Source organism: Asticcacaulis sp., from assembly GCF_051956075.1.
Classification (GTDB): Bacteria; Pseudomonadota; Alphaproteobacteria; order Caulobacterales; family Caulobacteraceae; genus Asticcacaulis.
On the sequence record NZ_JBQCGA010000036.1, the window covers coordinates 1 to 57671 of the forward strand.

Consider the following 57671-nt stretch of genomic DNA (forward strand, 5'->3'; position numbering starts at 1 on the left):
ATGACGCCAGCACCAGTTCGACCGGTTCGGTTGGCGTAACGGGCCTCCAGGGCTCGGATACGGTGACGGGCCTGACGCAATCGTTCGATTCGAAGAACGCCGGTTCGCGCACCCTGTCGGTGGGTGGCGGCTACAGCGTCAATGACGGCAATAGCGGCGGCAACTACACGGTGACGACGCAAGTTGCTTCGGGGACGATCAACAAGGCGGCCCTGACTCTGGCGGCTGCGGCCGATACGAAGACCTATGACGCGACGACGACCTCTACGGGCGCTGTCGGCGTGACGGGCCTGCAGGGTTCCGACACTGTGACGGGCCTTAGCCAGGCGTTCGATTCGAAGAACGCCGGATCGCGCACCCTGTCGGTGGGTGGCGGCTACAGCGTCAATGACGGCAATAGCGGCGGCAACTATACGGTGACGACGCAGACCGCTTCGGGGACGATCAACAAGGCGGCCCTGACCCTGGCGGCGGCGACGGATACGAAGACCTACGACGCGACGACCAGTTCAACCGGTACTGTCGGCGTGACCGGCCTGCAGGGCTCGGACACGGTGACCGGGCTGACGCAATCGTACGACTCCAAGAACGCTGGCGGTCGGACGCTTGGCGTCGATGCCGGCTACACGGTCAATGACGGCAATAGCGGCGGCAACTATACAGTGACGACGCAGACGGCCTCGGGCGTCATCAACAAAGCGGCCCTGACGGCAGGTCTGACGGGCTCGGTCGAAAAAATCTACGATGCGACCACGGACGCTGACCTGACCAATGCCAACTATGCGCTGTCCGGCGTTCTCGGCTCCGACAAGGTCGCGCTGAACGATCCTGCGCACGGCGTTTACGCCAGTCAAAATGTCGGTTCCGGCCAGAAGGTCAGCGTCTCCGGCATCGCCCTCACGGGGCAGGACGCCGGAAACTATACCGTCAACGCCTCGGCTTCGGCCAATATCGGCGTGATTGATCAGCGCCCGATCACCGTCGCGGCGGACGACCTCGGCAAGATTGTCGACGCCGCCGATCCGGCCCTGACGTGGAAGCTGACCTTCGGCGATCTGGTCGGTGGCGATGCGGTCACCGGCAGCCTGACGCGCGACGCCGGCGAAAATCCGGGCCACTACGCCATTACCCAAGGTTCGCTGGCCGCGTCGTCGAACTATAAGGTCACCTTTGTCGGCGCGACCTTCACCATCACGCCCACTGGGCTGCAAAACCAGCCCGTCGTCAATGTGGTGCAGAATACGCCGCCGCCACCGTCACCGACGTCAACAGATAACGGCTCCGGCGCCAGTTCCGGAGATTCAGGCGCGGGCGCTTCGGGTTCGGGCGCATCCGGCGATAATGGCTCTGGCCAGAATTCAAGTGACCAGAATTCAAGTGGCCAGAATACTGCTGATGGCCAGAGCGCGGGCGGGCAAGGCGTCGGCGGCGACAATGAGAATGCGACCGATCCGAACGTCCATCACGGCTCGTCGTCGTCCGACACCTGCGTCACCGGAGAAGCCTGCTCGAACCAGCCCTATCCGGGCAATCAGCAATTCTCCTCCTATGTCAGCTTTCTGAGTCACTGATCATGCCTTCCATCAAGACCTTCCGCCGGGCCGCCATCAGCCTGTCTCCGTTGCTGCTGGCCGCCGCCCAGGCGCCGGTTCAGGCGCATGCTCAGACGATAGAGCGACATCTGCCGGAAACCCCGCAGGTCACAACAAAGGCGCTGGTCACCCCAAACGCCGTGCCGAACGATCAGGACGCCACGCCCATCGGTCCGACGCTGACCTCTATCGTGCTGCTGGGACCGGTCGAAGCTGCGCACGACGGGGCCGCGCCGGGCGTCACGGTCGGCGACGTGGACCGGTTGCGGGCCGACGCGGCGCGGGCCGACATCGCGGCGCGCCTGAGGCCATATCTAGGTCAGACTTTGTCGCGAAAGCTGATTGCCGAAGTCGAGGCCGCCGTCGCGCAGGGCTATCGCGACCTGAACTATCCGTTCGTCTCCCTGTCCACCCCAGAGCAGGAAATCGACAAGGGCGTGCTGCAGGTGCGCGTCATCGAGTTCCGCGCGGGCGACGTTTCGGTCAAGGGGTTGAATGACGCAGACGCCGCCTATGTGCGCTCTAGAATCGCGCTCCAAACGGGCGACGCCATCAATGCCCGCGAACTGACTTACGATCTGAACGGGCTTAACCGTTATCCGTTTCGTCAGGTGCAGGCCGCCTTTATGCCGGGCGCGGCGCTCGGCGAAAGCAACCTGGCATTGAGCGCGCGCCGGACCCGCTCCTGGCAAGCCTATGGCGGTTATGGCAATGACGGTTCGCCTTCCTCCAGTTTTGACCGTTATTTCCTCGGCGGCGCGGTGGGCGGCCTGTTGGGCCGCGATAGCGTGCTGTCGATGCAGGCGACAGCGTCGCGCGACGTCTTGGCGGGCGACAAGCATCCGCATTATCAAAGCGTGGCGTTGAACTACGCGCTTCCCGTTGGGCGGCGCGGTCTGATCGAAGCGTCGGCGGATACGGTCGAGACGTATCAGACCGCGGATCCCTTTATGGTGCGCTTGCAGGCGACCGAAGGCAGCCTCGGCTATCGCTTCGCCTTGTCGAAACTTTATGGCGATCGCGGCCTGACTGACGCGCGTTTCGGCGTTGAGGCCAGCCGCCAGACCGGCACGACCTATTTCGCTAAGGTCAATATCTACGAAGTCTCGGTGGAGTCCTACAAGCTCTATATCGGCCTGCATCACGCCGCCAGCGACGCCGTCGGTGCGGCGAACTGGGATGTCAGCCTGCATATGAGCCCTGGCGGTGTGACCGACGCCAACAGCGCCGCCCAGGCCTATCTCTATTCGCAGGGGCGTCTGCCGGGCGCCACCTACAGCTATCTGAGCGGAAGCTATAACCGCGTCACCGCTCTGGGTGACGGCATGAACCTGAAGACGCAGGTTTTCGGGCAATACACGCCGGTCGCCCTTCCGCGCACCGATCAGGCGGGCCTCGGCGGCGCCTATCTCGTACGCGGCTACAGCCTCGACAATGGCGCGGTCGATACCGCACTGATTGTGCGCAACGAACTGCACCTGCGCGGCGCGGACTGGAAGGGCGGCGGAATCGATCCTTACGGTTTTGTCGATCTGGGCCACGGGCGCGACAATTATACGCGCTACAACACCGATCTGGCCGCTTTGGGCGCAGGCGCGAATGTGCGTCTGCTTGGCCATGTCGCTCTCAAAATCGACGCCGCTATCGCGATGGCGCCCGACAAACGGGTGCGCGCGGGCGATGTCACAGCGCATACCAGATTGCAATTTGTGTTCTAAATCAAGAAACTCTCTCGTTCGCTTCGGCCTCCTATAGCCTTGTCGAGGCGTTTCAATCAGGGAAGAGTGAGCGATAAACGCCAGCGTGCGGTGATCCTGTAAGCGCGGCGCCTCGTTGTCCCTTAGCTGAGAACGAACACGCCGAAACCTGGCGCCGGGCTGATCCAGCTTTGCGCGATGCGCCAGCCGGCGCCTTCAGCCAGACGGGCGAGGCTGTCCTGAGTGAATTTATGCGAATTTTCCGTGTGCAGCCGCTCGCCCGCCTTGAAGGCGAAGGTGTGGCCCGCCGCCTTGACGATCTGATCGAAACGGCTGACCAGGTGCATTTCGATACGCTGGCGCTCCGCGTTCCACAGCGCCAGATGGTCGAAGGCCGACGGATCGAAGGTTCCGCCCAGCTCGCGATTGATGCGGCTCAACAGATTCTTGTTGAAGGCCGCCGTCACGCCGTCGGCGTCGTCATAGGCCGCCAGCAAGGTCGCCTCGTCCTTGACCATGTCGGCGCCCAGGATCAGTTGCGCTTGCGCTCCCAGCGCATCGCGAAGAGTGCGCAACAAAGCCTGCGCCGCGTCAGGCTCAAAATTGCCAAGGGTCGAGCCGGGGAAGAAACCGATCAACGGGCGATCGCGCGTTTCGGAAGGCAGGTCGAGCCGCGCCGTAAAGTCGCCCATGACCGGCGACACCGACAGATGCGGATAGTCCTGCGCCAGTCGCGCCTTGGCCATACGCAACGCATCGGCGCTGACGTCGATCGGCACGTAGGCTTTGATCTGCGGCGCCGCGTCGAGCAAGAGCCGCGTCTTCTCACTGGCGCCGCTGCCGAATTCTACCAGAACGGCGTCTGAAGGCAGGTCGCCGACCAGGTCTTTGGCGATGCGGCCCAGCAGCTTCGTTTCGGTGCGCGTCGGATAATATTCCGGCGTGCGGCAGATGGCTTCGAACAGGTCCGACCCGGCGGCGTCGTAAAAATATTTGGGCGACAGGCTCTTTTGCCGCGCCGACAGCCCACGGACGACGTCGGCGGCAAAGTCCGCATCCGCCTGTTCGCGCGCCGGATCCAGGTCGCGCGCAAGCCGCACCGAACTGCGCATCCAACGCTTGTCAGGCGCGAAGAAATTGCGATAGGTCGGGCGCGCATGGCCGTCTGGGGTAAAGGCCGCGCCGCCGCGCAGCACCATCTGGCCGCTCATGAACTTGCCATTATATTCGCCGACGGCGCCTGCGCCCGGCGCAAAGCCCGGATAGGGCAGGTAGGCGCTGGCCGTCCATTGCCAGCCGACATCAAACGCCTGTTGCAGAACGCCATCGCGCGCCGCCATCTCCCATTCGGCCTCCAGCGGCAGTCGGGCGCCCGACCAGCGCGCAAAGGCGTCGGCCTCATAAAAGCTGACATGAGTGACCGGGGCGTCCATATCGAGCGGACGCAGCCCCGCCAGAGTCATCTCCGCCCAGCCATCGGGCGCATCGCGCCAATAGAAGGGCGCCCGGACCGCGTGCGCCTGCGCCCAGGCCCAGCCGTCGGACAGCCATAGCTCGGCGCGATCATAGCCGCCATCGTCGATGAAATCGCGCCATTCGGCGTTGCGGACCAGTCTGTCGGCGATCTCAAACGGTTGCAACCAGACCTTATAACGCGGGCTTTCATTGTCGAAGGCGAAACCCTGCCCGTCGTGGCCGATCTCAACCAGGCCGCCGGGCCGGACCTGAAACTGGCCCTTGCGTCCGCCCTGATCGCGCGGCCATTTGGGCGCGGCGGCAGGCGCCAGCGGCGATAAGGAGAACAGGTGCAGCATATCCATGAGCAAAAGCTCCTGGTGCTGCTCCTCATGCGCCAGACCCAGATCCAGCAGCTCGTCCAGCTCGGCGTCCGTCTCCAGCAAGGCCAGCATATGCGCATCGACATGGCGGCGATAGCTCAGCACCTGTTCCAGAGACGGGCGCGTCAAAAGCCCGCGTTGCGCGCGCGGCTGACGCGCTCCCAGAGCCTCGTAGTAGGAGTTGAACAGATAGGCGAAGCTGTCGTCAAAAGCCGCATAACCCGGCTGCGCGTTGAGCAGAAACGTCTCGAAGAACCAGGTCGTATGCGCCAGATGCCACTTGGCCGGACTGGCGTCCGGCATGGATTGCACGACCATATCCTCAGCCGATAAGGGCTTGATCAGGTCCAGGGTGTGGTCGCGCACCGCCAAGTAACGATCAGCGCGGGACAAGCCCGTGGGCGGTTGCGGCATGGGGGAACGTAGGGAGCAGGTCTGCATGACGTCGCCTCGGTGTCTGTTGTGATGAATACGCACTGCGCCCGACGGAAGTTACGCGCCGCTTTACGGGAACGGGTCGGCGCATTATGGACGCGAGCGTTATAAAAATTCGATCTGCGCCCATGCCTTACAACAGTCTCCCGTCAGTTTTCGACAGCAGGCTGATCAAGGCGATTGACAGAGCATGCGCAATGTAGTTTAAAAAATGTAGCTAAACTACTAAATCGAGAGCCTTCATGAGCATCAAACGCATCGGCGGTCCCAAGTCAGGCAGCGGCGGCCAGATCCTGCCCTTTTCGCGCGCCACCGTGGCGAACGGCTTTGTCTTCGTGTCTGGTCAGGTCGGCATGGATGAGACCGGCGAGATCGTCCAGGGCGGGATTGTCGCCCAGACGCGCCGGACCATGGACAATATCGTCGCCATCCTGGCCGAGGCGGGCTGTACGCTGAACGATGTGGTCAAGGCCAATGTCTGGCTTGACGATACGCGCGATTTCGCCGCTTTCAACCGCATCTACGCCAGCTATTTCAACGAAGACCTGCCCGCGCGTTCGTGCGTGCGCTCGCAGATCATGATCGACGCCAAGGTCGAGATCGACGTCATCGCCTACAAGGCGGACGCCTGAAACCATGTCGGTCGCGCTCTACGCCTATCCGTGGAATTTTCACGACCTGGACGCCGATGTTTCGCGCGTCCGGGCGCTGGGCGCGGAGGAGATCAGCCTGGCGGTCAGCTATCATGCCGGCAAGTTTCTACAGCCGGGCGATCCTAAGGCGCGCGTCTATTTTCCTGAAGACGGCTGCGTCTATTTTCATCCGCGCAAATCCTATGGCGCGTTGACGCCGAAGGTCGCTCAGCTCACCCAGGGCCGCGACGTGCTGGCCGAGCTATGCGCGCGGGGGGATATTGCGGTCAACGCCTGGACGGTGCTGAATCATAATACGCGGCTGGGGACGCAACGACCTGACCTTTGCGCCCGCAACGCCTTCGGCGATGTCTATCCCTACAGCCTGTGTCCGTCGCAGCCCGAGGTGCGTGCCTACGACGTGACGCTTTGCGCCGACATCGCCGAAACCTATAAGGTGCGCCGCCTGCTGCTGGAATCGCCGGGATGGCTGACCTATGCGCACGGCTTTCATCATGAGTTTGCGCAGGTTCCCGGCAATCCGTGGCTCGACGGTTTGTTGGGCCTGTGTTTTTGCGATGCCTGCAAATCGGGCGCGACGGCGGTGGGCATCGACGCTGAGGGTCTGGCCGCGCGGGTGTGCGCGCAGATCGACGCCTTTCTCGACGGCGAGGGCGAGGCGCCCGCGCTCGACAGCATCCATGCGGACCCCGACATGGCCGCCTATCATCGTTTCCGCTGCGAGGTGACGACCGCGCTGGTGCGCGACATCCGCGCCGCCGTCAATCCGGCGGTTAAGGTCAAGGTGATCTCCACCTGTCAGCGCCCGCACGCCACCGCCTGGCTTGAAGGCCACGACCTCGCCGCCCTTGATCAGGTCAGCGACGGGCTGGAGCTGCCGCTCTATCAGCCGGACGCCGGGGCGGTGATGGCCGACGCGCGCTGGACGCTGGCGCGCGCGCCGGCTGAACGGACCAGCGTGATCCTGCGCCCCGGCCATCCTGATCTCACGACGCAGGGCGATCTCGATCTGGCGCTTTCTGGCCTGCGCGCGCTCGGCGTGACGGATTTCGCCTTCTACAATCTCGGCCTATTGCGCGCCGCCGACCTCAGGCGGCTGCAAAAGGTTCTGTCCCAACAGGTGTCTCATGTTTGATTTTTCTGACAAGGTCGTGCTGATCACTGGCGCGGCGGGCGGCATAGGGCAGGGCCTGTGCGAGGCTTTCCTGAGCTGGGGCGCGACGGTGCTGGCCTTCGACCGCGCCGCCGAGGCGCTCAACGCCATGGACGCGCGCCTTCATAAAGCGACGCCCGACCTGACCGATCTTGCCGCTGTCAAGTCGGCCGTAGCCGAGCTGACCGCGAAGACCGGTCCGGTCGATATCCTGATCAACAATGCGGGCGCCGCGGCGGCGGTGTCGCTCTCAACCCTGACGCCCGAAGACTGGGCGCACGATCTGGCCATAAATTTAAGCGCCGCCTATAACTGCGTCGAGGCCGTCAAGGACGCCATGTTCACGCGCAAATCCGGCGTGATCCTCAATATCGGCACGGTCAACGCCATGCTGGCCATTGGCCATCCGGCCTATAGCGCCGCCAAGGCGGGTCTGGTCAGCTACACCAAATCCCTCGCCGTTGAATACGGGCCGCGCGGCGTGCGCGCCAATCTGATCGCGCCCGGCACGGTCAAAACCCAGGCCTGGAACGCGCGCGCGGCGCAAAAGCCGCAAGTCTTCGACGACCTGAAGAAGTGGTATCCGCTTCGCGACTTCGCCGAACCGCGCGACATCGCCAACGCCGCCGCTTTCCTGGCCTCCGACCTTGGTCGCATGATCACCGGCGTCGTGCTGCCGGTCGATGCAGGGCTGACGGCGGGCAATCCGGTGCTGGCCTCGGAACTGACCTTGGAAGCGTTCTGATGCTGGACCTTGAGACTATTCTCGATTCGCGCCTGCAAACCGGAACCAAGGGCGTTCCGCCGTCCGGCGACGGCCTCAGGCTCCGTGATGTCGGCGCGCAGGGTTGGAACCTGCTCGACGGCTCGATCCCCATGCCCGCCGCGGTGCTGCGCAGCCATGCCTTGCAGCAGAACCTAAGCGCTTTCCAGACCTATATTGACAGGGCGGGTGTGAAGCTGGCCCCGCATGGCAAGACCAGCATGTGTCCGCAATTGTTCGACCGGCAATTGCGCGCGGGCGCCTGGGGCATGACGGTGGCGACCTATGCTCAGGCCTGCACGGCGCTGCGCTACGGCGTCACAACCCTGCTGATCGCCAATGAACTGGTCGGCGAGGCCGAAATCCGCGCCCTGTCTGAGGTCACTAGCGCGCGCATACTGTCGCTGGTGGACAGCGTGGCGGGCGTCGAGCGCATGGAGCGTTTCCTTTACGGCGTAAAGCCGATCGAGGTGCTGGTCGAACTCGGCATCGACCAGGGCCGCACCGGCGCGCGCGGCGCGGAGGCCGCGCTGGCGGTCGCTCGACGCGTCGCCGCTTCGGACAAGCTGTCGCTCGCCGGGATCGAAGGTTATGAAGGCCTGATCGTCACCGGCGACGCCCGGGCCGACGCGGCCCGCGTCGATGGTTTCCTGAACGACCTCAAACGCCTGTTCGAGACATGCCGCGAGGAAAGCCTGTTTACCGGCGAACCCATCCTCAGCGCGGGCGGCTCGGCCTATTTCGACCTCGTGGCGCGCGGCCTGAAGACCGAAGGCGTCACGACGGTCCTGCGCAGCGGCTGCTACCTGACCCACGACACCGGTTTCTATCAGCGCCTGCTCGACCATGTCGGCGAACGCGCCGCGCTCGGTCCTGCGCCTGCGCTTAGCCCCGCGCTCGAAGTCTGGGCGCAGGTCGTCTCACGCCCTGAGCCGGGCCTCGCCCTGATCAACGCCGGACGTCGCGACCTGTCTGACGATGCAGGCCTGCCAAAAGTGCAGGCTTGGGCGCGACCGGGCAGGGGGGCGCAGGCCACGTCGGTCAGCGGCTGGACCTTCACCCGCATGAACGACCAGCACGGCTATGTGCGCATCCCCGACGACGCCGATCTGGCCGTCGGCGACTATGTGTCGCTTGGCATTTCGCATCCCTGCACCACGTTCGACCGCTGGCCGCTGCTGCTGGAGGTCGCGGACGACCACAGCGTCATCGGCGCGCTCAAGACCTTTTTCTGACGAGTTCCCATGTCCACTCAAACCGCCGATCTTATCCTGCGTCAGGGCCTTGTTTTCGATGGCGAGGGCAACGATCCCGTCATCGCCGACGTGGCGCTGAAGGACGGACGCATCTTCGCTGTCGGTGATCTCGATCTGCCTGCAAAGCGCGAGATCGACGTTCAGGGTAAGGCGGTCGCGCCCGGCTTTATCGACTCGCATTCGCACGACGATTACGCCGTGATCCGCACGCCCGACATGACGGCCAAGCTTAGTCAGGGCGTGACCACGGTGGTGACCGGCAATTGCGGCCTGTCGCTGGCGCCGCTGCGCTTCAAGCACGGTGTGGAGGAGCCGTTCAACCTGCTGGGCGGCGATGACGCCTTCGTCTATGACCGGTTCGCGGACTATGCTGCCGCCGTCAATGCCGCGCAACCTGCCGTCAATGTTACGGCGCTGATCGGCCACACCACCCTGCGCAAGATGTGCATATCGGACCTTGGCAGGGCCGCGACCCCGGCGGAGCGCAAAACCATGCAGGCCCTGCTGGCCGACTGTTTGCGCTCTGGCGCGGCGGGCCTGAGTTCCGGCGTCTATTATCCGCCCGCCCAGGCCGCCGACATGGCCGAGCTCACGGCGCTGGCGCAGACGGTCGCCGCGCATGGCGGCGTTTACGCCACCCATATCCGCAGCGAATATGACGGGGTGGCTGAGGCGCTGAAAGAAGCCTTCGCCACCACGAAAGCCACGCAGACCCCGCTGATCATCTCGCACCACAAATGCGCCGGGGTGCGCAACTGGGGCCGCTCGCTTGAGACTCTGGGCCTGATCGACGAAGCCGCCAAAAGCCAGCCCGTATGCATGGACTGCTACCCCTATACGGCGGGCTCCAGCGTGCTCAATCCGGACCTGTGCGACGGCGAGATCCGCGTGCTGATCTCCTCATCGCAGCCGCACCCGGACGCGGCGGGCCGCTATCTGAGCGAGATCGCCGCCGAATGGGGCCTGAGCGAGCGCGAAGCCTCACTGCGGCTCATGCCCGGCTACGCCTGTTATTTCCAGATTCACGAGGACGATATGCGTCGCATCCTGTCGCACCGGTTATGTCTGGTCGGCTCGGACGGTCTGCCGACGGACAAGAACCCGCACCCGCGCCTGTGGGGCGCCTTCCCGCGCGTTCTCGGCCACTATGCGCGCGACCTCAAGCTGTTTTCGCTGGCCGAAGCGGTGGCGAAGATGACCGGGCGCACGGCGGAGCGCTTCAACCTGACCGATCGCGGTCGCATCGCGCCGGGCCTCGCCGCCGACATAACCGTCTTCGATCCTGAGACCGTCGCCGACCGCGCCACGTTTGAAAAGCCGGTGCAGATCGCCGTCGGCATTGAAGCGGTGTTTGTCGCGGGCGTTGAGAGCTGGTCGAACGGCGCCGCGACCGGCCAGCGCGCCGGACGCTTCCTGCCCGGCGCCGCAGTCGCCGCACCCGTGGCGACGCCTGCGGAATAACAACTCAATCAAGGGGAAAGACATGACCGGGCCAGACATGACGGATACGACGAAATCATCACTCATGCCGATGGCGATCATCGGCGGCATGTTCTTCATCTTCGGCTTCGTGACCTGGCTGAATGGTCCCCTGATCACCTTCGTCAAGCTGGCCTTCACGGTCGATGACGTGTCCGCCTTTCTCGTGCCGATGGCGTTTTACATGTCCTATTTCTTCCTGTCCCTCCCCGCCGCCGCGATCCTGCGCCGCACGGGCATGAAGAAGGGCATGGCGCTGGCCCTTCTGGTCATGGCGGTCGGCGCAGGCCTGTTCGGCCAGTTCGTCAGCCTGCGCGTCTTTCCGGGCGCACTGACGGCGCTGTTCGTGATCGGCGCGGGCCTGTCGATCCTGCAAACCGCCTCCAATCCCTACATCTCGATCCTCGGACCGATCGACAGCGCGGCGCAGCGCATCGCCTTCATGGGCATCTGCAACAAGCTGGCGGGCGCGCTGGCCCCGGTCGCGTTCGCGGCGGTGGTAATGCGCGGCGTCGATGGGCTGGCCGCGCAGGTCGCCGCTGCTGAACCCGCCGCGCGCGACGCCTTGCTGAGCGCCTTCGCGCACAAGGTCTATCTGCCCTATATGGCGATGGCTGCGCTTCTGGCCGTGCTGGCGCTCGGCGTCCTCGTCTCGCCTTTGCCTGAGGTGACGGACAAGGCCAATGCTGACGTGACGCCGTCGAAAAGCCTGTTTTCGCATCCGAATCTTTGGCTCGGCTTTATCTGCATCTTTGTCTATGTCGGGGTCGAGGTCATGGCGGGTGACGCGATTGGCGCCTATGGCGCCGCCTTTGGCCTGCCGCTCGACCAGACCAAGTATTTCACCACAGGCACGCTGATCGCCATGCTGGCGGGCTATGTCACCGGCCTGGTTCTCATCCCGCGCATCATCAGCCAGGCGCGTTACCTGTCCGTCTCCGCCGTGCTGGGCGTGATCTTCACCCTGGCCGCCTTTTTCACCAAGGGCTATGTCAGCGTGGCCTGCGTCGCGGCCCTCGGCTTCGCCAACGCCATGATGTGGCCGGCCATCTTCCCGCTTGGCATCAAGGGCCTGGGCCGCCACACCGAAACCGCCTCGGCCATACTTGTCATGGGGATAGCCGGCGGCGCGGTCATCCCGCAATTGTTTGCGCTCCTAAAAGCGCAGTACAATTTTCAGGTTGTTTTCGCCTGTCTGATGATCCCGTGTTATCTTTACATTCTCTTCTTTGGCGCCTTTGCAGCTCGACGCGACGCTAACGCATGACAGTGCTTTGTTTCGTCATGTAATTTTGCTACAAAGGCTTTGACGCCTCATATTTTCCCAAAAGGTGAGGTCGCTTTTTGGCAAGAGGCTTCTATGACGACGCTCAATGACATCCTGACCACGATCCGCGACCGCGCGCCGCACGAGGACGGCGTCAATCTCAAGATCGGCGAGGAGATCCTGCGCGACCCCGCCTCCGTGGTGGATGTCAGCATCAAGAGCTTCGCCAATCGCATCGGCGTTTCCGAGCCGTCGGTGATCCGCTATTGCCGCTCGATCGGCTGCGACGGCTTCAAGGAATTCAAGAAATACCTCGCACAATCGCTGGTGCTGGAGCAGAAGTTCAACCGCACGCCGGACGGCGCGGCGGCTGACGACTCCCTTGGCGATGAGCGCTTTGACCGTGTAGCCAACTCCGTCGCCGTCGCCCTGCGTTCGGTCAGCGGAACGGTGCACTTCGAGCGCATTGACGCGGCGGCCAAGGTTCTGATGTCGTCGCAGATGATCGCCGTGTTCGGGCTGGGCGGCAGCTCGGCCGTGCTGGCCATGGAAGGTCAGAACCGGCTGTTCCGGCTGGGCCTGCGCGCTGTCGCGCACGTTGACAGCTACATGCAGCGCATGACCGCCGCCACGCTGAAAAAGGGCGATACGGTTCTGTTCGTCTCCTCGACCGGCCAGCCCGAAACACTGGCCGACAGCGCGCGCATCGCCCGCAATTACGGCGCCGCCTGCATCGCCATGGCCCCGGAAAAAAGCCAGTTGGCCGGACTGGTCGATATTCTTATCCCGATCGAGCTGGCCATGGACATTCCCTATCACCAGCCCAATCCGGTGCGGTTCGCGCAGATGTTCGTGCTCGACTGCATCGCCGACCGCGTGGCGCTGATGATCGGTAAGCCCGCCGTCGAAACCCTGCGCCGCGTCTCCTCGGCCGTCTCGCCGCAGCAGCACTATCTGCCGACGGGAGACTAGAGGGCTACGGCAAGGTTACGATAGGGCAGGGATTACGATTGGGATTGTGCGACCAGTTTCCGCAGCCTTGCCTCGAAAAAGGGCGCGCTCCATAACTCCAGCGCTTTGAGTTCAGAGGGTTTGAGGAAGCGTCGCACATCTTCGGCGGCATCATTCCAGTCGACGGAGCGAATGTGCGCCCCCAAGGTCTGGTTAAGCCAGTCCATGCTGACGGTGAGGTTTTCATCGCCCCGCCATGGCCCTTTCTGCAACAGGGCTGCCTTCAGGTGGGGCAGATTAGGCGATACGCCCTTTGCGACATACCAGGAGAAATCATACCAGTCCCTGCCTTTAAGAAAGCCCCGGCACAGCCGGGCATGGATTTTCAGCGCAAAATTAGAGGCCAGATCCTGATGGCGGACTTCATAGTCACCGGGGAAGTCAAGAAAGGTTACCGCTTCGCCGGAGAAGGGGGGGGGATTTGTGTCGATCTCCAGCTTGATTTTGATCGTCCTTGGCCGCCCGAACGTAGCGAATGTCAGATCGAGCTGATTGGCGATGGAGTTATTTTTCAGCAGGGCCTGACGAACGGCGCCATCCATACGCTCTTTGGGAATCGCCTCAAGTTTCAGGCCGAACTGGGCGAAAACGCCGGTCAAAATTTTCAGGAACGGCGCCCATTCGAACGATGGGTCCGGCGTCCGAAGCAGAAAATCGAGGTCTTCGGAAAACCGCGGCAGTCCGTACAGAATGCGCAGGCTCGTGCCGCCCTGGAATAAGGCGACATCGAAAAAATCCGCGCGCCAAAGGCCGTAAAGGGCGATCTCCTGGAGGATTTCCTTGGTCGCGTTTTCCTCATCTATGGCGTTGGTCGCCTTATATTCCCGCAGCTTGTCTTTGATGATTTCAATCATGTAAGGCGCGCACCTTGGCCGCTCACTTCAGATCCGAGACTTCAGATTGCAGTCTGTCGAGAAACGCTTTGACCGCTTCGTGTTTGTAAACCGGCCGCAGTTCGGCGAACGCATCGGGTTTCAGGGTCAGCAAATTGTCCTCATCAATGCGCATGCCTTGCGTGATCCAGCCCAATCCACGCCACACTATCTTACGCAGGGCCACCAGATCAAGCAGGGCGCGCAGCGGCGTGGCGACAAAGGCTGTTAGTTCGCCAAGCTTCTGGCGCTCGACCCCGACCAGAAACTGGTAGGCATGAATGGCCAGCGGCGAGAATGTGAACCGGCCCATGCTGTCGGTTTCATAGCTCAGCGTCTTGCGGGCGGGCGTCACGCTGGCCGTTGTATAGACGGCTTCGGGAATCCAGCCGTGGAAGGCCAGCGCCGTCTCGAAAGAAATGTAGCTTCCGGGCTGAAGGGCCTGTGCGACGGCGAAGGCATGAAGGGAGGCGGAGCGGTAGGGCTGCGGCAGGGCATAGAGGCCGCGCCTGATCCACAGGAGGCTGCCGTCTTTGAGCGCGCGGCTGACCAGCCCATAGCGACGCGCATCGCTGCCGCCCAGCAGGTCACTGAGCTGGCGCTCATTGAAGACGCGGCCGGCGAGGTTTGTTTGCATCAGACGTTCGACGAGCGGGTTCATGAAATTCCAGATATTTCCAAAAAATGAAAGTTTCAAGAATTTTTAGCATCCCGGCCAATAGGTGAGGAAGCCTTATGGGCGTGGCGTCAGCTCCAGAGTCACAACCTCAAACGGCGCGAGGTGCAAGGTCACCGGCTGTCCGGCGGTCATGGCCGCATCGGGCTGATCGGCGCCCCACAGGGTGTGGGCGGTAAAGTGTTGCGCCGCATCCGCCGGAAGTTCCAGCGCGATGCCGACATCGAGCGCATAGTCCTGCGCCTTGTCCGACGGATTGCGCAGGGTGATGATGCCCTTGCGCGGCGCCCAGGCGGCCCAGCCATAGACATCGAGACGACCCGGATCGCCGCCTATCCAGTGGGTGTCTTTCAAAACATCGGCATTGGCGCGCGACCATTTGGCGGCCTGCGCCAGCGTGTCCCAGTCGGCAGGCGTCAGCAGGGACGGGGTGATGTACATTTCCTGAAGCGCGGTGCCGGAGCCAAAGTAAGAATGGACTTCGGCAGGGAAGTCATGGCCCGGATCGCTGTTCAGGCCCGGCGCGTGCTGCGCATAGATCAGCCCGTGCAGCATGACGGCATTGAGCGGAAACAAGGGCCCGCCGACGACGATATTCTCGTATTCCTCGCGGTCACGATAGGTGATCCAGCGCTGGCGCGCCGTGCCGACCCCGGTAAAGGCGTGGTCCTGACCGCCGCGCCAGATCGAGTCGGCGTAAAGCAGCCAGGCGGGCGACGGATAGGTGCCGGTGGTCACATTGATGAACAGGTCGGGGCTGGCCTTGCGCAGATCGCCGATCAGGTGGATGGCGGCGTCGAAATCGCTGTTGAAGCGGCTGCCGGGAAAGACCTTGTCAGCATTGCCGGTGCCGTCGAACTTGAACTGGTTGACGCCGTCCTTTGTCACCAGATCGAGCGTCACTTTACGGAAATTGTCGTAATATTTCGGGCCGGACAGGGCAAATCCGCCGTCGATCGTCTCATAGCCGAGTTTTTCGCCGCTCTCGATGCGCTTATCCTTGGCGACATTATAACCGCCCCACGGCGACAGCCAGACGCCAGGCGCCGCGCCATATTTCGCCGCCGCCGCCTTCAGCGGCAGAAAGCCGTTGGGAAAAGCCGTGCTGAAGCCCCAGTTGCCGGTCAGATCGTCCCAGCCGTCATCGAACAGAAAGGAATCGATCTTGACGCCGCGCTTGACGCTCAGTTCCTCACCAAAGGCGTTGATGCGGTTGAGCGCATCGGCCTCGGTGTAGGGGGTGTCGTAACCGATATCGTACCACGAATTATAGTGCAGGAAGGTGCGATAGGGGTGGGCGCGCTCAGCCTCGATATAGGTCAGGAAATCGCGGCGCATCTGGCCGGGCGCGCTGACGCCGATCACCGCCGAATAGGTCAGGCTCTGGCCCTTGCGCAAGGGCAGGGCGTTGTCGATCCACGTCCAGGCCTCGTCCGATTCCATGATGGCGTAACCATTGGCCAGCGGGTTTTCGAACATCATGTAATCGGGGCCTGCGATGACGGGCGATCCGGCCACCTTGCCCGACACTTCCGCCCCCGGCGCCATCAGATTGAACAGGCGCACCTGCGGGATCGCCTCGTCCTGTTTGAGCGCGGTGATGGTGATAATTTCGCGTAAGTATTTCGCGCCGTCGGGCTGCACCAGTCGCCAGGCGATGCTGACGCGGCCATCCTTGTCGGTAAAGGTGCCCTGCACCTCTTGACGGGTTTCGGTATCCGACAGGCGCGACGCTTTCGGATCCCCCGCCACGGTGACCACGCGCAAGGGCGCAGTCAGGCTGAGATCGGAAGCCGTCAGGGTGAGGCCCTTATCAAGCGTCAGGGTGAAGGGGGACACCACTTTCAGATCACGTCCATTGAGCTTATCGCTGAAATGAAAATCCGTGAGGTGGCTTTCCGTCTCCGTCCAACTGAGCGCGCTGTCCGCATTGCCAAATGTCTGCACCGGCGTATTTGCACCGGCTGCACCGGCTGCACCCAGAAGTGCCAGGATCGCCAGAGGTGCTGCACATATTTTCAGGACGGATAATTTCTGCACGGACATACGGCCTCACCTGTTTGTAGCTTCACTACATAATATGCGCTACAAAACGCTACAAATGTCAATGCAAAAAACCGTCACGCGTCAGGCAGCGGCGGGCAGCGAAAAGGCGGTGAAGTCGGGCATGACCTGAAAGGCCCCCGCCGCCAGCAGGGCTTCGCCGGGCAAGCTGGTGCTGATGCCGATGCAGCGCAGGCCCGCCCCGGTGGCGGAGCGTATGCCGGGCAGGGAATCCTCGAAGGCCAGAGCCTCGTCTGCCCGCACCGAAAGCTTATCCAGCGCGGTCAGATAGGGCAGGGGATCGGGCTTGGCGCGCGGCAGGTCGGCGGCCACCACGATCGTGTCGAAACGGCCTTCAACGCCGAGCGCCGCCAGCATGAAGCTGACATTTTCCATGGGGGCATTAGTGACGAGGCCGGTTTTGATACCGTCTCTGGCCGCCCTGTCGAGCAGGGCGAGAAAGCCGGGTGCGGGCGCGATATTTTCCGCCAGATCGCGGAATCGCTGTTCCTTGGCCCTGACCCGCGATTGCAGATCAGCAAGCGGCGCATCGGGGAAGAAGACGGCCGCCACAGCCTCACTGGTGCGGCCTGCGATGCGGCTGTGGAAATCGGGGATGTCGGGATCGACGCCGTGGTCGCGCAGCATATGGCGCAGGGCGTCAAGGTGCAGCGGTTCGGTGTCCGCCAGCGTGCCGTCCATATCGAACAAAAGTGCTTTCATACCCAGAATTTTCATACCAGGGATTTTAGCCTGTCGAGGGCTTCCGGCGCAAGCGGCTCGCCCGCCCGCCGCGCTGCATAAAGCGCCGCGCCGACGCCGGGCGACATCAGGGGCGCGCTCAGTTCGTAAGTGGCTGAAAATGCTGCAAGCGCCCGCCGCAGCGGGGTCAGGATCAGGTCTTCGCTGTTGAAGACGCCGCCCGAATAGGAGACGCGCACCGCTTCGGTCACCGGCCAGGTCAGGTTTTGGCGGATGGCCTCGATCATGGCGGCCAGCTCAGTGGCGGCGCGCCCGAAGATGGCCTGCGCCTGCGCGTCGCCCGCCCCGGCGGCCTCGGCGACAAAGCGCGACAGGGCGGCGATGCTGTCACGCGAAAATACGCCGTCGCCCATGACGCGGCCGCACAGGTCGAGATCGGCGGACAGCTTAAAATGGCTTTTCAAAAGCCCATGCAGCGGCCCTTTCGGCAGGCGTCCGTCGCTCATGCGCGCAAAGGCGTTCAGCCCCTGAATGGCGATCCAGTAGGCCGAGCCTTCATCGCTAAACACTTCGCCCCAGCCACCGGCGCGCGCCGCGCGGCCATGATATTCGCCATAGCCGATCGAGCCGGTGCCGGCCACGATATTGATGCCGTCCTCGCCCGCCAGCGAACCGGCCCAGCCGCAGATCATGTCATTGCCGCACAGATAGCGGCTGTGACCGAGCACGGCTTGCGGCAGGACATCGAGCAGGGGCTGAACCTCGGAATCCTCGCCATGGGCGGGTAGGCCGAAAAAGGCGTAGGTCAGATCACCCGCACCCAGACCGGCGGCGGACAAGACGGCCTGCACGCCTTCGCTCAAAACGTGGTTCAGGCCGTCGAGGCCGGTTTGCAGATAGTAGCTGCTGCCGCCTTGATGACGGGCCAGCAGCCGACCGTCAGCGTCGATCAGTACGAAATCCGTCTTGGTGCCGCCGCCGTCGACGCCGAGATAAAGCCCCGCCTGTTCGCTCATATTATATCCGCTCATAGATGCGCACGCCCTGAACGACGCGGTTGACCGTGCCCTTGCTATTGGGCTGGTCAGGCGTCAGGCCGCGTTGCAGGGATTGCTGGAAGGCGAAGATCTGCGCCACGGCAATATAGGGGAAGATCAGGTCGCTGTCCTCGGCCTGTTCCATGCCCGGAATGCGGATAGGGTCGTGAGCCTCAAGGCCGTCCTGCGCCGTGACGGCGATAACGCGCCCGGCCTCGGCGTCGCGCTTCAATTCTGCGATCAGGTCGAGATCGTAACGCCGCGTATAGGGATCGTTGGACACGAATACGACGACCAGCGTGCGCCCGGTCACGAAGGTCTTGGGGCCATGGCGGAAACCGAGCGGCGAATCGAACAGGGTAGCGATGCCGCCATTGGTCAGTTCGAGCAGCTTCAGCCCCGCCTCGCGCGCCAGCCCCGTAAAGACATGGCTGCCGAGATAGACGACGCGATCATAATCCTCAGCTGTCACCTGCTGCAAAAAGGGCAGGCGCGTATCGATGACATGGGCCACGGCATCGGCCAGGGCGGCATTGCGCGCGGACATGGTGGCGATGCCGCTGAAAATGGCCAAAGCCGCATAGGTCATGCAGCTATAGCTGGAGGTCATGGCGAAGCTGCGGTCGTGGGTGGCTTCGGGCAGCAGCAGGCAATAGCCATGCTGCGTCTCTTCGGCGAAGCGCGCCAGTTCGCCCTCTTCATTGCAGGTAATGACAAGGTGATGCGCCTCGCTCAGGCACTGGTCGGCCAGCCGAACCGCGGCCAGGCTTTCCGGGCTGTTGCCCGACCGGCCGAACGACACCAGAAGGGTCGGGCCATGCCCAAAGATTTGCGGCGCGCAGACCAGATCCGTGGTGGCGATCGCTTCGACGGGACGCTGCAACCGGGTGGCCAGCCACGGCGCCAGACTGTCGCCGATAAAGGCCGAAGTGCCTGCGCCGGTCAGGATGATGCGCAGGTCAGGGCGCGCCACCAGCGGCGCGACAAAGGCGTCGATTTCGGCCTGACGGGCGTGCAGCAAATCGTGCGTGCGGCGCAGCATATCGGGCTGCTGGGCGATTTCACGCGCGGTCCAGAAAGCGCCGTGCGCCGATAGCCACGCCTCGTCATAACCGGGCAGGGCGGGGACGGCGCGGCCCCCGGATAAGGCCATATCAGGCATCAAGCATCTCCACTTGCGGCTGCGTCGCCGCGTAGTATCCGTCCAGCACGACGCCGATATGGGCCATGACGAGCTGGGCGGGCGTAACGGTCAATCCCTTACTGCGAATGGCGGCATAGGCGTCGGGCAGATACTGGCTGATCAGCGACAGGGGCGGCGGGTTGCCGGTCAGGTTGTCGAACAGCTTTTGCTGAGCGGCCATGATCTGCGTATCCGGCCAGTAATAGCGGATGCGGTCGCTCAGCGAATATTGCAGATCAAAGGTCAGGGCGCGGCCGGAGGCGTGATAATATTTCGACCAGTTGCGCGGCTCGGCCTGCATGCGCTCCAGCACCACGTCGCGGAAATTAGAACGATTGTCAGCGATCCATTCGCGCTCGATGGCGTCGAGCGCCCACAGGGCTTCGCGCAGCGCAAAAGTGACGCCGGGGCCGACCTTCAATATGGCGAAATGATCCTCGACCAGCTCACGCAGGGCCTGCGGCGTCTGGTAATCGGTGGAATGGGCCTCATAGAGGATGGTCGGCAGGGTTTCGATGGCGCAGCTCAAGGCTTTCGCTTTCGTGCGATCATAGTCGATGACCTTGTGGTGGTCGAACTCGACGCCCGGCTGCACCACTTCGGCGATGACGCGCGGCCAGGCGGCGGCAAGGACGCGCTGGCGGAAAATGCGCTCGTGGGTGCGGATGGTAAGAAGCGCCGCTTCGGGCGACGTGACCTCGAGTTCGGGCAGGTCTTCCGACGCGCCGCCAGGCACGGGCACTTCGGTGCCGATGACATAGACGGGCGCGTCGCCGCCGGCTTCGCGCCACGCTTTTTCGGAGACGGCGATCAGGCGCGCCGCGCGCTCGGCAATGGTCTGTTCCGGCAGGGGCACGGGATCATCGGCGCACGACATCGAACAGTCGGCGTGAACCTTACGGAAACCGGCGCGCACATAGGCGTCCACCATGATTTCGGCCTTGTCCATGGCGTCGATCGCGGACAGATGCGTCCACGGATTGGGGCCGAGATGGTCGCCGCCCAAAAGGACGCGCTGGCGTTCAAGTCCTACCCGGTCGGCGATGGCGAAGACGAAATCGCGGAAATCGGCCGGTTGCATACCCGTATAGCCGCCGTCCTGATTGACCTGATTGCAGGTCGCCTCGATCAGGGCGATGGGCGCCTTCGCCGCCATGGCGTGACGCAAGGCGGCCTCGACGACCAGCGGATGGGCCGAACAGACGGAGACGATGCCGCAGGGCGCGCCGGATTTGTGGCGCGCCACCAGATCGAGCATGGCTCTCATGGGGAAGACCTTTCGCAGATAGAGACTTTAGAGGCTGTCATACCTTGTGTTGCGACAAGGCGCAACAAAAACAATGAAAACGAAACTTATAAATTTCGCTTTATGGTGTCAAAAATTAGGGCGCCAGGGCCAGAAAGATCGAGGCCAGCAGGGCCAGCACCAGCCCGACGGTCTTGAGCGCACCGGGTACGACGCCTTCCAGCAGCAGGGACAGGATGGCGGTGATCAGCGGGCCCCCGGCATTGCTTAAGGGCGCGACCACGATCGCCTTGCCGTAACGAAAGGCATAGACCAGCAAAAGCGCGCCTATGGCATTGAGCATCTGGATGGCGGCGGCCAGCCAAGGCCCGTCCCAGCCCCAGTTCACCGGATGCGAAAAGTCCGTCATCATCAGCGCCGCCGGGATCAGCATCAGACCCGACACCATCATGTAAAAGAAGATGCTTTCGGCGCTCATGACATTATTGGCGCTCTTCATGAAATAGGCCTGCACGCCCCAGCACAGCATGACGATCAGGGCCAGAACGAACCAGCCGGCGCCATGCACGACAGCCGTGCCGCCCGGATCGTAATCGAACATCGGCAGGGCGAACAGGGCCAGCACAACGCCGAGCGCCCCCAGCCAGTTGGTGCGTTCGCGCAAGATAAGGAAAGACATGATGATGGTGATCAGCGGCGACAACGAAATCACCGGAAAGATCAGATAGGCCGGGCCGGTCGAGACGGCGTAGAACAGCACCATCTGTCCCCCTGCGCCCAGAAGCCCGATGGCCAGTCCGTAGGCAATGGCCTTCGGCTTGATATCAAGCTTCCAGCGCTCGCGCTGCATGACGATGACGGCGGGCACGATCATGGTGACGGCCCAGACGCAGTAGGTCAGGGTTTCCGGGAAGCCGCGCTGCGCCGAAATACCGGCGAAAGCGCCCCAGATTCCCCACAAAACCACCGTGGCGAGGGCGAACCACAGCCAGCGGCGGCCGCCGGTTTCAGGCGTCGCGTCGGCGGGCGGAACGGCGGTGATAACGGGATCGGTCATGCTGCCTCTCCGGCGGGAATAGCTTCGATGACGAGGAAATGCTCAAAGGCGAGATCGAGATGCGGATGGGCTTCGGATACGGCGCCCAGATCGCGGTCGTTGAAATAGTCGCGCACCCGGTAAGCGCCCTTCAGCCCCCGCAATTCGACCGGGCCGCGCCACTTTTCGGCATAAAACGCATAGTGCAGGCGGCCGTCCTTTTCGACGACATGGGCTTCGGGCTTGTCGAAGCCGATGTCGTAAAGCTCGCCGCGATAGGCGCCCTGCGGCAGCTTTTTTTCGTTATAGAGCGCGATCCATTTGCGCCACAAAGCCTCTTTTTCCGGCGTCAGCAGGAAGTTGGAGCCGGGCGCGCGGCCCTCATGCGGCCAGGTGAACTTGGTCGAGACAATCCCGCCGATACCCACGGTCGAGGCAAAATCGTCGCCGCCGTCCGACAGTTCAACATGGTCGCCGGAAAAGGCCGCCGACGGCCCCATCAGCGCTTTCAGCGACTTGCCCTTGAGCCGCACCTGCCAGGATGAGGTCGGATCGGAGGCCGGGGCGTTGTTCATATAGGGGAAGTTGAAAAACGAATAGCAGTCGCCACACGGGCAGATTTCGACCACGGCGTCGGGGTGGGCGGCCTGCGCCGTATCGTAAACGCACTTCCAGAAGGTTTGCAGCTTCTCGACCGATTCATCCGGGTAAGCGTGATTGTGCAAGGGGTTATAGCAAGGCGCGACGCCGTTCAGGTGCTGGCCGTCGATCTTGACGCCATCGAAACCCCAGTCCCTGAAGATCTTGCTGAACAGGGCTTCGGTATAGTCGATGGTCGGCTGATAGGCGGGACAGAGGTAAAAAGAATTCCACCATGAAATCAGTTGCGGCGCGCCGTTCTGATCGAGCAGCAGCATGTCGCTGTGGTCGTGCAGAAGATCGGTGCCCGGATCGACGGCCAGGGGCGTGATCCACAGCCGCGCCTTCAGGCCCGCCGCCTTGATCTTCGCGGAGAGGTCGCGCATGTCGGCGTCGCCGCGCGGAAATTTCTTCGGATTGAGATACCAGTCGCCTTCCGAAGTCTGCCAGCCGTCATCGAGCACCGCCCAGCCCAGCCCCAGATCGGCGGCCTTGGCCAGCGTGCCCTCCACCTCTTCGGGCGTGCCGACGCGGTCATAGCCCCAGGCGCACCAGATGCCTTCGTAAGAGGCGGCGGGCGGTTTGGGCGCGGCCAGTCCGCGTTCGGCCATGACCTGGCGATAGGTGTCGAGCGTCACGAAATAATCGCCGCGGTGCGTGGTGACGAAGGTGTCGAGCGTCGTAAAGCTGTCGCCCGGTTTGAGCGTCACAGCGTGATCCATGCTGACGGCAATGCCAGCGCCCGCCCTGGTGGCGATCAGCGGTAGCGAAACGAGCTTCGGCACAGGCTCGACATGGCCGACCGCCAGCCCGGCATCGGGGCGCCAGACATCGACGACCGGCGTGCCGCTGCCGTAATCCGAGGCGTTCATGCCCATGAAATTGGGCTGATCGAAACCGGCCTTGACCGGCTGCACCCAGTCGCGGCGGTCCTCGTGCGACGAACCCGACCATGACCAGAAGCCGTGGCCTGCGTCTTTCAGCATGTGCGCGCCATTGCTCCAGCCAGCGATCTCCAGCGTTTTTGCGCCCGCATTGCGATAGCTGACCTGCTCGATGGCAAAGCCCGGATAGCGCTTGTAAAAGGTCAGGCTGACCGTCTTTTCCAGCCCTTCGGCTGAACGGCCGGTGATGGTGAAGCGCCGGCCCGCGCCGTGGGCGTCGGCGACCGCCTCCTGTTGGCGGCCGGTGAAATGGAAGCTGTCGATGCGCAGGGCCGGTTTGTCGCCGTTTTTCAGCGTGACAAAATCGCTTGGGGCAAAATCGCTGAGCAGAAGGCGCGCGCCACCGCGCATGGTCGAGACGCGGCTAAACAGGCGGGCGTCGAATTCGATGGTCATGACCCCATCGGCGGCGCTGGCGACGGGCAGGGCGGGCCTGACTTTTGCAAAAGCCATTTCCGGCATCAGCATGGGGCTGAGCGCCGCGCCGGTCAGCAGGGACAAAAGGCTGCGACGATGGAGAAAGGCTTGGGCTGTCATGATTTGCAAGCTCCGGCGCAGAGCCGCTTAAGACGCGGCGTGACATCGATGCTTGCGATGTTGCATAGTTTGCGCGCCTAACGCAACACAAAGATAACAAAACGAAAGAAAATATCCATGTGCCCATGCACGGCCCACGCGGCCCTTTAAGCGATATGGACGCGGAAACCGAGGTTGGCTTCGGGCTGGCGGATATAGTCGGGCGCGTCGGAATCGGTGATCAGGTCGTCGATTTCGCTGATGTCGATGATGCGGTGCAGGCAGACCTTGCCGAATTTCGACGAGTCGGTCACCGCGATGATGCGCCGCGCCGTCTCGACCATCTTGCGGTTCAGTTGCGCTTCGGGCTCATAATGGGTGGTGATGCCGCGTGCGACATCGAAGCCATCGACGCCCAAAAACAGCTTGTCGAGCAGCAAATCATCAAGCGCAGCAAGGGTTTGCGCGCCATAAAAGGCCATGTTCTTGCGGCGCAGCTCGCCGCCCAGCATGACGATTTTCAGGTTGCGTTTCTGGCTGAGCGCACCCAGCACATCGAAATCATTGGTGACGACGGTAATGCCGTCATCATCGGGCAGGAAGCGCGCAATCTGCATGGCGGTCGTGCCGGAATCGAGCATGATGGAGTCGCCCGGCTGCACCAGGGCGGCGGCCAGGCGACCGATGCGCTCCTTTTCTTCGGTGTGGGTGACGCGCTTGGCCTCGATCGGCGCCTCGGTGATATTGACCACTTCGGCGGCGATGGCGCCACCATAGGCGCGCGCCGCAACCCCATGCATTTCAAGGAAGTGCAGATCCTTGCGGATCGTCTGCATCGACACGCCGAACACGTCCGAAAGCGACGCCACCTGCACGCTGCCGCGCGATTTGATCATGTGGGTAATCTGGCGTCGGCGTTCGCTGGTGTCGCGTGTGACCTTGGTGGCGGTGGTCATGCATCTGTCTTTCGGTTGCGCATTTTGGGGCGCAGAGTTTGAGTCGTTTCAGCCTATTTATCCCTAAGTGCGCGCCATAATTCAATGCGGATATGGTTTTTGCCTGAAAATCAGCCGGGAAGGCATAAAAGCGTGATATATATGTTTCATTTCATTGCGACTTCGAAAGAAACAGCGCTTGTTGCGCTTTTTAATGGTTGACAGGCCGGAAGTGGTGCGTAACGAAAGATAACGAAAGATTGGCTCTGCCTTTCCGGCGGGCCCGCATGATGGAGGCGAGACGATGCGCGTGAAGACAAACCTCGTAAATACACTCATGGGCAGCGTGGCCCTGATCGCTTTCGCCGGTCCGGCCTGGGCGCAGCAAACGCCGGCCGCAGCGCCCGACAGCGCCGCATCCGGCGACACAACCGAGGTCGTGGTGGTCGGGATGCGCGGCAGCCTCGCCAAATCCCTGCATGAAAAGCGCGACGCCAGCGTCATTGCCGATTCGATCAACGCCACCGAACTGGGGCGCTTTCCCGATAATGATGTTGCTGATTCCTTAAGCCACGTCACCGGCATCACCATCAACCGCACGACGGGCGGCGAGGGCCAATATGTCAGCGTGCGCGGCTTAGGCTCGCAATATAATATCGTCACGCTGAATGACCGCATCCTGGCCACCGACGACGATGGCCGCGACTTCGCTTTCGACATTCTGCCTTCGGATATAATTTCAGGCGCCGACGTGTTGAAATCGCCGCAGGCCTCGGCGCTGGAAGGCAGTATTGGCGGCACGGTCAATCTGCGCTCGGCGCGGCCGTTCGACCGCACAGGCTTTCATGCGGCCCTGCGCGCTGAGGGCAGCTACAACGACATGTCGGAATATTACGGCAAGAAGGTTTCCGGCTTCATCAGCGACACCATGGACAATGACAAGTTCGGCTTCCTGCTGGGCGCCGTCTATTCCGACACCAAGACGCGCAGCGACTCGCTCAACTACAATACCTATGATCCCGCCAATCCCGGCGTCTGGCCACTCAATTCCAACAATGCCGTGGTGGCTGAATGCTGCATCTCCTACGGCTCCATCGTGGATGAAAAACAGCGCACGGCCCTGACCGGGACACTGGAATGGCGGCCGTCCGACGACATCCGTATCGTCGCCGACCTGATGTTCACGCGCCTGCGCGATCCGCAGGTCGCCTATAATCACTCCTTCTATCCCGACTTCACCTATGATGCGAACGGCAATCCCGAATGGAGCAATGTCACCGTCAATAATGGGCTGGTGACCTCTTTCACCGGCGCCAATTTCACCCCCGAAGTCGTCAACAATACGGTCAACCGCGTCGTCAACACCTCTTTGTTCGGCCTGAACGGAAGCTGGGACGTCAATGACCACCTGACCTTTGACGGCGACGCCTATTATTCGAAAGCCGACCGTCCCGAAGGCGGCGCCGACACCTTCGTCACCGCCGGTCTTGTGTCGCCGACGCCTTATAATCAGGACACGATCACCATGACGGCCAATCCGGGCGGCCTGCCGGACATGGTGATCACCCTGCCGGGCGGGGTCGATTACGCCACGGCCCTGGCTTCAGGCCAGCTCAATGACCAGAGCCTGTGGAGCACCCACTATGTCGGCTTAAGCGGCTATTCGATCCAGGACAGGATCACCGGCTTAAAACTCAATGGCGCCTGGCATCAGGATGCGGGCTTCCTGAAATCGGTGACGTTCGGCGTCAACTACACCGACCGCTCCAAGTCGCGGCGCGATGTCAGCAATGACTGGAACAATGGCTCGAACCAGTATGGCTCGCTCTATAATACGCTGGACGGCCAGCCTGGACCGATCACCTTTGCGACCATGAACGCCGATGTCATCTCGACCTTCAACTTCCCGCACTTCATGCAAGGGGCGGGCGGCAAATTCCCGATGACCATGGCGCTGCTCAACGCCAACGCCCTGCTCGCGGGCCTGAAAAACCTCGACGGCACGCCCAACTATACCAGCGGCGAGGGCGTCTATGATTTCAGCCTGACCCAGCCGCAATATAATCCGACCAATTCCTATGAGGTGAACGAAAAGACCTTCGCCGCCTTTATCGAGGCCAGCTTCAGCAGCGAGCACTGGGACGGCAATCTGGGCCTGCGCATGGTCTCGACCCAGACCCACGCCACGACGGCCACGAATGAGATCCTGTCGGTGACGGTGGCCGACACCTCCAACCCGACCAATCCGGGCGTCGTGCAATATTCCGACATTACGCCGGTCAACGCCAAGGGCCATTATACGCTGGCCCTGCCGTCGCTGAACCTGATCTATCATATCCGTCCCGACCTGCAACTGCGGCTGGGCGCCGCCGAGGTCATGTCGCGGCCCAATCTCAACCAGCTGGCGCCGACCTCGACCAATAACGCCATCAATCAGGAATATATCCTCTATTATGACGGCAATGCCGATCTGCGTCCGATCAAGGCCGATCAGTTCGACGCCTCGCTGGAATGGTATTACCAGCCCAGAGACATGTTGTCGGTGGCCCTGTTCGACAAGAAGCTACGTGACGACATCACCACGGCCCAGACCAATAATGTCGATATCGGCGCCGTCGGCTGCTTCAACGGTCAGGCCTGCACACCCCTGCCGTTCAGCATCACCCAGCCGATCAATGGGGACAAGGCCGATATCTACGGCGTCGAAGTCAGTTGGCAGCATATTCTCGATAATGGCTTCGGCGTCCATGCGCAATATACCCACACCTGGAGCAAGACGGTGATCGACGGCGCCTCGGCGGGGCCGGAAGCGGGCGTGTCGCCCACCACCTTTTCGGCCAATCTCTTCTATGAACACGGGCCCGTGCTGGCCAGCGTGTCGTGGGACTATGCCGGCGCCTTCACCCAGTCCACCTTTACCGAGGTGGATGGCTGGCCCGCCATTTCCAGATCGACAAGCTGGCAGAACGCCACGGCCTCCTATGCCGTCACCCCGCGCGTCAAGCTCTATATTGAAGGCAAGAACCTGACCAATACGATCGTCAGAACCTTCCTCAACGGTAACGCCAACGCCATCTGGTCGGCGGGCGCCACCGGCACGGGCAGCGGCGTCGATTCCGGCTACAGCGCCTTCGGACGCACGATCACGGTCGGCGTCGGCATGACCTTTTAAACCTTCGGCTTGACTCGTCCTGTTGATCTGGCGGACGCGGTGAAAACCGCGTTCCGCTTTTTTTTATGTAAAAACAGGCTCGTGGCCGATTTTATAGGGCGCGACCTCAACCCAACTATTGCGTAGCTGCAACACTTTTTCCGGAAAAAATCATATTTATTTCATTCGGCATAACAGGGTTTGACCGTCTGTAGCAAATGTAGCATAGTATACGTAGCCTTGTTAAAATCGAGGGTCTATTAAGCTGCAAAAATGATAAAAGAGGGTGTTAGGACGATGACGATCAAGAGGAAGATTCATGGGGTTTCGCAAGCGGCTCTGAGCATGGCGCTGGTGTGCGGCGCTCTGGCGAGCGCAGGCCACGCTTTCGCCGGACCTCAGGATACGGCAAGCGATTCAAGCGACGCTACGGATAAGGCGAAGGATAAGAAGGCCGACAGTACGACGGTTATTGTCGTCGGTTCGCGCAAGGCCCTCCAAACCGCGCAGGATATTAAGAAGCGCGCCGACACCATCGTCGATTCGATCACGGCGACCGATATCGGCGCCTTCCCGGACAAGTCGGTGGCCGAGGCGCTGCAACGCGTGCCAGGCGTGACTGTGATGCGCTCCGTGGCGGGCGGCGACGTCATGCACTTCCCCGCCGAGCCGACCGGCGTGATCATCCGCGGTCTGCAGCAGGTCAAGTCGGAATTTAACGGCCGTGACATTTTCAGCGCCGGTTCGTCCTCGGGGCTGAGCTGGGAGGATGTGTCGCCGGAAATGCTGGCGGGCGTCGATACTTACAAGAACCTTACCGCCGACATGCTGGAAGGCGGCATCGCCGGCACGGTCAATCTGCGCACGCGCCTGCCGTTCGACCAGAAGGGCCAGCTGATCTCCGGCACGATTGAAGGCGACTACGGGGACTTAAGCAAAAAATGGGAGCCGTCCGCGTCCGTCCTTTATTCAAACCGCTGGTCCACGGAACTTGGCGATTTCGGCGTCCTGGGCGATCTGGCCTATTCCAGGATCCAGACGGTCAGCCAGGGCGCCATCCTCCCGCGCATGATGCCGTTCGCGGCAGGCGTCTATACCGACCAGATGAACTATATCCCCTCGGGCATCAGCTATAACAACACGACCTATGACCGCACGCGCAAGGGAATTTCACTGGCCGGTCAGTGGCAGAGCCCCGATCATCATTTCAAGGCGACGCTGCAATATAATAAGTCGTCTTACGAGAACACCTGGAACGAAGACCAGCTCCTGAGCTACTGGGCCTGGGTCGATCCGGCGACCACGACGGAATCGACCGTTTGGACCGACGGCACGCTGATCGCGCCGCCGGATGCGCCGGGCCTGGGCATCAACGAAGCCGGCGGCGGCACGCCGTTCACGTTTGGCGACAATGGCATGTTCCAAAAGGGTGTCATCACCTCGACGGCGGGCAGCTGGGGGTATGGCACGATCGCCGATTGGTCTACCGGCGCCTACCAGGAAGGCTCGACCGACTATCTGGGCACCTATGATCAGTACGGCATTAATGAGCCAATCTATCAGCCCTGTATCGATTCCAACGTCACTCACGCCAATCAGCCGTGCCGCCTGGCGCCGTCGGTCAATCTGGCGACGCGCTATTCGACCGAGACGCGCAACGTCGAGGACACCTCGCTCAACTTTGTCTGGACGCCGACCGATCGTCTGCAACTGACGTTTGACGCCCAGCACGTCCTGTCCACCAATACCCATTACGATATTACCTATCGCAACGGCACTTACGCCAATCTCGCCGTCGATCTGACGGGTGAGTTGCCTAAGCTGAGCTTCGAGGCCCCGTCGGGTTACAATGTCGTGGGGACCGATCCTCTGGCGGATTACCGCAACTACTTCAACGAATCCATCATGGATCACCTGGAGGATAGCAAGGCGACGCTGAACGCTTTCAAACTGGACGGCGTCTATGATTTTGACGGGCCTTGGCTCAGCGAGATTAAGGCGGGCGTGCGCGTCTCCGAACGCGATCAGCTCAATCAGTGGTCGGCCTATGACTGGCAGTCCATATCCAGCAACTGGGGCGCCAATCCGGCGGAGTCCTTCCACCTCGACGCCCCCGCGACGGCCAATTTCGCCGGTTATCCGGGAACCTACTGGCAGACCACAAGCTTTGGGACGGACGGCTTGCTGAAGGGGCTGATCGGCCAGAACCAGTTCGTCACCCTCAATCCGGGTTACTTAAAAGACATCAATCTGATGGAGGCGACCTTTGGCAAGACGGCGCAGTCGGCGGGCGGCAAGACGCCGTCCTCCAACTGGGATCCGATCTGCATGCGTTCGGGCAATATCGCCGGAAGCTGCTTCCAGCCGGGAGAACTCCTGAACGTGACGCTCAAGGAGGACTCCGCCTACGCCATGCTGAAATTCGGCGGGCCGGATGCAACCCTGTTTGGCAGCGCAATCACCCTCTCCGGCAATGTCGGCCTGCGTGTAGTCAAGACTGACCTGACCAGCGTAGGCGCGACGAATTTCGCCATCCCCTTCACCGCCGACGAACTGAACTGCCAGCCTTTGAGCGCAGAGCAGATCGCCGCCCTGCAACCTGGTCAATACGCGATTTCCCCGGCCTGTCTGGCGGTCAATTCGACCGACGATCGGACCTTCTCCGATGGCGGCTTTGACGCCTCGACGGTCAAGACGTCGCACACCTATACCTTGCCAAGCCTGAACCTGGCCTTCTCGCTGCCGCAAGGCTGGATCGTGCGTTTCGCGGCCTCGCGCGGCATGTCGATGCCGGATATGGGTCTGCTCAAGAACTATATGACGCTGCAACGCAGCTATGTGCCGCAATCGGCGATCACTCAGGGCAATCCCAGCATTGTTCTGGATGGTTCGGGCAAGCCGGTCAGCTATATGTACGGCTATTCCGGCTCGACCGGCAATCCGCGCCTGAAAGCGATCCAGGCCGATCAGCTCGATCTGTCGGTAGAGCGCTACTTCGCCGAGGTCGGCTCGTTCAGCTTCGACATCTTCTCTAAGAAGTTCTATGACTACATCCAGAACGGCACCTTCAATGTGCCGATGACGCATAACGGCGTGACGCGCAATGTTGTCGTCAACGGTCCCGTCAATGGCGATGGCGCTACGGTCAAGGGCTTCGAACTGGCCTTCCAGCGCTACTTCACCTTCCTGCCCAAACCGGTCGACGGTCTGGGGATGCAGGCCAACTATACGCATCTGCATAATGAGGGCGTGAAGAACTCCAACCTCTATCTTGACGACGCCGACGGCAATACGGTTGCACGTTCGGCGCAGGACGGCATGATCAATCCGGGCCGCCTCGAACAGCTCTCCGACGACAGCTATAACCTCATCCTTATGTACGATAAGGGACCGTTTGGCGCCCGTCTGGCCTATAACTGGCGCTCGAAATACGTCAATTCGGTCAATGACTGCTGCATCGGCTTCCCGGTCTGGAATGCGGCCGAAGGCTTCCTCGACGGATCGCTCCGCTATGCGGTCACGCCGCACGTTGAAATCGACCTGCAAGGCAGCAACCTCCTGGGCGAGCGTCCAAAAATCTATCAGGAAGTTCAGGGTCCAACGGCGGCCAATCCCAACCAGGCGGCGCTTCTCTTGCCCGCCGGCACCTTCGACTTTGACCGCCGCTTCTCGGTCAGCCTACGCTTCAAATACTAGCAGGTAAGCTCTCACAACTAAAGGCGCGCGCCTGATGCGCGCCTGGCTCGGTCTCCCTGACGCGCCGGTTCCCCGGACTCCTGTCTTGCGGCGCGTCTAGACTGGCGGCGCGCGGCGGCTTTACCGTCGCTGCGCGCCTTCTTTTCTCAGGGCGACGAAAACAACAGGAGAGGCAGGGATGAAGGTCGTCATACTGGGCGGCGGCACGGCGGGATGGATGGCGGCGGCGTGTCTGGCCAGGGTCTATGGTCGCACGCTCGATGTCACACTGGTTGAATCTGAAGCGATCGGCGCGGTTGGAGTCGGCGAAGCCACCATTCCGATGATCAACCTGTTCCATCAAATTCTCGGCGTCAGCGAAAGCGATCTCGTTCGCGAGGCTGACGCCACCTTCAAGCTGGGTATAGAGTTCGCCGACTGGCTGCGTCCTGGCCACGCCTATCTGCATCCGTTCGGCGCCTATGGTGTCAACATGGAGGGATTGGGCTTTCATCACTACTGGTTGCGCCTGGCCGCGCAACAAAAGGCGCAGGACTATGGCCTGTTCAATATGGAGACTCTGGCCATCCGCTCGGGACGCTGCGGTCCGACGCAAACTGACCTGCCGAATATCAAGCTCAATAAGGCCTATCATTTCGACGCGAGCCTTTATGCGGCCTTCCTGCGTCGCTACGCTGAGACGCGCGGGGTTGCGCGCGTCGAAGGCCGGGTGGAAGGCGCTGAAAAGGATGCTATGAGCGGCGACGTTCTGGCGCTCAATCTGAATGACGGTCGCCGCGTCTCGGGCGATCTGTTCCTCGACTGCTCCGGTTTCGCCGCCCTGTTGATCGGCAAGACGCTCGAAGTTCCGTTCGAGGACTGGAGCGCCTGGCTGCCGTGCAACCGCGCCGTCGCGGTCGGTTGCGCAACGGACGGCCCGCCCACTCCCTTTACGCGCGCGACCGCGCGCGAGGCGGGCTGGCAGTGGCGCATCCCGCTGCAGAGCCGCCTTGGCAACGGCTATGTCTTCTGCGACGCCTTTCTGAGCGAGGATGAGGCAGCCGATAAACTCCTGTCGCGGCTGGACGGCGCGTCCCTGACCGACCCGCGCGTCCTGACATTCACCACAGGACGACGCGCGCGCGGTTGGGAGAAGAATGTCGTCGCCTTAGGGCTGGCCGCCGGCTTTCTGGAGCCGCTGGAATCGACCTCGATCCATCTTGTGCAAAGCGCGCTGTCGCGTCTGATGGCGGTCTTCCCGCGCGAGCGCGTCAACCCGCTGATCCGCGATAAGTTCAACGCCGAGATGAACGCCGAATACGGCCATATTCGCGATTTTCTGGTCGCCCATTATACGCTGACCGAGCGTGACGACACGCCTTTCTGGCGGCATTGCCGCAATCTGCCCGTTCCGGACAGCTTAAAGATGCGAATAGACATCTTCCGCGACGAGGGCCTGCTGGTCGAATTTCCTTATGATCTGTTCAAAGAGACGAGCTGGTTTTCGGTCCTGATGGGGCAGGGCGTGCGTCCGCAAACCTATCACCCCTTGGCCGATGCGCTGGCGCCGGAGGATTTTCTCAATCGTATGCAGTCCTTACGCCGCATGATCGCCACGCGCGCCGCCGGGCTGCCCACCCACGCCGCCTATATCGACAAGGTGAAAGAGACCGCTTGATGAAACACTTTATAATCGGCCTTCTTCTGGCCGCCCTCCTTCCGGCTCAGGCGCTGGCGCACCCGAAACTGGCCGTGGTCAGCTACTGGGGCCAGCGCATCGAAAATTTCGAGCGCATTCCGGATCACGCCATCGCCCTGATCAATCCGAATAGCGGCATACTGGCTTCTGACAGCATTACCGCGCCCGTAGATAATCTTGGCATCTATAAAAGCGTGTTTCGGCATGCGCAAAAGCATGATCTTCGCCTTTATGGCTATGTGCCGACCGGATATTTCAATCATGCTTGCGTCGAAGAAGGCAAGTGCCAGACCTGGGAGCGCATCGAGGCGCAGGTAAAGACCTATTTCAACACGATGCCGGGACTGACCGGGATATTTTTCGACGAAACCGCCCCCGCCGACTATAGCTGCGACGCCTATGCCGCCGAGTACCAAAAGCTGCGCGATCTGGTGGCGAAATATCGCCCCAGCGGTAAGATCATCTTCAATGTCGGCATGCCTGACGTTTGCGCCGTCAAGGCGGTTAAGTCCGGCGAGATGATCGTATTGTTCGAAAATGACGGCGCCCATTACGTCAACGACTACGCCAAGATCAAGGCGGCGACCGACCTGGCGCACCAGAATGGCGTGCAGGTCTGGCATATCGTCAACAATGTCCCGACCCGTGCCCTGTTCAACACCGCCCTGAAAGCCGCCGACATTTACGCGCCCGACTATTTTTACGTCATTGACGTCAGTGGCGACTGGCAGGCGGGCTTTGACACCTATGGCGACCTGCCGTCCTACTGGAAGTCCGAGGTCAAGGCTTTAAGCGGCCAATAGATAGAGGAAACAGAGAGTTGAAAGCGATAAACCTTCTGGCGACGACCGCCCTGATCGCGCTGGTGTCTTTACCGGTCCATGCCCAGACCTCGCCAAAAGGCGTCTGGCTGGGCCGCGACGACGGCGCCGCGCAGACCCCGCCTATGGGCTGGAACAGCTGGAACGCATTTCGCACCGAGGTCGACGAAGACAAGGTGATGGGCGCCGCCCGCGCGCTGGTTGACGACGGGCTGGCGAAGAAGGGCTATACCTATGTCAATCTCGATGACGGCTGGTGGCTGAAACGCCGTCAGCCGGACGGGCGCATGATCGTGCGCACGCGCATCTTCCCTTCGGCGGCGACAAAGGACGGCGCGACCAGCTTCCGCCCGTTCACCGACCGACTGCACGCCATGGGTCTGAAGGCGGGCATCTATACCGACATCGGTCGAAACGCCTGCTCGCAGGCCTATAATCTCGATTCGCCCAACCTGCCTGAAGGCACAGCGCAGGAGCGTCAGGTCGGTCTCGACGGCCATGAAGCGCAGGATATCAACCTCTATTTTAAGGACTGGGGCTTCGACTATATCAAGGTCGACGCCTGCGGTCTGGCCGACTATGCGCCTGGCTCGAAACGGGTGATCGACAACGGCTATATCGGCCTTGAGCCTGAGATCGACCGGTCCTCGCTCAACCGCACTGACGACGCCAGGGTCGAGGCGCGCTATCAGAAGGTCGCCACAGCGCTGAAAGCCGCCAATCCTGACGGCGATTACGTCTTCTCGATCTGCGATTGGGGCATGGCCGACGTGCGCCGCTGGGGTAAGGATGTCGGCTCAAGCTGGCGCACTTCCAGCGACATCACGCCGAACTGGTCGAGCATGCTGCACAATTACGACAGCGCGGCTGGACGCGCGCTTTACGCAGGCCCCGGTCACTGGAATGACCCGGACATTCTCTATATCGGCGCGGGTGATTTTGACGCGGATCACCTGACCGAGGCGCGCAGCCATTTTTCGCTGTGGGCCATGCTGGATGCGCCGCTCCTGATCAGCTACGACCTGCGCAAGGCGCCGCAGGCGCTCCTCGATATCTGGGGTAATGCTGACCTGATCGCCGTCGATCAGGACAAGGCTGGCAATCAGGCGACGATCGCCTATGATTCCGAGGACGCGCAGATCCTGGTCAAGACGATGAGCGACGGCCATAAGGTCGCCGCCCTGTTCAATCGCACAGCGTCGCCGCAAACGGTGACGCTGATGGCCAGCCATCTGAAGCTGCGCAGCGATGCGCCGATCACGCTGACCGACCTGTGGTCGAAGGCGCAAAGCGCCTTCACCGGCGAGACGACGTTCACGCTGGCGCCCCATGAAACCCGCGTCTTCTCGGCGCAAGGCCCGCGCGAACTGGCGAACGGCCTCTACCTGTCGGAAATGCCGGGCGCGATCAATGTCGCTGACGACGGCGTGCGCAATCCCGAACTCGATCCGGCCATCCATCGCATGATCGACCCATGGGGCGGTTCGCGCTCCGGCGGCTCGCGCCCGATGTATGCGGGTTGGGGCGGCGCTCAGGCCGATGCGACGCCCTATGGTGAGACCTTGCAGATCGATGGGCAAAGTTTCACGAACGGCCTCGGCGTGCTCGGAAATTCCTTACTGCAGGTGAAGAATGACAAGGGCTTCACCAGTTTCCACGCCACCGTCGGGATCGACGATTCGACGCGCAACCGCGACCGGCCTGTGACCTTCTTCGTCTATGCCGACGGCAAACAGGTCGCCAAAAGTCCGGCCTTGCGCTTTGGCGACAGGCCTTTTGAGCTGAACGCCGATATTTCCGGCGCCAGAGTGATCGAGCTTCAGGCCGTCAACGACAGCGAAAGGAACGAAATCCCGGTGGTGGTCACTTGGGGCGCGGCGCGGCTGGAGCGACCCTGATCAATCGCTCCAGTCCTTTCCAAGACGCGCCGCCGCGATCGTGAGCAGGATGGCGGCGAGGATGTAGAAGCCAAGTCCCGCCAGAAACGCATATTTGAGCGCTTCGGCGCCGAAGGCGGGCGTTAGAAGGTCGGACAGCTTGCCGAACGCATAGGGGCCAAGGCCGAGGCCGATCAGGTTGAGGATGAGCAGGAACAGGGCCGAGACCTGGCTGCGCGCGGCGGGCGGTCCCAGATGCTGCACGGCGGTCAGGAGAGGACCGAACCACATCAGGCCCAGCGCCTGGGGTATGACGAACAGCCAGAAGGCGAAGGACGGCGCTTTAACCATCACCGCCAGCACGTAAAAGCCGGCGGACAATATGAAGGCGATGGCCGGGATCAGCGCATAGGCGCCCTTGCGCGCGCCGCCCAGCCGGTCGGCCAAAGCTCCGCCCAGCAGCATGCCCGCCACCCCGCCGATCAGGGTGACCCCGGCGATAAAGCGCGAGGCGTGAACGAGATCAAACCCGGCGCTGCGCACCAGATAGGCGGGCAGCCAGAACATCAGCCCGTAACCGACCAGTGAGGCGCTGCCCGCGCCTATGGAGATCAGCCAGAAGGCCGGACGGGAAAAAGCGCTGGCCGCGACCCCAGCCAGAGACGGCATGGCGACGGCGGGTTTCTGACGCGCGGGTTCTTTGACCAGCAGCAGAAACGGCGCGGTCATAACAAGGCCCGCCAGACCGACCCAGATAAAGGCGCGTCGCCAGTCGCTGGCTAGCAGTCCGCCGATCCATGCGCCCGCCGCAATGCCGACAGGTATGCCGAGCGAATAGATCGCCATGGCGCGGGCGCGCATTCGCGGCGGGAAGTAATCGGCAATCAGGCTATAGGCCGGGGCGACGCCGCCCGCTTCGCCGACGCCGACGCCCATGCGCGCGATAAACAGGCTGACAAAGCCGCCCGTCAGGCCGCACAGGGCGGTAAAGCCCGACCACAGGGCTAGCGCCGCCGCCATGACGCCGACGCGCGACGCCCGATCCGCCAGCCGCGCCGCCGGAATGGCGAGGACAGAATAGAACAGACCGAAGGCGAGGCCGCCCAGCCAGCCCATCTGCGCGTCGCTCAAATGAAACTCAGCCTTGATCGGCACGGCCAGGATGCTGAGGATCTGCCGGTCGAGGAAGTTGAGAATATAGACCAGGCTTAACATGATCAGCCCCAGCCAGGGACGGGCGGAGGAAGCTTGCGGTGTGGACGCCATGTAGGGGCCTGTCTTGCAGCGAGAGAGGCAGGCTTCATACCGGCTCCGTCCCGGTTCGTCTATCCGGCCCGCAGGCTGCAAAATCGATGACGCAGATGCGGCGCGCCTGAATCACGAAAAATTTGACCAGAATCAGACGCTTTTTGCCCGTAAAGCGTAATCAGACTGCCACATTCGCCGGATAGAGGATCGCCATGTGCAGCGTAGGGAGGTGGACATGAGCGGTAGGGAGTGTTTGCGCATCCTTGTTGTTGACGACAATCCAGAAGCGGCGACTCTCATAGCTGAGTCCCTTAACGATCTTGGCGCGGAGGCGCAGGCCTGTCTGTCAGGCGTTGACGCGCTGGCCCATGCGCTGCGCTTTCGACCGCAAATCCTGATGCTCGATCTCGACATGCCGGGCATGGATGGCTTTGAGCTGGCGCAAACCTTACGCAGGCGCGATGATTTTCGTCCCGCCAAGCTGATCGCCCAGACTGCCTATGGCGACGCCACGACGCGCGCAAAAACCGCGCGCGCCGGTTTTGACCTGCATTTGACCAAGCCGCTCGGCTTTGCGCGGCTCGGCGAGATGCTCGATCTGCTAAGCAGCGTTCTGACGGTCAAACCGGCGCAATCTCCAGCCCTTTGACGCCCCGCGCCACTACCCCGCGTTCAGCCCCGTCACGTCCCTGGCGTCCTCCAGCCGCACATGCGAGCCGTCGGCGGCGTCAATTGTCGTGTCGGTGAAGTGAATCCCGTCGGCGTGGATGATCTCGCCCGCCGTCTTCGCCTTGATATGGATATCGTCAAGCGTCACGTCTTTAAGCGGCGCATCGGGATAGGCCTCAAAACGGATGGCGGCGCGGGCGTTATCGGCCTCGATGTGGCTGATATGAACATCGTGATAGTGCGGCAGGCCCTCATCGTGCGGCACGGGCGTGGCGAGAAGCTTCCAGCTTTGCGGCGGGTCTTTCACATCGGCGGGGATGCTGGCGTAGGAGTAAGCCGGGTTCCAGTTCAGGTCGGCGCGGATGGCGGTTTCGACGCCGTATATCTTCATGTCATGGATATTGAGATTGTACATGTCGCCGCCGCGCGTATGCGCCGATTTCAGCAGAATGCCATTGACCGTCGGGCCGACCACCTTCAGGCCATAGACCTCGACATCGTGGATGCCGCCGGAGGTTTCAGAGCCGAAGGCGATGCCTGCCACGCCCGCGCGAATGATGGAATTGCGCACCACGATATTGTAACTGGGCCGGTTGACGCGCAGGCCGTCGGCGTCGCGGCCCGACTTGATGACGATGTCGTCGTCATGATTGTCGATGTCGGCGTTCTCAACCAGAACTTCGTGACAGGAATCAATATCGACCCCATCGGTTGACGGTCCAAATCCGCCGATATTGTTGCGCACCTCAATGCCCGACACCTTGATATTGTCGGAATAGGTGACCTGCACGGTCCAGAAGCCGGAGCGCTTCAGATGCAGCGGATTATCGAGGCTTCCATTACCGATCTCGACGCGCCGCGCGCCATAGATCAGCATCAGCCGCGCGCGTTCGGCGTCATAGTCGGACGCCCAGCGCAGGCCTTTCGGCTCATATTCGTGGCGCAGCTTCCAGTAGGCGTCCCAGAACACCTTGCCGTCGCCGTCGATGATCCCGTCGCCGTAAATCTTCACGTCGGTCTGTTTATAGACATTGATCAAAGCGACCGGCCAGGTCATCTCGATCCCGGCCACGCGCGAGGGCAGGCGCGGATAGGCCTTCAGATCCTGCGCGCCGGTTAAGACGACGCCCTTGTCGATGCGCAGAGCCATATGCGATTTTAAGAATAAGGCCCCGGTCAGATAGGTTCCGGGCTTTAAGACGAGCGTTCCCGCCTTATCCGCCGTCGCGTCGATCGCGGCTTGCAGCGCCCTGGTGTCGTCGGTGACGCCGTCGCCCTTGGCGCCGAAAGCCTCGGCGTGCAGGACGGCCTCGCCAATGCCGCGCGGCGCGTCGATCCGCACTTCGGCATGGGCGGCCAGCGGAGCGGCGGCGATGGCGAACAGGGCGATGAGAAGCGGCTTCATGGGGCGATCTCCAGTTTCGGGGCGGTCATCAGGCCGGAGGGCAGGGGGGCCAGGTTGTTTATGCCTTGCGGCGAAAAGCGCTCGCCGTATCTGGCGATCAGCGGGGCGTAATCGGGCGTCGGGCGACCGGACAGTTCATTGATCGCGGTGTTGCTGACGCGCACCTCCAGCCGGTTGTCGCCCGCCGTGACGTAGCCGCTCAGGTCCAGCGTGAACGGCGAGGTCCAGACCGCGCCGACACGGCGGCCATTCACGAAAATCTCGGCGGCTTCGCGCACCGGCGGATCGATCAGGGCCTGCGAGCCCATGGCCCGCCTCGGCGGCGGAACCGGTTGGCCGGCGCCGAAATCGAGCGCGACATGCGCCCTGGCCTGGGCAGGCGTGAGGCGCAGCGTGCGGCTATAGGTCAGCGCGCCGGAAAAACGCGCCAGCGCCGGATCGCGCGTCCAGGAACCGAAACCGGTCACCGGCTGCGCTTTTCCGTCTGGCGCGCGGAGCGTCCAACCGGCTTTCAGCGTCAGGGTCTGCTTCGTCGTAGGCGGCGCTTCACCCTCTCCGGTGGCGAAGACGCGCGACTCATAAGGCGCCAGGGTGAGGACGCCGCTGGCGGCCTGCTCGGCGCCGGTGACCGGATTCCAGGCCTGGGCGATGTTCGCCGCGCGGAAAACCGGCGTGAAGGCGACGCTCTGATTGGTGGTGTTGGCGACGAAATAGACATCGGCTTGGCCGAGGCGACGGTGGACATAGCCGACGCCGGACGGCAGCCCCGCCGCGTCGGGCGCGCCGACGCCTTGCAGGGCGGCGGGCAGATCGGCTAGCGCCACCGCGCCGTTGGGGAACAGATCATGCGCGCAGGCCTGCACAGCAGCGGCGTCTTGTGCCGCATTCAACAGGCCAGTTCCCTGATTGGGCAGGCGGTCCAGCGCGATCACATGCCCGCCTTGCGCAGCGTAAGCCTGCAAGGCCGCGCAGGTCTGCGGCGACAAACGCTCGACAGCGGGCAGGATCAGAATTTTGTGGCCGACGCCTTTGGCGGCGATGGCTCCAGCGTCGACATAGTCGAAATTATAACCGCTATCGAGCAGGCTGATCGTCAGCTCCGGCGTGATCCATTTGTCCATGCGCCCGTTGATCGTCGCCTTGCCGGGCGTGGTTGCGGCCAGCGCGTCGTCTTCGGGCAGGTAGAGCGCCACATCAGCGACGTTATCGCCCTGCCGCAACAGCCAGCTCATGCGCGTCAGATATTGGTTGAGGTCAGGCATGACGCCCCACCACGGATTATGGTCGTTAAACACGCCCGCCGCATAGAAGGACCAGCCGGGTTCCCCTGCGTCCGGCGGCGAATAGGGCCAACCATGGGCGACGAACTGGTTGATCCCCTCCAGCATCAGCACATCCGCTTCTGCCTTGATGTCGAGCGGCGTGGCGCGGAACGGCGTGGTGTGCACCCAGGTCCAGCTTTCCGCCGAGGTGACCGGACGATGATAGATATGATTGGCGGAACTCGCCCAGCGCGCGGTCGAGAATTGCCGCCAGTGCGCGCCTTCGCCTTCGGGCAGATCGACAAGCGCGTTGGACGACAGGCTGACCGGCGGCGTTCCATAAACCTGTGCGCGGAACTTGGTGTCGTGCGCCTTCGCCCAGTCCTCAATCGTGTTCAGGTAGCGCTCGTCGGTCAGCTCGCTCAAGGTCAGCGCCCAGTCGTGTCGCACATTCTCCGTTTCCGGGCTGTCGTCGAACAGCTCGAACAGGTGCGGCGTCAGGTCATAGCCGCGCCGCTTCTGAAACTGCGCCAGAAGATCGCCGGTCCAGTCGGCGCCATAGACTTCGAGGCTGTCGCTGAAGACAGAATAGGGCGGCGCGTCGAAAGCCGTCATCAGCCGATCCGCCACCGCGCTCAGATGGTGTTCGACGGCGGTCTTGTTCATATGGTCCAGCACCAGACCTTCGGCGCCGACGGCGGCGCGCTTGACCTGCTGCTGCGTCGGGCTCTGGATGAACAGGAACAGCTTGTCGCCGGGCTGCGTCGCAATCGTGTGGTCGAGGCTGACCAGGCGCGCCGATTTTTCGTCGGCGCCGACAAATCCGGCGATGAAACGCTCGCCCGGCGAAAGGGCGGGCAGGGGCTGGCTTGCGTCTTCAATCAGCTTGCGGATATGGGCCGAGGCCTGATCGGGGCTGGTGTTCGGCCCACCATAGGGCCAGCCGGAGCCGAGCGTGACATCGACGCGCAGGCCCGCCGCCAGACCGGCCTGATCAGCGACACCGACCATCTTCAGGAAATCGTCGGACAGGTAGGGCAGGTTGCCCTGCGTCTTCAAGGGATAGACGGGCTGGATCTCGAATCCGCCGAAACCGCCCGCCTTCATGGCCGCGATCTCGCGTTTCAGCTCATCGGCCTGCACCGCCGGCCCGAACCACCACCAGCGCACTATGGGCCGCGCCGCGTCATGGGGCGCCATGAACTCTGCGCGCAAATCCTGCGCAGGACATGCGCCAGAGCACGCCGCCAGCGCGCAACCGAGCAGCAGCGCGTGTGTCGCCCCTCCTGACATGGGCCTCTCCTGTCTAGCTGCGGCGCGTTAATCGCCGTCTTGTCGCTATATTTATTCATAAATAGTCAAATGTGAACATATATTTACATTTTTGATACATCGCCCTTGCGTGGATTTCGCGCCATTCGCGAGGAAGGCCTTTCTTATATAGACGTTTATGGGTTGTGCGGCGGTCAGGTTTATGCTCAATATTGGTATGACAAGTTATCGAAAATCGGTTTTTAATCAATTTCAATCATGAAAAGCCCGCTGCTGACCGGCCTGTGCGCCGCCGCTCTCATGGCCGCTCTCATGGCCTCTCTTATGGCTTCTCCGGCGTTAGCTGAACGCGCCTCCGTTCTTATTGCCTCGCCGCGTCAGTCCTTTAACTTTGATCAGGGCTGGAAGATGCACACGGGCGACGATCCGGCGGCGGCGGGGATCGCCTATGACGATGCGGGCTGGCAGAAGGTCACCCTGCCGCACGCCTTCAACGAGGACGAAGCGTTCGCGCGCGATATCCATAAGCTCTCGACCGGGATCACCTGGTATCGCAAGACCTTCCGCTTGCCCGAAGCGAAGGCGGACAGGCATGTCTTCCTCGAATTTCAGGGCGTGCGTCAGGCCGCCGAGGTGTGGGTCAATGGCGTCGAGGTGGGCTTAAGCGAAAACGGCGTCATGGCCTTCGGCTTCGACATCACCAAGGCGCTGAAATCCGGCGACAATGTCGTCGCCGTGCGCGTCGATAATGACTGGAAATACCGCGAGCGCGCCACCAATACGCCGTATCAGTGGAGCGACATGAATTTCTACGCCAACTATGGCGGCGTCAATAAGCCGGTGCGGCTGCACATCACTGGCGACGTCTATCAGTCCCTGCCGCTGTACTCGAACCTCGGCACGACAGGCGCCTATATCTGGGCCGACGGCTTCGACATTGCGGGCGCCAGCGCCACGATCCATGCCGAAACTCAGGTCCATGCCGACCGGGCGATGGATGTAACCTATCAGGCCATTGTGCGCGATCTCGACGGCAAGGTGGTGGCCACAATCGACGGCGGCGGGGCAGCTCTGAAGGCGGGCGAGACGACCACGCTCTCAGCGCAAGCGAAGATCGACGGCCTGCACTTCTGGAGCTGGGGCTATGGCTATCTCTATACAGTGACCACCGTGCTGAAGGACGCCTCCGGACACGTCATCGACGCGGTTGATACGAAGACCGGCTTTCGCAAGACAGAGTTCGACCATGGCATGTTCCGGCTCAATGACCGCGTGCTGATGCTCAAAGGCTATGCGCAGCGCACGACCGACGAATGGCCCGCCGTCGGGGTCGATGTGCCGCCCTGGATCACGGATTTTTCGGACAAGCTGATTACCCACGACAACGGCAATCTGGTGCGCTGGATGCACGTCACGCCGTCCAAGCAGCAGGTCGAATCGAGCGACCGCATCGGACTTCTGACCAATATGCCGGCGGGCGATTCCGAGGGCGACCCCAAGGGACGCCGCTGGGAGCAGCGCGTCGAACTGATGCGCGACGCCATCATCTATAACCGCAACGATCCGTCGATTATCTTCTATGAAAGCGGCAATCACGGCATCTCCGAAGATCATATGGCGCAGATGAAGGCGGTGCGCGACCAGTATGATCCACACGGCGGACGCGCCATCGGTTCGCGAGAAATGCTCGATTCCAAGATCGCCGAATATGGCGGCGAGATGCTCTATATCAACAAGAGCGCGGGCAAGCCTTTGTGGGCGCACGAATATTCGCGCGATGAGGCCGCGCGCGCCTATGAGGACGACTGGACGCCGCCGTTTCATAAGGATTCGCCCGACTATAACCGCAATAACGACTCCATGGCGGTTGAAGACGTCAAACGCTGGTGGGACTATTACCAGCAGCGGCCCGGCTCCGGCGACCGCGTCAGCGCCGGCGGCGTCAAGATCGGCTTCACCGACTCAAATTCGCACTTCCGCGGCGACAACAATTATCGCCGCTCCGGCGTGCTCGACGCCGTGCGCCTGCCCAAGGACGCCTGGTTTGCGCATCGCGTCATGTGGGGCGGCTGGGTCAATTCCGACGATCCGGCGACCTATATTATCGGCCACTGGAACTACACGGCGGGAACCATTAAGCCGGTATATGTCTTCTCGAACGGCGACAGCGTCGAGCTGTTCCTCAACGGCAAATCTCTCGGTCATGGTCAAAGGAGCGACGGCTTCCTGTTCACCTTCCCGGATGTGCATTTTGAGCCGGGTGGGTTGACGGCGGTCGCAAGCTACAAAAACGGGCAAAAATCGCAATATTCGCTAAAAACAGCGGGAAAACCCGCAAAAATCCGGCTTACGCCCCACTATGGGCCACGCGGCTTCACCGCCGATGGCGACGACCTGATGCTGGTCGATGTCGAGGTGGTCGATAAGGACGATCAGCGCGTGCCGACCGCCTTCAACACCATCCATTTTCACCTGAGCGGCGCCGCCGTCTGGAAGGGCGGCATAGCCCAGATGGAAGGCCCGTCCGACCCCGCCAAGAAGGACTCAAGGAACGGGGTTGAGGCCACCGACCTGCCGGTCGAGCTGGGCGTCAACCGCGTGCTGATCCGCGCGACCACGAAAGCGGGCAAGGTGCATCTGACCGCTACGGCGGACGGGCTGCAATCCGCGGCGCTCGACACAGAAAGCCATGCCATCGCCAAACCGGTCGGCGGCCTGTCCACCGTCTTTGCGGAAGACGCCCAGCCGCCCGACCTGTCGCGCGGCCCGACGCCGCTGACCCCGTCCTTTACACCGTTCCAAACCACGATCCCGGTCGCCTCGATCACGGCGGGCTCGAATGCTGAGGATGCGACCCTCAGCCATGACGACAACGAAAAGACCGCCTGGTCCAGCGACGGAACGCCTGCAAACGCCTGGATCGAATATGATTTCTCCCAACCGGAAAGCCCCTGCGTCCTGTCGCTGAAACTGACCGGCTGGCGGCTGCGGTCCCATCCGATCCGCGTCACCCTGGACGGCAAGACCGTCTTTGAAGGCGTGACGCCCAAATCGCTCGGCTATGTCAATCTGCCGCTGTCACCCGCCACGGGTCAGCACCTGCGCATTACATTGACCGGACCGACGGAGGATCGGGACGCTTTCGGCAAGATTGTCGAACTCAAGAACAATAAGGAGGCGGCCAGCGTCGGTGCCGACAAGGTGGCCGCCGGATGGCGGCTCAGCGTGGTCGAGGCCGATATTCTCAAACCGGCGACATAGCGCCGCTTAGTCCTGCTCCGTCCCGATCCAGAGCCGCGCCGAGCTTGCGTCTTTCACATCGAAAAGTCTGACCGGGCAAGGACATAGTAGTCGAAACGCGGTGACGGCGTTGCGGATCCAGCCGACGTCGCTGACGATAGCGACGCGGGAAAACTGGAAATAGTGACGCAGGCCCAGAACAGCGTCTTCGCCCATGGCGCCCAGACTGTAGCCGGTGAAATCCGGCGCCGTTTCATAATAGAGCGCGACCTTGCCGCCTTTCGTCAGTGCGGCGTCGACCGCCGGAATGAAGACATCTTCATAGTCGCTCTTGCTGGCTTCGCCGCTGAAACGCACGGCGACCACGTCGTCGGGAAAGTTCGCAAGATGTTCGATCATGGCCATATCTCAGGCCCCGGCCCGGCGACACTGTGCGCCTATGGCCGCCGGTTTACAAGCCCATGAAAAAGCCGGTCGGGTGAACGACCGGCGAGGGAGACGACTAACTGAATAAATTCTACAATTTATTCAATAAGATAATATATTGTAATCGGTTTCAGGGTCGTGGCAATAATGCCACATTCCGTAAGCTTGTCTGTTGGTTTGAACGCGTGACTTATTCGTGTTGCGCCGACGAAATGTCTGACAAGAATTCGACATGTGATGACAAAAAGCCGCCGCTCCGAAGGGCGGCGGCTTCATGCCGTCATGAGAGTGTGGCGGACTTAGTGGCGATAGGTGAAGCCCATCTCCCAGCGCGTTCCGCCATAGGTCAGGAATTCGACGCTAGGCGTACCGTCCGAGAAGGCGCCGTACTGGCCCTGATTACGAGCCGAAGTGGTGTCGTGGGCGATATTGCGGCCCGACAGGAACAGCTCAACCTGCTTGTTGATCTTATAGTTGACCTTCAGATCGAGATACTTCAGGCGCTCGCGATAGTTCGGGAAGCCGGGATTGAACGGAACGCGGACCTTTTGCGCGCCTTCCAGACCGACGCCGGGAACGTCGTTGATCGCGTTCGAGCCACAGGACGAGATACATTCAAAGTACGCATCGCGATCCTGGTAGGCAAGCCGCACGTTCAGCTTGCCATCGTCATACCAGAGCGACAGGTTCTCGAAGTAGCTGGCCTGGTTCTTCGGCGGCAACAGGTCGCCGGAGAGCTGTTCGACCGCCGCCGTATAGTTGGCGAAGCCGAGCTTGGAGTAGTTGAAGTCGACGCCGGTGTACTTCAGATACCAGGGCAGGTAGGTGAAGGCCATCTTGGTCGAGAATTCCAGACCGCGTTGCAGGCCGGACGGACCGTTGACATAGGTCGGGTAGGTGAAGTCCACGCCCGCCAGCGACTTGCCGGTCAGGGGATCGACCGGCGGCTGCGACGAACCGGCGAACAGGTTGCCGCTGACGCCATTGCCGGCGATCGGCCCGCCGATGATCACGTTGTTGTAGTAGTAGCCCAGCGAGAACATGGTGTCCTTGTTGACGTACCACTCGACGCTTTCATTGTGGTTGATCGCCTTATAGGGGCGCAGGGCCGGATTGCCGACCCGACCGCAGCTCGGATCTTCAGCCTGACCGGTCGGGCTGTTTTGCGCTGTGGCGTAGCGGTCGTCGATCTGACAGGTGCCCGAAGGCAGCATCTGATTAACGGACGGGCGGGCGATGACGTGGCCGGAATAGTAGCGCAGCACCACCTTGTTGCCGAACCACAGGTTCAGATTGTAGCTGGGCGTCCAGTCTTCGGTCTGGCCGTTGATCGTGGTGTTCATGGTCACAGACGTGCCCGGACCCTGCACATTATGAAGCACCGGATCGTAATCCGAAGCCAGCTCATAGTGGGTGAAGGTCATGACGCCTGTCGCATTGGTCGTGGTCTTGACGTAGCGGTTGCCGACATTGCCGTTGAAGCGCATGCCCCACCACGGCAGGGGCTGGTCGAAATCGAACATCAGATAGAAGGCCTGAGTCTGTTCGCGATAGGCCGAATGCGGCTGCTCATAGACCTTGCCGTCGCTGCCGGTGCAGGTCTTCATGCAGTCGTAATTATAGGCCGATGTGTCAAAGGCCGAGGCCAGCTTCTGCACGTCGAGAATCGGGAAGGAGGACAGGATGTCGCCCTTTTGCGGATAATCGCCGAAGAAGTTGGACTTGGTCGACAGGGCCGGGCCGATGATGGCGGCCAGTTGGTCGGGCGTGAGCGTCGCGACGAAGGCGGGCGTCGTCGGGTTGGCGACCGGGATGTTGTTGGACAGGGTCACGCCATTGACCTGACCGTAGCCGCAGGGCTGGGTCGAGGTGTCTGTCGGCATGCACGAGCGGTAATAGGAGGTGAGGGCGTTTGTCTGTACAACCACAGGGGCGACATAGTTCGCACCGCCGACGACGCCGCTTCCCGGCTTGACGGTATAGCCGCCGTAACCATAGCCCGAACCTGTATGGGTGCGGAACTGGAAGCCGCCCTGCACGTCCTGCAGGAAGGGGATGCGCCCTTCGAAATTGTAGGTGATGTCCGACTTCACCATGGTTTCGCGGTCATGCTGCATGATCGGACGCCAGGTCAGCGAGAAGTTGGGTCCCCACTGCGCCTGCTCGGCCACCGTGTAGGCCGGAACGCCCGCCGTGACCGTGCCGGGGTTCACGGCCTTCAGATTTTTGACCTGAGTGTAAACTTGCGAATAGTTGTTCGGGTCGTAGAAGTCGACGCCGGACGGCAGGTCATAGGTCCAAAGACCTGACGGCGTGACATGCGCCGTCACATCGCCATAGGTATAGTTGACCGAAGAGCGCAACTGAGCGCGATGGAAGTCCGACATGGCGTCAGACAGAACGCTGTCGACCTTCCATGGCCCGTGCCGCCAGTTGGCGCCGAGCTGCACGTTCATGGTCTTGACGGCCTGGTAATATTGCACTGCGTCAACGCCGATATTGCCATCGTTCAACGTCATAGAGGTGACGTGGTGGCTGTCATCCACGGTGGCGTTTACGATATCGGTGACGACGTCGCCGCCCACGCCGTTGGAATAGACGCCATATGGGGTTGTAATATTGCCGATCCCGTCAAGAACGGTATGCGGCGTGGTCACAAAGTTCTCGTTGCGCGGGATTGTGTTCTGGGTCTGCATGGCCGCTGTATTGAAGCCCGGGCTGCCCAGATTGAGCGTGTAATCCTTATTGTTTTCATTGCGGTTGGCGGTGGCCGCTTTGAAGTAGATGGTGGTGTCGTCGTTCAGCTTATAGTCAAAGCGGATGTCGGCGGCCAGGCGACGCTCAAAATAGGTGTGCGACAGAAGCCGGATCAGCGACGGCGTATAGTCGTTCCACTGATTCAGGCACGATTGCAGCTCATAGCCCGCTTCCTTGGCGGCGTTTGAGGTGCCGCTGCCCGTCGGGACGGGGAAGGCGGCCAGACAGTCCTGCGGAGTCTGCGCGTTGGCCGACTTGGTGATGACGTCCAGCATGGAGTTGGACGAATTGGCCAGGGGGGCGTTGACGCCGCCAATGCCAGCCGACACGGCGGGATTATAGGTAAAGGTCTTCTCCGGCGACTGGTCGAGATCGACATTGCGATAATAACCCGCGGAACCGGAGGTGTTGGGCTGTTCAGAATCGGCGGTGTTGGAGATTTCCGAATAGTTGATGTTGGCGATGACGCCGAGGCGTCCATCGAGGAATTTGCGCGCCATGATGGCGCTCCAGGCGGGCGTCCACTTCTTGTCCAGCGTGTTCATCGACTGGCTGGCGCGGAACTGGAAATAGGGCTTCTTGAAGTCGAGGCCAGTGCGGGTGTTGATGTGGATCGAACCGCCGAGCGAACCTTCGGTCATGGCCGCCGTCGTGCCCTTGACCACATCGAGGCTCTTGACGATGTCGGACGGGATTTCACGCAAATCCGCGCCGCGCGCGTCGCCTCCGCCGCTGACCAGACCGCCGGACGTGTTCATCACGCCGACGCCGTCCAGTTCGACACGGTTGTTTTCCGCCGACTGGCCGCGGACGGTCACGCTCTGGCCTTCGCCGAAGTCGCCGCGGTCAAGCTGGATGCCGGCGATGCGCGAAATGGCTTCATCGACGTTCTGGTCGGGAAATGAGCCGATGTCTTCGGCGACAATGGAGTCGGTCGCCGTCTTGGCGCGCTTCTTACGGTCGATCGCCGACTGCTGCGAAGCGCGCGTGCCGGTGACGATGACGAGGGTGGTGTCGTCGTTCGAGGTCTTGGCCTTGCCCGGAGTTTGGGCCGGGGGCTGGCTCTGGGCGTCCGTGGTTTGCGCACTGGCCAGACCAGCGCCTGCGAACAGCGCCACCAGGGCCAGGGCCGTGCCGCTGGTCAGATAGCGGCGCATGGCCTGCGTTCGTAAAGTAGTGTTCATTCAGTTCCTCCTGGGCGCGATTTCACGCTTTATGGCTTTACAGAACCCCGCTGTGGCGGCGGCGATGACGGGCCGCTCGGCTCAACAGATGCGCAAATGGTCGGGCCAGTTATCCGTTTTGCAGGTTTCGGACAGTGACGACGCCAGAGCAGCGCATGAAGCCGCGCGGATATGAATCCGTGCCAGACCACTTTTGAATGATCGAAAATGACATATCAAGCCTCTTTGCGCATAAATGCGCATAAAGCGCCCGAAAATAGTCGTTTATGATGCCCATTTGTGACATATATGATACTTTTTCACGGCGATGCCATAAGGCGAAGCGGCGTGAGCGGGGGCGTGTTTCCGATTCTCTAATTACATTTAACACATTTGTCTTTTATATAAGTACTATTCGGATAAAAATTAAAATAGTACAGCATAATAGATATAAAAACTTCAAAAGTGATGCGTTATAATTAATCGTTAATAGTCATTTATCATTTTTATAACACTAAAATATTAAGTTATATCCTACTGATGCCAATTACGTATTTGATGGTTACAAAATTAAGAATTTGTTTCTGCGTCAGTTCGCATAATTTAGAGCCTTGAGGCGATTATGGCCTTGACTTGACTCAAACGATCATAAACAATCAAAACGTCGGGCAAGTGGTCGGGCCGCTTAAGCGCTAAGCGTCCGTCTTGCTCATCAGCTTCAGTCCCGCTCGAGGGGGCTGGGTTGAACTGTCTGATACTTTTTTCTCCAAGACAACCGACTTCAAAAGCCGGCGCCGAGTATGGGCGTCGGCTTTTTTTTACGCGTATGGAGACGTGTCGGAGGCGACGGTCGCAGCCGGATTGGAGATGGTCGATATGTCGGTTCAGGAAGCGGTGCGGCTGGCCCAGCTATCGCGCTTGCTGCGCAACTGGCTGCGCAGGGTTTCAATTTCCGCCATTTCGGTGGCTTCCAGCACATAATCCCGCACGCATTCCATATGTTCGCGCATGGCGCGACGCGCGGCGGCGGGATCGTGCGCGCGGATGGCCTCCAGAATGGGCCTGTGTTCGCGAATACGCGCCTCAAGGCCGGAATCGTGCGCGCGGCTGATAATCGTCGCCGCCAGCGGCGAGGCGGCGCGCAGGTTCCACAGATTGCGCACCGTCTCGATCAGGGCGCCATTTTCGGTAATGCGCGCGATCAGCAGGTGGAATTCGCGGTCGGCCTGTTCAGCCGCGGCGGCAGGGCCCGCCTCCATAATGCGCACGAGCTCGGTCAGTTGCTCGATGTCCTTGTCCGTGGCGACGCGCGCGGCAATGGCGGCGGTCTCGCTTTCGATCACCATGCGCGCCTCGATCAGTTCGAAGGCGCCGACATTCAGATCCTGAGCGGCCTGGGCGGTGTTCGGCTTTATGCCTTCACCGGTGATATAGACGCCGGAACCGTGCCGGACCTCGACGACGCCGAGCATTTCAAGCGCAATGATCGCTTCCCGAATGGTTGTGCGGCTGGCGTCCATGCTGTCAGCCAGATCGCGCTCGCCCGGCAGCTTGCCGCCGACCTTGTAGGCGCCATCGCGGATGGCGCGGATAATTTCCTCGGCGACGCGGCGGTAGAGCCGTTTGCGCTTATCGGTGTCATGAATCATGGCGGATCGGCGTGCGGATGCAAGAGTTAGGGATTAAACACCGACAAGGCGCGAATCCGTCGCCAATTTTACCATAAAGATGCGCAGGTAAGAAATGCGCGTTTTAAGTCAGTCCGGGCGACTTTCGCCGCCCGGATACGCGTGTCAACGGCCCATAACCTTCACGAGGCCTGTCGCGGTCTTGGCCAGGGCGCCGGTGGCGGACAGTTTGCCCGACGCGTCGTCCCAGGTCAGTTGCGAGCTTGTTGCGCCCTTGCCGGTCTCGTAATCATAGGTGTGGCCGTCGTCGTCATAGAGGCTGAAGGCTCCGTTCGCGCCCGGATAGACCTTGAGGGCCGTAATGGTCTGCTTCGTGGCCGTGGATGGAATGTCCGAGCCGAAGGGCACAATGGAGCCCGCCCTGACGAAGAGCGGAATCTGGTCGATCGGGGCGGCGGTCTTGACCCACTGGCCGCCGGTCAGTTTTTCGTTGGTCCAGTAATTGTACCAGTCGGCTCCGGCGGGCAGATAGACATCCTTCTGCGTCTGGCCCTGCTGCGTGACGGGCGCGACGAGGAAGGCCGGGCCGAACATATATTCCGTGCCGATGTCTGAGACCTTCGGATCGTTCGGGAAGTCCATCCACAGGGCGCGCATGAAGGGGGCGCCCGTGTCGTAGGTGTGCTTGGCGCTGGAATAGATGTACGGGATCAGCTCGTAGCGCAGCTTGTCATATTTGGCCATGATGCTTTCGGCCGCGTGGCCGTAGGCCCAGATTTCGGTGTGCTTACGGCTGCCGTGGAGGCGCAAGGTGGGCAGGAAGGTTCCGTACTCGAACCAGCGCGTCAGCAGTTCCGGGTATTCGCTGTCCTTGCCGATGACATCTTCCGCCCCGGTTGGATCAACCAGCAGTGGCTTAGTCGCGCTGGAGGTCGCAGGCAGGCTCTGCCAGCCGCCGATATCATTGCCCCAGTAGGCGATGCCCGACGCCGTCATGTTCAGCCCGGTCGGAATCTGACGCCTCAGAGCCTCCCAGGTGGCGTCAACGTCAGACGACCAGAAGAGCGCGCCGGTGCGCTGCGAGCCGAGATAGGCGGCGCGCGCCAGGATCAGGACGCGCTTGTTCGGCTTCCACGCGCGCATGCCGTCGGCCACGCCCTCGACATGCAGAAGCGGGAAAACATTGTGATAGCGGTCGCCCGAACCGATCGAGAAGAAATAGCCGTCCGGCACCAGATCAGGCTCAGTCTCGTCCAGCCACGGATAGTCGTAACCATGGCTGAGGATATTGTCGCGGGCATGGTCCCAGAACCATTTGCGCGCATCCGGATTGGTGGCGTCGATCAGCGCGCCCGTGCGATCAGAGCGGAAAGGCAGGCCATCGACAGGGTTTCCGTCCTTGTCCTTGAGGAAATAACCCTTGGCGGCCAGTTCGTTATAATAGCGGCCTGAGGTTTCGAAACGCGGCCAGATCGAGATGATCGACTGAAGGCCCATATCGTGCAGCTCTTTGTTCATCGCGTCGGGATCGGGGAACTGCGCCGGGTCGATGTCCATCTGGCCCATGCGCGTCCAGTAGAACCAGTCCTGCACCATGATGTCGAGCGGATAGCCCTTCTGGCGATAGGTGTTGGCGACGCGTAAAATCTCGGCCTGGCTGTCGTAGCGCGCCTTGGACTGGATCAGACCGAAGGCGGACTTGGGCGGGATCGGCGTCTTGCCGGTGACGCGCGCATAAGCCGAATAGATTTCTTCGGGCGTATCGCCGACGACGACGAAGAAGGAAACGCGCTCGCCGACATTGGATTGGAACTTGGTCGCGCCATTTATGCCCGCGACAAAGCGCGTGTCGGACGGATTGTCCCAGATGATCCCATACCCCTTGGACGACACCATGAAGGGCACGCAGACCGTCTCGCCCGCCGGCGCGTCGTACCAGTGCTTGCAGTCGATCACCCGCCCGCGCAGATCAAGTGGACCTAAGGATTGCTGGTTCTGGCCCATGCCGTAATAATGCTCATCGGCGGGCGCGCTGAAATCAGCGCCGACCTGATAGGTGTGTTCGCCATTGACGTCGTGCGGCGCCATCTCCCAGCCGGTCATGTTGAGGATCGTCTCGCCTTTGGCGTTCATCACCTGTAGCCCGACCGGGGCGAGGGAGGGGGCGAAATACTTCTCGCCCTGGCTCGGCACATGCGGCGGCGGCGCGGCGTTGATGTGAAGCGTCAATGCGTTCGACGCGAAGGTGTCGCCATTGGCGTCGCTGGTTTCCTTGAAGCCCGCATTATCGGCGTGGTCGGCTAATATGCCGTAGCCAGGGCCATTGAGCGCCTCGTCCTTGTCGGCGGCGATGGTGACGTGGATCACATTCGGGCCATAGGCCTCAACGCTGACCCATGCGCCATTTCTGTCCAGTGTGGTGATCGGCGCGGCGTGCGCAGCGGCGGCCAGCGCAAGTGAGGAGGCCAGCCCGAGCAGGGCGGATTTTAGGTGACGCAAGGTTCTTCTCCCGCTGATAGCGTTATCATTTTGACCGCAAACTAGCTGCGTGCGGCAGGCCGTCAAGAGATTTATAGTACAAGCGCCAATATTCGAAAAATCATTTCAAGAGTGAAAGTGGGTCCAGGCTGAGATTTCAAATCTGAGCCGGACCATCACGTCAGGATGCGCACATCCAGCTCAAAACAGGCCCCGCTCAAATCGTCCGGCGCGCGCTCGAAACACAGGCGCAGGCCGGATCCGTGCCCTTGCGCGATCTGGCGCGCCAGACTGAGGCCGACGCCGGTGCCCGTCGCCTTGGTGGTGTAGAAGGGCAGGAAGACCTGGGCCGCCTGATCGGGCGCAATGCCGGGACCGGAATCCTGCACGCGCAAACGCAGGCGCTCACCGTCCGCCGTTACCTTCAGCCGCACCTTAGGGTCAGGCCGCTCCAGCGCCGCCTGTGCGGCGTTATTGAGCAGATTGCCGACGCACAGCCACATCTGATCCTCGTCCATCATCGCGCGCAGATTGGGTTCGGCGCGCACCTCAAGATCGACGCCACGCTCGCGCCATTGCGCCATGAAGCTTTCGCGCATAACGTCCAGCCACGGATCGAGGTCCGCCGCCGTCAGCTCCGGCGGCGGCAGCCGCGTCAGGGCGCGATAGGCGTTGATGAAGTGGGTCAGGCCGTCGGTGCGCGCGACGACCCGCTCCAGCGCCCGGATCGCCTGCGCGTCAGCGTTCTCGCCGCCATCTTTGAGAATATCGAGCGCTGACCGGCTCATAGACGCCACCGGCGTCAGGGCGTTCATCAGCTCGTGGTTCAGCACGCGCAAAAGGTCGCGCAACGCCGTCGCTTCGGCGGCGCGCACCTCAGCGGATATGTCGGTCATCACCATCAGTTCGGATACGTCGTCGCGCGTCTCAATGCGGGCGCGCTCCAGCGCATAGGCCGCGCCGCGCCATTGCACCTGATTTTCCGTTCCGTTCAACTCGCCGCTGTCGCCGAGCAACTGGCGTTTCAGCGTCACCGGCAAGGCGTAGCTGACGCCGAACAATTGCCTGGCGGCGCGGTTGACCGCTATGACCTGCCCGTCGGACGGACGCAGCAGCAAGGGCGATGGCGTCTGGTCGAGAAGCATCTGCAAACGGCGGCGGCTCAGTTCGGCGGTATAGATGGCGCCCGCCGATGAATTGCGGCGCAGGAAGTCGCGCCCCAGCCGCACAAAAGTGGTCGTCGCGCCAAAACTGGCCATGAACATAGCGGCCAGCATGCACAGGGTCGCCGTCGCCAAAAGCCCGTGCAGCATGGCGACCACGGCCAGCGCGCCTGCGATGAAGACGCCGGTCTGCGCGCTTAAGGTCAGGAGCAGGCGTCTATAGTCCATGCTTTTCCATACGCCGGTAAAGCGCCGCCCGCGTCAGGCCCAGATCCTTTGCGGCCTGCGAGATGTTGAACTGATGTCGCTCCAGAGCGAGCCGGATCAGGTCGCGCTCGGAGCGTTCCAGATTGAGGTCGCGCGGCGGCGGGGCCGCGACCGCGCGCGGATGTTCGATGGCGGCGCGCAGGCTTGCAAGCAGCCGGTCATTGTTCCACGGTTTGACCACGAAGTCCTGCGCGCCGATGCGCATGGCCTCGATGGCGATGTTCATGCCGGAATGGCCGGTGACGACCACGACCGGAATATGCGGCCTGTCCGCCATGTGCCGGCGCAGAAAGGCCAGCCCGGCCTCGCCGGAGGTGTCGCCGCGCCGAAAGTTGAGGTCGAGCAGCAGCGCTTCGAAATCGTGCGCGGCCAGTAAGGTCTCGGCCTCTTCGGGCGATTGGGCGGCCTTCATTACGAAGCCATGCCGCGTCAGAACCAGCTCCGCCGCCGCCAGAACGTCGCTGTCGTCGTCCAGAAACAGGGCGCTTAAAGGTTCGGACGAGGCGGTTTCCGGCATGTTCGATTTCGGACAGTTCAGAGGGCGAGACCAAGCCTATTTAGACGTAAATCGCAATAAAAGGCAAATATATTTAGGAGGTTATGTCTCTTGAAAAGAGCATGCTAGTCTGATGGCATGGATAGTGACGCCTCAACCTCCAGCCCTGCCGCGCGCATGGATCGCCGTCTCGCCCGCCCATGGTGGCGGCGTCGGCCCATCCTGATGGCTGCCTTCGTCATCGCCCTTCTTGCGGCGGGCGGCGCGGCCTTTCTTATCCTGCCGCCGCCAGGCACGATGACGACCGAACTGGCTTCGGTGGATTCCGGCGAGGTCGTCAAAGGGCCGTTTCAGGACTATGTCCCCTTGCGCGCCAGCGTCGCGCCGCTCGACATCACCTATATCACCGCCGTCGCGGGCGGGCAGGTGGCGGGGCTGAGCGCGCAGGACGGGGACATGGTCGCCGCCGGTCAGGAGCTGGCGCGGCTCGACAATCCTAATCTCAGCCTGCAGGTCGCCTCGCAGGAGGCCGATGTGTCGGGTCGTCTCAGCGACACGAACAACCAGCTCATGACCCTGCGCACCAATGAAGCCGAGCGCGATCAGGCGCTGGCCGATGCGCAATATGCGCTGCATAAGGCGCAGGAAAACCTGCAAAGATACCAGCGTCTGCGCGAACAGGGCGTGGCCAATGACGCCAATGTCAAACCCTATGCCGATGAAGCCGATTATCAGCGCGCGCGCGTTGCGTCGCTTGAAAAGGCGCAAGGCTCGGACGCCAGCTTCTTCGCCGGTCAGCGCCAGCAGATCGACGCTTCGGCGCAGGATCTGCGCCGGTCGCTGGCGGCGGTGCGGCGTGGGCTTGACGCTCTGACCCTGCGCGCGCCGATCGCGGGACGGCTGACCGGTTTCGACCTCAAGCCCGGACAGGCGGTCAAGGCGGGCGACGCGCTGGGCGAGGTCGATTCCGAAGGTCAGTGGAAACTGTCGGCGGAGGTCGATGAATTCTACCTCACGCGCCTAAGCCCCGGCCTGAGCGCCACGGCCAATGTGCATGGTCAAAACGTATCGGTGCGCATCAGCAAGATCTATCCGCAGGTGCATGACGGCCACATCACGGTCGAACTTCAATTCGACGGCCTGATGCCCGCCGATCTCAAGCGCGGCGAGGCCATCGACGTGCGCCTGTCGCTGGGCAAGACCAGTCAGGCCCTGCTGGCGCCGTCGGGATCGTGGCTCAATGACAGCAACGGAACCTACGCCTTCGTGCTGGACGCTTCCGGCAAGCGCGCCGACCGCCGCGCCATTACGACGGGGCGGCGCAATCCCGACTATGTCGAGGTCCTGAGCGGCCTCAAACCCGGCGAACGCATCGTGACCTCATCGCTGGCCGCCTATGCAAAAGCCCAACATCTTCGTTTCACCAAAAGCGAGTCGCAATGATCAAGCTGCAGAACATCACCCGCCTTTACCGTTCGGACGAGATCGAGACGACCGCCCTGCACGACATCAACCTGTCGATCGGGCGCGGCGAATTTGTCGCCATTATGGGGCCGTCGGGTTGTGGCAAGTCCACGCTTCTGAATATCTTGGGCACGATCGACCGACCGACCTCCGGCGCCTATCTGTTCGACGGCGCGGATCTTGCGAAGATGAGCGAGGTCAAACTGGCCCAGCACCGCGCCCGGCATCTGGGCTTTATCTTCCAGAGCTTCAATCTGGTCGATGATCTGACCATTTTTGAGAATATCGAACTGGGTCTTCTCTACCGCGGCGACTTCAAGGGCTCGCGCCGCAAGGCGGTCGAGGCGGCGATGGATCGCGTCGGCATCGCGCATCGCGCGCGCCATTATCCGCATCAGCTCTCCGGCGGTCAGCAGCAGCGCGCCGCCATCGCCCGCGCCATTGTCGGCAATCCCGACCTGATCTTGGCCGACGAGCCGACAGGCAATCTCGACACCGAAAACGGCGCGCAGGTCATGGACATCCTTCACGGTCTGA

General features: G+C 61.8%; 38 protein-coding genes (1 of these 38 running past the window's edge). 18 read left to right on the plus strand and 20 right to left on the minus strand.

Going from position 1 to position 57671, the window contains the following annotated elements; translation table 11 throughout:
* Positions 1-1571: YDG domain-containing protein (locus ACTHLA_RS09480; protein ID WP_440187898.1), on the plus strand; the 1571-nt coding region annotated here is incomplete at its 5' end.
* A gap of 2 nt (positions 1572-1573) precedes the next feature.
* The gene (locus tag ACTHLA_RS09485; protein WP_440187901.1) at positions 1574-3310 is read left to right on the plus strand and encodes a ShlB/FhaC/HecB family hemolysin secretion/activation protein; all 1737 of its coding nucleotides are present in this window, start codon (positions 1574-1576) and stop codon (positions 3308-3310) included.
* A 122-nt stretch (positions 3311-3432) separates the two neighbouring features.
* Here the strand turns inward: ACTHLA_RS09485 and egtB are convergent, their stop codons facing one another.
* Entirely contained in the window at positions 3433-5568 is a 2136-nt protein-coding gene (gene egtB / locus ACTHLA_RS09490) for an ergothioneine biosynthesis protein EgtB (RefSeq protein ID WP_440187904.1), read from the minus strand.
* A 236-nt stretch (positions 5569-5804) separates the two neighbouring features.
* Between egtB and ACTHLA_RS09495 the strand changes: the two genes are divergently transcribed.
* The 7 genes from ACTHLA_RS09495 (at position 5805) to ACTHLA_RS09525 (ending at position 13105) form a co-directional block, all read left to right on the plus strand.
* A complete protein-coding gene (locus ACTHLA_RS09495; protein ID WP_440187907.1) occupies positions 5805-6194 on the plus strand; it encodes a RidA family protein in 390 nt (129 codons plus the stop codon).
* A gap of 4 nt (positions 6195-6198) precedes the next feature.
* Positions 6199-7350: a hypothetical protein gene (locus ACTHLA_RS09500; protein ID WP_440187910.1), complete on the plus strand. Its 1152-nt coding sequence runs from the start codon at positions 6199-6201 to the stop codon at positions 7348-7350.
* Positions 7343-8113, plus strand: coding sequence for an SDR family oxidoreductase (locus tag ACTHLA_RS09505; protein ID WP_440187913.1), 771 nt, complete (start codon positions 7343-7345; stop codon positions 8111-8113). The genes ACTHLA_RS09500 and ACTHLA_RS09505 overlap by 8 nt, the downstream gene beginning before the upstream one ends.
* Positions 8113-9366 carry an alanine racemase gene (locus tag ACTHLA_RS09510; RefSeq protein WP_440187916.1) on the plus strand — a complete coding sequence of 418 codons (1254 nt, stop codon included), beginning with the start codon at positions 8113-8115 and terminating at the stop codon, positions 9364-9366. Before ACTHLA_RS09505 ends, ACTHLA_RS09510 begins: the two co-directional genes overlap by 1 nt.
* 9 nt (positions 9367-9375) lie before the next feature.
* Positions 9376-10848, plus strand: a complete 1473-nt coding sequence (locus ACTHLA_RS09515; RefSeq protein WP_440187919.1) for an N-acyl-D-amino-acid deacylase family protein — start codon at positions 9376-9378, stop codon at positions 10846-10848.
* Positions 10849-10870: 22 nt separating this feature from the next.
* The gene (locus ACTHLA_RS09520) at positions 10871-12133 is read left to right on the plus strand and encodes a sugar MFS transporter (protein WP_440187922.1); all 1263 of its coding nucleotides are present in this window, start codon (positions 10871-10873) and stop codon (positions 12131-12133) included.
* Between the two features lie 93 nt (positions 12134-12226).
* Positions 12227-13105 carry a MurR/RpiR family transcriptional regulator gene (locus ACTHLA_RS09525; RefSeq protein ID WP_440187925.1) on the plus strand — a complete coding sequence of 293 codons (879 nt, stop codon included), beginning with the start codon at positions 12227-12229 and terminating at the stop codon, positions 13103-13105.
* Between the two features lie 32 nt (positions 13106-13137).
* Here the strand turns inward: ACTHLA_RS09525 and ACTHLA_RS09530 are convergent, their stop codons facing one another.
* The 10 genes from ACTHLA_RS09530 to agaR form a co-directional block, all read right to left on the minus strand.
* Positions 13138-13998 carry a nucleotidyl transferase AbiEii/AbiGii toxin family protein gene (locus tag ACTHLA_RS09530; protein ID WP_440187928.1) on the minus strand — a complete coding sequence of 287 codons (861 nt, stop codon included), beginning with the start codon at positions 13996-13998 and terminating at the stop codon, positions 13138-13140.
* A gap of 22 nt (positions 13999-14020) precedes the next feature.
* On the minus strand, positions 14021-14677 hold the full coding sequence (locus ACTHLA_RS09535) for a type IV toxin-antitoxin system AbiEi family antitoxin domain-containing protein (RefSeq protein WP_440187931.1): 657 nt from the start codon (positions 14675-14677) through the stop codon (positions 14021-14023).
* Between the two features lie 72 nt (positions 14678-14749).
* Positions 14750-16738, minus strand: a complete 1989-nt coding sequence (locus ACTHLA_RS09540; RefSeq protein WP_440187934.1) for an enterotoxin — start codon at positions 16736-16738, stop codon at positions 14750-14752.
* A gap of 81 nt (positions 16739-16819) precedes the next feature.
* On the minus strand, positions 16820-17458 hold the full coding sequence (locus ACTHLA_RS09545) for an HAD family hydrolase (protein ID WP_440187937.1): 639 nt from the start codon (positions 17456-17458) through the stop codon (positions 16820-16822).
* Between the two features lie 11 nt (positions 17459-17469).
* The gene (locus ACTHLA_RS09550; protein WP_440187940.1) at positions 17470-18468 is read right to left on the minus strand and encodes an N-acetylglucosamine kinase; all 999 of its coding nucleotides are present in this window, start codon (positions 18466-18468) and stop codon (positions 17470-17472) included.
* Complete coding sequence (locus tag ACTHLA_RS09555; RefSeq protein WP_440187943.1) at positions 18455-19636, minus strand: SIS domain-containing protein; 1182 nt, start codon at positions 19634-19636, stop codon at positions 18455-18457. Before ACTHLA_RS09555 ends, ACTHLA_RS09550 begins: the two co-directional genes overlap by 14 nt.
* Positions 19629-20924 (minus strand): D-tagatose-bisphosphate aldolase, class II, non-catalytic subunit, encoded by a 1296-nt coding sequence (locus tag ACTHLA_RS09560; RefSeq protein WP_440187946.1) that lies wholly within the window; start codon positions 20922-20924, stop codon positions 19629-19631. Before ACTHLA_RS09560 ends, ACTHLA_RS09555 begins: the two co-directional genes overlap by 8 nt.
* Positions 20925-21039: 115 nt before the next feature.
* Positions 21040-21960, minus strand: coding sequence for an EamA family transporter (locus tag ACTHLA_RS09565; RefSeq protein ID WP_440187949.1), 921 nt, complete (start codon positions 21958-21960; stop codon positions 21040-21042).
* Entirely contained in the window at positions 21957-24059 is a 2103-nt protein-coding gene (locus tag ACTHLA_RS09570) for an alpha-galactosidase (RefSeq protein ID WP_440187952.1), read from the minus strand. Before ACTHLA_RS09570 ends, ACTHLA_RS09565 begins: the two co-directional genes overlap by 4 nt.
* Positions 24060-24205: 146 nt before the next feature.
* The gene (gene agaR, locus ACTHLA_RS09575) at positions 24206-24994 is read right to left on the minus strand and encodes a transcriptional repressor AgaR (RefSeq protein WP_440187955.1); all 789 of its coding nucleotides are present in this window, start codon (positions 24992-24994) and stop codon (positions 24206-24208) included.
* A 283-nt stretch (positions 24995-25277) separates the two neighbouring features.
* On the opposite strand from agaR, the gene ACTHLA_RS09580 reads away from it, so the two are divergent.
* From ACTHLA_RS09580 to ACTHLA_RS09600, 5 genes are all read left to right on the plus strand, one after another.
* A complete protein-coding gene (locus ACTHLA_RS09580) occupies positions 25278-28145 on the plus strand; it encodes a TonB-dependent receptor (RefSeq protein ID WP_440187958.1) in 2868 nt (955 codons plus the stop codon).
* Between the two features lie 276 nt (positions 28146-28421).
* Positions 28422-31820: a TonB-dependent receptor gene (locus ACTHLA_RS09585; RefSeq protein WP_440187961.1), complete on the plus strand. Its 3399-nt coding sequence runs from the start codon at positions 28422-28424 to the stop codon at positions 31818-31820.
* Between the two features lie 178 nt (positions 31821-31998).
* Positions 31999-33477 (plus strand): tryptophan halogenase family protein, encoded by a 1479-nt coding sequence (locus ACTHLA_RS09590; protein ID WP_440187964.1) that lies wholly within the window; start codon positions 31999-32001, stop codon positions 33475-33477.
* Complete coding sequence (locus ACTHLA_RS09595; protein WP_440187967.1) at positions 33477-34301, plus strand: spherulation-specific family 4 protein; 825 nt, start codon at positions 33477-33479, stop codon at positions 34299-34301. Before ACTHLA_RS09590 ends, ACTHLA_RS09595 begins: the two co-directional genes overlap by 1 nt.
* 17 nt (positions 34302-34318) lie before the next feature.
* Positions 34319-36217: an NPCBM/NEW2 domain-containing protein gene (locus ACTHLA_RS09600; protein ID WP_440187970.1), complete on the plus strand. Its 1899-nt coding sequence runs from the start codon at positions 34319-34321 to the stop codon at positions 36215-36217.
* Here the strand turns inward: ACTHLA_RS09600 and ACTHLA_RS09605 are convergent, their stop codons facing one another.
* Positions 36218-37462 carry a spinster family MFS transporter gene (locus ACTHLA_RS09605; RefSeq protein WP_440187973.1) on the minus strand — a complete coding sequence of 415 codons (1245 nt, stop codon included), beginning with the start codon at positions 37460-37462 and terminating at the stop codon, positions 36218-36220.
* A gap of 217 nt (positions 37463-37679) precedes the next feature.
* Between ACTHLA_RS09605 and ACTHLA_RS09610 the strand changes: the two genes are divergently transcribed.
* The gene (locus tag ACTHLA_RS09610; RefSeq protein WP_440187976.1) at positions 37680-38093 is read left to right on the plus strand and encodes a response regulator; all 414 of its coding nucleotides are present in this window, start codon (positions 37680-37682) and stop codon (positions 38091-38093) included.
* Positions 38094-38105: 12 nt separating this feature from the next.
* Here the strand turns inward: ACTHLA_RS09610 and ACTHLA_RS09615 are convergent, their stop codons facing one another.
* Positions 38106-39518 (minus strand): glycoside hydrolase family 28 protein, encoded by a 1413-nt coding sequence (locus ACTHLA_RS09615; RefSeq protein WP_440187979.1) that lies wholly within the window; start codon positions 39516-39518, stop codon positions 38106-38108.
* Entirely contained in the window at positions 39515-42073 is a 2559-nt protein-coding gene (locus ACTHLA_RS09620; protein WP_440187982.1) for a glycosyl hydrolase, read from the minus strand. The genes ACTHLA_RS09615 and ACTHLA_RS09620 overlap by 4 nt, the downstream gene beginning before the upstream one ends.
* 237 nt (positions 42074-42310) lie before the next feature.
* Between ACTHLA_RS09620 and ACTHLA_RS09625 the strand changes: the two genes are divergently transcribed.
* A complete protein-coding gene (locus ACTHLA_RS09625; RefSeq protein WP_440187985.1) occupies positions 42311-45313 on the plus strand; it encodes a sugar-binding domain-containing protein in 3003 nt (1000 codons plus the stop codon).
* Between the two features lie 6 nt (positions 45314-45319).
* Here the strand turns inward: ACTHLA_RS09625 and ACTHLA_RS09630 are convergent, their stop codons facing one another.
* The 6 genes from ACTHLA_RS09630 to ACTHLA_RS09655 all read right to left on the minus strand — a co-directional run bounded on the left by ACTHLA_RS09630 (position 45320) and on the right by ACTHLA_RS09655 (position 55691).
* Positions 45320-45691 carry an STAS/SEC14 domain-containing protein gene (locus ACTHLA_RS09630; protein WP_440187988.1) on the minus strand — a complete coding sequence of 124 codons (372 nt, stop codon included), beginning with the start codon at positions 45689-45691 and terminating at the stop codon, positions 45320-45322.
* A 326-nt stretch (positions 45692-46017) separates the two neighbouring features.
* Entirely contained in the window at positions 46018-49659 is a 3642-nt protein-coding gene (locus ACTHLA_RS09635; RefSeq protein ID WP_440187990.1) for a TonB-dependent receptor, read from the minus strand.
* An 863-nt stretch (positions 49660-50522) separates the two neighbouring features.
* Positions 50523-51287: a FadR/GntR family transcriptional regulator gene (locus ACTHLA_RS09640; protein WP_440187993.1), complete on the minus strand. Its 765-nt coding sequence runs from the start codon at positions 51285-51287 to the stop codon at positions 50523-50525.
* Between the two features lie 144 nt (positions 51288-51431).
* A complete protein-coding gene (locus ACTHLA_RS09645) occupies positions 51432-53765 on the minus strand; it encodes a glycoside hydrolase family 31 protein (protein WP_440187996.1) in 2334 nt (777 codons plus the stop codon).
* 155 nt (positions 53766-53920) lie between these two features.
* Positions 53921-55135 (minus strand): sensor histidine kinase, encoded by a 1215-nt coding sequence (locus ACTHLA_RS09650; RefSeq protein WP_440187999.1) that lies wholly within the window; start codon positions 55133-55135, stop codon positions 53921-53923.
* Entirely contained in the window at positions 55125-55691 is a 567-nt protein-coding gene (locus tag ACTHLA_RS09655; protein WP_440188002.1) for a response regulator transcription factor, read from the minus strand. Before ACTHLA_RS09655 ends, ACTHLA_RS09650 begins: the two co-directional genes overlap by 11 nt.
* 204 nt (positions 55692-55895) lie before the next feature.
* On the opposite strand from ACTHLA_RS09655, the gene ACTHLA_RS09660 reads away from it, so the two are divergent.
* Both ACTHLA_RS09660 and ACTHLA_RS09665 read left to right on the plus strand, forming a co-directional pair.
* Positions 55896-57113, plus strand: coding sequence for an efflux RND transporter periplasmic adaptor subunit (locus ACTHLA_RS09660; protein ID WP_440188005.1), 1218 nt, complete (start codon positions 55896-55898; stop codon positions 57111-57113).
* On the plus strand, positions 57110-57671 hold the 5' portion of the coding sequence (locus tag ACTHLA_RS09665; RefSeq protein ID WP_440188008.1) for an ABC transporter ATP-binding protein. 119 nt of this gene lie beyond the right edge of the window; the window shows 562 of its 681 coding nt (coding positions 1-562); the start codon lies at positions 57110-57112; its stop codon lies off the right edge, out of view. Before ACTHLA_RS09660 ends, ACTHLA_RS09665 begins: the two co-directional genes overlap by 4 nt.

Excerpts from the sequence above, each read along its gene's own strand:
- ACTHLA_RS09640 (WP_440187993.1), bottom strand. The coding sequence starts at position 51,287 with ATGATTCATGACACCGATAAGCGCAAACGGCTCTACCGCCGCGTCGCC.
- ACTHLA_RS09520 (WP_440187922.1), top strand. The coding sequence starts at position 10,871 with ATGACCGGGCCAGACATGACGGATACGACGAAATCATCACTCATGCCG.
- ACTHLA_RS09505 (WP_440187913.1), top strand. The coding sequence starts at position 7,343 with ATGTTTGATTTTTCTGACAAGGTCGTGCTGATCACTGGCGCGGCGGGC.
- ACTHLA_RS09500 (WP_440187910.1), top strand. The coding sequence starts at position 6,199 with ATGTCGGTCGCGCTCTACGCCTATCCGTGGAATTTTCACGACCTGGAC.
- ACTHLA_RS09580 (WP_440187958.1), top strand. The coding sequence starts at position 25,278 with ATGCGCGTGAAGACAAACCTCGTAAATACACTCATGGGCAGCGTGGCC.
- ACTHLA_RS09615 (WP_440187979.1), bottom strand. The coding sequence starts at position 39,518 with ATGAAGCCGCTTCTCATCGCCCTGTTCGCCATCGCCGCCGCTCCGCTG.
- ACTHLA_RS09545 (WP_440187937.1), bottom strand. The coding sequence starts at position 17,458 with ATGAAAGCACTTTTGTTCGATATGGACGGCACGCTGGCGGACACCGAA.
- ACTHLA_RS09535 (WP_440187931.1), bottom strand. The coding sequence starts at position 14,677 with ATGAACCCGCTCGTCGAACGTCTGATGCAAACAAACCTCGCCGGCCGC.
- ACTHLA_RS09650 (WP_440187999.1), bottom strand. The coding sequence starts at position 55,135 with ATGGACTATAGACGCCTGCTCCTGACCTTAAGCGCGCAGACCGGCGTC.
- ACTHLA_RS09655 (WP_440188002.1), bottom strand. The coding sequence starts at position 55,691 with ATGCCGGAAACCGCCTCGTCCGAACCTTTAAGCGCCCTGTTTCTGGAC.
- ACTHLA_RS09560 (WP_440187946.1), bottom strand. The coding sequence starts at position 20,924 with ATGAGAGCCATGCTCGATCTGGTGGCGCGCCACAAATCCGGCGCGCCC.
- ACTHLA_RS09610 (WP_440187976.1), top strand. The coding sequence starts at position 37,680 with ATGAGCGGTAGGGAGTGTTTGCGCATCCTTGTTGTTGACGACAATCCA.
- egtB (WP_440187904.1), bottom strand. The coding sequence starts at position 5,568 with ATGCAGACCTGCTCCCTACGTTCCCCCATGCCGCAACCGCCCACGGGC.
- ACTHLA_RS09495 (WP_440187907.1), top strand. The coding sequence starts at position 5,805 with ATGAGCATCAAACGCATCGGCGGTCCCAAGTCAGGCAGCGGCGGCCAG.
- ACTHLA_RS09530 (WP_440187928.1), bottom strand. The coding sequence starts at position 13,998 with ATGATTGAAATCATCAAAGACAAGCTGCGGGAATATAAGGCGACCAAC.
- ACTHLA_RS09550 (WP_440187940.1), bottom strand. The coding sequence starts at position 18,468 with ATGAGCGGATATAATATGAGCGAACAGGCGGGGCTTTATCTCGGCGTC.
- ACTHLA_RS09510 (WP_440187916.1), top strand. The coding sequence starts at position 8,113 with ATGCTGGACCTTGAGACTATTCTCGATTCGCGCCTGCAAACCGGAACC.
- ACTHLA_RS09540 (WP_440187934.1), bottom strand. The coding sequence starts at position 16,738 with ATGTCCGTGCAGAAATTATCCGTCCTGAAAATATGTGCAGCACCTCTG.
- ACTHLA_RS09660 (WP_440188005.1), top strand. The coding sequence starts at position 55,896 with ATGGCTGCCTTCGTCATCGCCCTTCTTGCGGCGGGCGGCGCGGCCTTT.
- agaR (WP_440187955.1), bottom strand. The coding sequence starts at position 24,994 with ATGACCACCGCCACCAAGGTCACACGCGACACCAGCGAACGCCGACGC.
- ACTHLA_RS09555 (WP_440187943.1), bottom strand. The coding sequence starts at position 19,636 with ATGCCTGATATGGCCTTATCCGGGGGCCGCGCCGTCCCCGCCCTGCCC.
- ACTHLA_RS09525 (WP_440187925.1), top strand. The coding sequence starts at position 12,227 with ATGACGACGCTCAATGACATCCTGACCACGATCCGCGACCGCGCGCCG.
- ACTHLA_RS09635 (WP_440187990.1), bottom strand. The coding sequence starts at position 49,659 with ATGAACACTACTTTACGAACGCAGGCCATGCGCCGCTATCTGACCAGC.
- ACTHLA_RS09570 (WP_440187952.1), bottom strand. The coding sequence starts at position 24,059 with ATGACAGCCCAAGCCTTTCTCCATCGTCGCAGCCTTTTGTCCCTGCTG.
- ACTHLA_RS09595 (WP_440187967.1), top strand. The coding sequence starts at position 33,477 with ATGAAACACTTTATAATCGGCCTTCTTCTGGCCGCCCTCCTTCCGGCT.
- ACTHLA_RS09605 (WP_440187973.1), bottom strand. The coding sequence starts at position 37,462 with ATGGCGTCCACACCGCAAGCTTCCTCCGCCCGTCCCTGGCTGGGGCTG.
- ACTHLA_RS09620 (WP_440187982.1), bottom strand. The coding sequence starts at position 42,073 with ATGTCAGGAGGGGCGACACACGCGCTGCTGCTCGGTTGCGCGCTGGCG.
- ACTHLA_RS09625 (WP_440187985.1), top strand. The coding sequence starts at position 42,311 with ATGAAAAGCCCGCTGCTGACCGGCCTGTGCGCCGCCGCTCTCATGGCC.
- ACTHLA_RS09485 (WP_440187901.1), top strand. The coding sequence starts at position 1,574 with ATGCCTTCCATCAAGACCTTCCGCCGGGCCGCCATCAGCCTGTCTCCG.
- ACTHLA_RS09630 (WP_440187988.1), bottom strand. The coding sequence starts at position 45,691 with ATGATCGAACATCTTGCGAACTTTCCCGACGACGTGGTCGCCGTGCGT.
- ACTHLA_RS09565 (WP_440187949.1), bottom strand. The coding sequence starts at position 21,960 with ATGACCGATCCCGTTATCACCGCCGTTCCGCCCGCCGACGCGACGCCT.
- ACTHLA_RS09590 (WP_440187964.1), top strand. The coding sequence starts at position 31,999 with ATGAAGGTCGTCATACTGGGCGGCGGCACGGCGGGATGGATGGCGGCG.
- ACTHLA_RS09515 (WP_440187919.1), top strand. The coding sequence starts at position 9,376 with ATGTCCACTCAAACCGCCGATCTTATCCTGCGTCAGGGCCTTGTTTTC.
- ACTHLA_RS09585 (WP_440187961.1), top strand. The coding sequence starts at position 28,422 with ATGACGATCAAGAGGAAGATTCATGGGGTTTCGCAAGCGGCTCTGAGC.